56 protein-coding genes, 1 pseudogene and 1 riboswitch (2 of these 58 cut by a window edge) are annotated in these 57,671 nt (G+C 37.6%); of the genes and pseudogenes, 37 read left to right on the forward strand and 20 right to left on the reverse strand.

The window, feature by feature from the left end; translation table 11 throughout:
* A protein-coding gene (locus ACZ11_RS22540; RefSeq protein ID WP_049668811.1) for a M23 family metallopeptidase crosses the window boundary here: on the reverse strand, positions 1 to 968 show its 5' portion. 37 nt of this gene lie to the left of the window's left edge; the window shows 968 of its 1,005 coding nt (coding positions 1-968); it begins with the start codon at positions 966 to 968; its stop codon lies off the left edge, out of view.
* 454 nt (positions 969 to 1,422) lie between these two features.
* Here ACZ11_RS22540 and ACZ11_RS22545 point away from each other — a divergent pair, with 454 nt between their 5' ends.
* From ACZ11_RS22545 to ACZ11_RS22555, 3 genes are all read left to right on the forward strand, one after another.
* Positions 1,423 to 3,318, forward strand: coding sequence for a PrkA family serine protein kinase (locus ACZ11_RS22545; RefSeq protein WP_049668872.1), 1,896 nt, complete (start codon positions 1,423 to 1,425; stop codon positions 3,316 to 3,318).
* A gap of 364 nt (positions 3,319 to 3,682) precedes the next feature.
* The gene (gene yhbH / locus ACZ11_RS22550; protein WP_049668812.1) at positions 3,683 to 4,840 is read left to right on the forward strand and encodes a sporulation protein YhbH; all 1,158 of its coding nucleotides are present in this window, start codon (positions 3,683 to 3,685) and stop codon (positions 4,838 to 4,840) included.
* A gap of 33 nt (positions 4,841 to 4,873) precedes the next feature.
* The gene (locus ACZ11_RS22555) at positions 4,874 to 6,271 is read left to right on the forward strand and encodes a SpoVR family protein (RefSeq protein ID WP_201778567.1); all 1,398 of its coding nucleotides are present in this window, start codon (positions 4,874 to 4,876) and stop codon (positions 6,269 to 6,271) included.
* Between the two features lie 291 nt (positions 6,272 to 6,562).
* Here the strand turns inward: ACZ11_RS22555 and ACZ11_RS22560 are convergent, their stop codons facing one another.
* Positions 6,563 to 6,832 carry a hypothetical protein gene (locus tag ACZ11_RS22560; protein WP_236690932.1) on the reverse strand — a complete coding sequence of 90 codons (270 nt, stop codon included), beginning with the start codon at positions 6,830 to 6,832 and terminating at the stop codon, positions 6,563 to 6,565.
* Positions 6,833 to 7,019: 187 nt separating this feature from the next.
* Between ACZ11_RS22560 and ACZ11_RS22565 the strand changes: the two genes are divergently transcribed.
* The gene (locus ACZ11_RS22565; RefSeq protein WP_049668814.1) at positions 7,020 to 7,895 is read left to right on the forward strand and encodes a radical SAM/SPASM domain-containing protein; all 876 of its coding nucleotides are present in this window, start codon (positions 7,020 to 7,022) and stop codon (positions 7,893 to 7,895) included.
* Between the two features lie 212 nt (positions 7,896 to 8,107).
* Here ACZ11_RS22565 and ACZ11_RS22570 read toward each other — a convergent pair whose 3' ends face one another.
* Positions 8,108 to 8,497, reverse strand: coding sequence for a helix-turn-helix domain-containing protein (locus ACZ11_RS22570; RefSeq protein ID WP_049668815.1), 390 nt, complete (start codon positions 8,495 to 8,497; stop codon positions 8,108 to 8,110).
* A gap of 213 nt (positions 8,498 to 8,710) precedes the next feature.
* Here ACZ11_RS22570 and ACZ11_RS22575 point away from each other — a divergent pair, with 213 nt between their 5' ends.
* On the forward strand, positions 8,711 to 9,346 hold the full coding sequence (locus ACZ11_RS22575; RefSeq protein WP_049668816.1) for a restriction endonuclease subunit S: 636 nt from the start codon (positions 8,711 to 8,713) through the stop codon (positions 9,344 to 9,346).
* A 394-nt stretch (positions 9,347 to 9,740) separates the two neighbouring features.
* On the opposite strand, the gene ACZ11_RS22580 is transcribed toward ACZ11_RS22575, so the two are convergent.
* The gene (locus tag ACZ11_RS22580; RefSeq protein WP_049668817.1) at positions 9,741 to 11,414 is read right to left on the reverse strand and encodes a ribonuclease J; all 1,674 of its coding nucleotides are present in this window, start codon (positions 11,412 to 11,414) and stop codon (positions 9,741 to 9,743) included.
* Positions 11,415 to 11,586: 172 nt separating this feature from the next.
* Here ACZ11_RS22580 and ACZ11_RS22585 point away from each other — a divergent pair, with 172 nt between their 5' ends.
* Entirely contained in the window at positions 11,587 to 12,351 is a 765-nt protein-coding gene (locus ACZ11_RS22585; protein WP_049668818.1) for a DUF2935 domain-containing protein, read from the forward strand.
* 243 nt (positions 12,352 to 12,594) lie between these two features.
* Here the strand turns inward: ACZ11_RS22585 and ACZ11_RS22590 are convergent, their stop codons facing one another.
* Positions 12,595 to 13,089 carry a L,D-transpeptidase family protein gene (locus ACZ11_RS22590; protein ID WP_049668819.1) on the reverse strand — a complete coding sequence of 165 codons (495 nt, stop codon included), beginning with the start codon at positions 13,087 to 13,089 and terminating at the stop codon, positions 12,595 to 12,597.
* A gap of 314 nt (positions 13,090 to 13,403) precedes the next feature.
* Here ACZ11_RS22590 and ACZ11_RS22595 point away from each other — a divergent pair, with 314 nt between their 5' ends.
* From ACZ11_RS22595 to ACZ11_RS22610, 5 genes are all read left to right on the forward strand, one after another.
* The gene (locus tag ACZ11_RS22595) at positions 13,404 to 13,637 is read left to right on the forward strand and encodes a hypothetical protein (protein WP_049668820.1); all 234 of its coding nucleotides are present in this window, start codon (positions 13,404 to 13,406) and stop codon (positions 13,635 to 13,637) included.
* A 41-nt stretch (positions 13,638 to 13,678) separates the two neighbouring features.
* Entirely contained in the window at positions 13,679 to 13,891 is a 213-nt protein-coding gene (locus ACZ11_RS22600; RefSeq protein ID WP_403007439.1) for a hypothetical protein, read from the forward strand.
* Positions 13,892 to 13,906: 15 nt separating this feature from the next.
* On the forward strand, positions 13,907 to 14,104 hold the full coding sequence (locus ACZ11_RS22605) for a hypothetical protein (protein WP_049668822.1): 198 nt from the start codon (positions 13,907 to 13,909) through the stop codon (positions 14,102 to 14,104).
* A 133-nt stretch (positions 14,105 to 14,237) separates the two neighbouring features.
* Positions 14,238 to 14,408: a cysteine-rich CWC family protein gene (locus tag ACZ11_RS25385; RefSeq protein ID WP_082172868.1), complete on the forward strand. Its 171-nt coding sequence runs from the start codon at positions 14,238 to 14,240 to the stop codon at positions 14,406 to 14,408.
* Between the two features lie 106 nt (positions 14,409 to 14,514).
* Positions 14,515 to 15,096 carry a DUF305 domain-containing protein gene (locus ACZ11_RS22610; protein WP_049668823.1) on the forward strand — a complete coding sequence of 194 codons (582 nt, stop codon included), beginning with the start codon at positions 14,515 to 14,517 and terminating at the stop codon, positions 15,094 to 15,096.
* A gap of 94 nt (positions 15,097 to 15,190) precedes the next feature.
* Here the strand turns inward: ACZ11_RS22610 and ACZ11_RS22615 are convergent, their stop codons facing one another.
* Positions 15,191 to 15,787 (reverse strand): metallophosphoesterase family protein, encoded by a 597-nt coding sequence (locus ACZ11_RS22615; RefSeq protein WP_049668873.1) that lies wholly within the window; start codon positions 15,785 to 15,787, stop codon positions 15,191 to 15,193.
* Positions 15,788 to 16,072: 285 nt separating this feature from the next.
* Complete coding sequence (locus tag ACZ11_RS26465) at positions 16,073 to 16,222, reverse strand: hypothetical protein (protein WP_161804488.1); 150 nt, start codon at positions 16,220 to 16,222, stop codon at positions 16,073 to 16,075.
* 281 nt (positions 16,223 to 16,503) lie between these two features.
* On the opposite strand from ACZ11_RS26465, the gene ACZ11_RS22620 reads away from it, so the two are divergent.
* From ACZ11_RS22620 to ACZ11_RS22665, 9 genes are all read left to right on the forward strand, one after another.
* Positions 16,504 to 18,000 carry a class I adenylate-forming enzyme family protein gene (locus ACZ11_RS22620; RefSeq protein WP_082172869.1) on the forward strand — a complete coding sequence of 499 codons (1,497 nt, stop codon included), beginning with the start codon at positions 16,504 to 16,506 and terminating at the stop codon, positions 17,998 to 18,000.
* A 295-nt stretch (positions 18,001 to 18,295) separates the two neighbouring features.
* The gene (locus tag ACZ11_RS22625) at positions 18,296 to 19,282 is read left to right on the forward strand and encodes a C39 family peptidase (RefSeq protein ID WP_049668824.1); all 987 of its coding nucleotides are present in this window, start codon (positions 18,296 to 18,298) and stop codon (positions 19,280 to 19,282) included.
* A gap of 408 nt (positions 19,283 to 19,690) precedes the next feature.
* Positions 19,691 to 20,920, forward strand: coding sequence for a carboxylate--amine ligase (locus ACZ11_RS22635; protein ID WP_049668826.1), 1,230 nt, complete (start codon positions 19,691 to 19,693; stop codon positions 20,918 to 20,920).
* The gene (gene cuyB, locus ACZ11_RS22640; RefSeq protein ID WP_049668827.1) at positions 20,920 to 21,621 is read left to right on the forward strand and encodes a cysteate racemase; all 702 of its coding nucleotides are present in this window, start codon (positions 20,920 to 20,922) and stop codon (positions 21,619 to 21,621) included. Before ACZ11_RS22635 ends, cuyB begins: the two co-directional genes overlap by 1 nt.
* 269 nt (positions 21,622 to 21,890) lie before the next feature.
* The gene (locus ACZ11_RS22645; RefSeq protein ID WP_049668828.1) at positions 21,891 to 23,039 is read left to right on the forward strand and encodes a DEAD/DEAH box helicase; all 1,149 of its coding nucleotides are present in this window, start codon (positions 21,891 to 21,893) and stop codon (positions 23,037 to 23,039) included.
* Position 23,040: 1 nt separating this feature from the next.
* Complete coding sequence (locus ACZ11_RS22650; RefSeq protein WP_049668829.1) at positions 23,041 to 24,270, forward strand: aminopeptidase; 1,230 nt, start codon at positions 23,041 to 23,043, stop codon at positions 24,268 to 24,270.
* A 200-nt stretch (positions 24,271 to 24,470) separates the two neighbouring features.
* A complete protein-coding gene (locus ACZ11_RS22655) occupies positions 24,471 to 25,394 on the forward strand; it encodes an SGNH/GDSL hydrolase family protein (protein ID WP_049668830.1) in 924 nt (307 codons plus the stop codon).
* Positions 25,395 to 25,728: 334 nt separating this feature from the next.
* Positions 25,729 to 26,886: an exonuclease SbcCD subunit D gene (locus ACZ11_RS22660; RefSeq protein ID WP_049668831.1), complete on the forward strand. Its 1,158-nt coding sequence runs from the start codon at positions 25,729 to 25,731 to the stop codon at positions 26,884 to 26,886.
* Positions 26,883 to 29,963 carry an SbcC/MukB-like Walker B domain-containing protein gene (locus tag ACZ11_RS22665; RefSeq protein WP_049668832.1) on the forward strand — a complete coding sequence of 1,027 codons (3,081 nt, stop codon included), beginning with the start codon at positions 26,883 to 26,885 and terminating at the stop codon, positions 29,961 to 29,963. Before ACZ11_RS22660 ends, ACZ11_RS22665 begins: the two co-directional genes overlap by 4 nt.
* A 209-nt stretch (positions 29,964 to 30,172) precedes the next feature.
* Here ACZ11_RS22665 and ACZ11_RS22670 read toward each other — a convergent pair whose 3' ends face one another.
* Positions 30,173 to 30,508 carry a DUF4870 domain-containing protein gene (locus tag ACZ11_RS22670; RefSeq protein ID WP_049668833.1) on the reverse strand — a complete coding sequence of 112 codons (336 nt, stop codon included), beginning with the start codon at positions 30,506 to 30,508 and terminating at the stop codon, positions 30,173 to 30,175.
* A gap of 124 nt (positions 30,509 to 30,632) precedes the next feature.
* A riboswitch (TPP riboswitch) is annotated at positions 30,633 to 30,740 on the forward strand.
* A gap of 128 nt (positions 30,741 to 30,868) precedes the next feature.
* Between ACZ11_RS22670 and thiT the strand changes: the two genes are divergently transcribed.
* Both thiT and map read left to right on the forward strand, forming a co-directional pair.
* Positions 30,869 to 31,429: an energy-coupled thiamine transporter ThiT gene (gene thiT / locus ACZ11_RS22675; protein ID WP_049668834.1), complete on the forward strand. Its 561-nt coding sequence runs from the start codon at positions 30,869 to 30,871 to the stop codon at positions 31,427 to 31,429.
* Between the two features lie 528 nt (positions 31,430 to 31,957).
* Entirely contained in the window at positions 31,958 to 32,713 is a 756-nt protein-coding gene (gene map / locus ACZ11_RS22680; protein ID WP_049668835.1) for a type I methionyl aminopeptidase, read from the forward strand.
* 25 nt (positions 32,714 to 32,738) lie between these two features.
* Here map and ACZ11_RS22685 read toward each other — a convergent pair whose 3' ends face one another.
* Positions 32,739 to 33,452: a hypothetical protein gene (locus ACZ11_RS22685; protein WP_049668836.1), complete on the reverse strand. Its 714-nt coding sequence runs from the start codon at positions 33,450 to 33,452 to the stop codon at positions 32,739 to 32,741.
* A 202-nt stretch (positions 33,453 to 33,654) separates the two neighbouring features.
* On the opposite strand from ACZ11_RS22685, the gene ACZ11_RS22690 reads away from it, so the two are divergent.
* Together ACZ11_RS22690 and ACZ11_RS22695 are read left to right on the forward strand one after the other, a co-directional pair.
* Positions 33,655 to 34,485, forward strand: coding sequence for a polyphosphate kinase 2 family protein (locus ACZ11_RS22690; RefSeq protein WP_049668837.1), 831 nt, complete (start codon positions 33,655 to 33,657; stop codon positions 34,483 to 34,485).
* Positions 34,486 to 35,213: 728 nt separating this feature from the next.
* A complete protein-coding gene (locus tag ACZ11_RS22695; protein ID WP_049668838.1) occupies positions 35,214 to 35,801 on the forward strand; it encodes a GNAT family N-acetyltransferase in 588 nt (195 codons plus the stop codon).
* A 47-nt stretch (positions 35,802 to 35,848) separates the two neighbouring features.
* On the opposite strand, the gene ACZ11_RS22700 is transcribed toward ACZ11_RS22695, so the two are convergent.
* The 3 genes and pseudogenes from ACZ11_RS22700 to ACZ11_RS27595 form a co-directional block, all read right to left on the reverse strand.
* Entirely contained in the window at positions 35,849 to 36,412 is a 564-nt protein-coding gene (locus ACZ11_RS22700; protein WP_049668839.1) for a beta-class carbonic anhydrase, read from the reverse strand.
* Positions 36,413 to 36,615: 203 nt separating this feature from the next.
* Positions 36,616 to 36,750, reverse strand: coding sequence for a hypothetical protein (locus ACZ11_RS27315; RefSeq protein WP_268637179.1), 135 nt, complete (start codon positions 36,748 to 36,750; stop codon positions 36,616 to 36,618).
* A 312-nt stretch (positions 36,751 to 37,062) separates the two neighbouring features.
* Positions 37,063 to 37,176: pseudogene (locus tag ACZ11_RS27595) on the reverse strand (aminopeptidase); the annotation flags it as partial.
* 468 nt (positions 37,177 to 37,644) lie between these two features.
* Between ACZ11_RS27595 and motA the strand changes: the two are divergent.
* The gene (motA, locus tag ACZ11_RS22705) at positions 37,645 to 38,448 is read left to right on the forward strand and encodes a flagellar motor stator protein MotA (protein ID WP_049668840.1); all 804 of its coding nucleotides are present in this window, start codon (positions 37,645 to 37,647) and stop codon (positions 38,446 to 38,448) included.
* Positions 38,432 to 39,202 carry a flagellar motor protein MotB gene (gene motB, locus ACZ11_RS22710; RefSeq protein ID WP_049668841.1) on the forward strand — a complete coding sequence of 257 codons (771 nt, stop codon included), beginning with the start codon at positions 38,432 to 38,434 and terminating at the stop codon, positions 39,200 to 39,202. The genes motA and motB overlap by 17 nt, the downstream gene beginning before the upstream one ends.
* Before the next feature lie 64 nt (positions 39,203 to 39,266).
* Here motB and ACZ11_RS22715 read toward each other — a convergent pair whose 3' ends face one another.
* Positions 39,267 to 39,488, reverse strand: a complete 222-nt coding sequence (locus ACZ11_RS22715) for a DUF1128 domain-containing protein (RefSeq protein ID WP_049668842.1) — start codon at positions 39,486 to 39,488, stop codon at positions 39,267 to 39,269.
* A gap of 274 nt (positions 39,489 to 39,762) precedes the next feature.
* Here ACZ11_RS22715 and ACZ11_RS22720 point away from each other — a divergent pair, with 274 nt between their 5' ends.
* Together ACZ11_RS22720 and ACZ11_RS22725 are read left to right on the forward strand one after the other, a co-directional pair.
* Positions 39,763 to 40,089, forward strand: a complete 327-nt coding sequence (locus ACZ11_RS22720) for a hypothetical protein (protein WP_049668843.1) — start codon at positions 39,763 to 39,765, stop codon at positions 40,087 to 40,089.
* A gap of 23 nt (positions 40,090 to 40,112) precedes the next feature.
* Entirely contained in the window at positions 40,113 to 41,051 is a 939-nt protein-coding gene (locus tag ACZ11_RS22725) for a YihY/virulence factor BrkB family protein (RefSeq protein ID WP_049668844.1), read from the forward strand.
* Positions 41,052 to 41,106: 55 nt separating this feature from the next.
* Here the strand turns inward: ACZ11_RS22725 and ACZ11_RS22730 are convergent, their stop codons facing one another.
* Positions 41,107 to 43,011, reverse strand: a complete 1,905-nt coding sequence (locus ACZ11_RS22730; RefSeq protein WP_049668845.1) for a heavy metal translocating P-type ATPase — start codon at positions 43,009 to 43,011, stop codon at positions 41,107 to 41,109.
* Positions 43,012 to 43,473: 462 nt separating this feature from the next.
* Complete coding sequence (locus ACZ11_RS22735; protein WP_049668846.1) at positions 43,474 to 45,012, reverse strand: fumarate hydratase; 1,539 nt, start codon at positions 45,010 to 45,012, stop codon at positions 43,474 to 43,476.
* A gap of 499 nt (positions 45,013 to 45,511) precedes the next feature.
* On the opposite strand from ACZ11_RS22735, the gene ACZ11_RS22740 reads away from it, so the two are divergent.
* A complete protein-coding gene (locus tag ACZ11_RS22740; protein ID WP_049668847.1) occupies positions 45,512 to 46,303 on the forward strand; it encodes a YwqG family protein in 792 nt (263 codons plus the stop codon).
* Positions 46,304 to 46,514: 211 nt separating this feature from the next.
* Here the strand turns inward: ACZ11_RS22740 and ACZ11_RS22745 are convergent, their stop codons facing one another.
* Positions 46,515 to 46,700: an SE1561 family protein gene (locus ACZ11_RS22745; protein ID WP_049668848.1), complete on the reverse strand. Its 186-nt coding sequence runs from the start codon at positions 46,698 to 46,700 to the stop codon at positions 46,515 to 46,517.
* A gap of 370 nt (positions 46,701 to 47,070) precedes the next feature.
* On the opposite strand from ACZ11_RS22745, the gene ACZ11_RS22750 reads away from it, so the two are divergent.
* Positions 47,071 to 48,249: an MFS transporter gene (locus ACZ11_RS22750; protein WP_049668849.1), complete on the forward strand. Its 1,179-nt coding sequence runs from the start codon at positions 47,071 to 47,073 to the stop codon at positions 48,247 to 48,249.
* A gap of 368 nt (positions 48,250 to 48,617) precedes the next feature.
* Here the strand turns inward: ACZ11_RS22750 and rlmD are convergent, their stop codons facing one another.
* The 3 genes from rlmD to ACZ11_RS22770 form a co-directional block, all read right to left on the reverse strand.
* The gene (gene rlmD, locus ACZ11_RS22760; RefSeq protein WP_049668875.1) at positions 48,618 to 49,997 is read right to left on the reverse strand and encodes a 23S rRNA (uracil(1939)-C(5))-methyltransferase RlmD; all 1,380 of its coding nucleotides are present in this window, start codon (positions 49,995 to 49,997) and stop codon (positions 48,618 to 48,620) included.
* A gap of 44 nt (positions 49,998 to 50,041) precedes the next feature.
* Positions 50,042 to 50,860 (reverse strand): delta-lactam-biosynthetic de-N-acetylase, encoded by an 819-nt coding sequence (locus ACZ11_RS22765; RefSeq protein ID WP_049668851.1) that lies wholly within the window; start codon positions 50,858 to 50,860, stop codon positions 50,042 to 50,044.
* 122 nt (positions 50,861 to 50,982) lie between these two features.
* Positions 50,983 to 51,882 (reverse strand): TIGR01777 family oxidoreductase, encoded by a 900-nt coding sequence (locus ACZ11_RS22770; RefSeq protein WP_049668852.1) that lies wholly within the window; start codon positions 51,880 to 51,882, stop codon positions 50,983 to 50,985.
* A gap of 161 nt (positions 51,883 to 52,043) precedes the next feature.
* Between ACZ11_RS22770 and recX the strand changes: the two genes are divergently transcribed.
* From recX to ACZ11_RS22785, 3 genes are read left to right on the forward strand one after another with little or no spacing between them, the layout of a single operon-like run.
* Complete coding sequence (gene recX / locus ACZ11_RS22775; protein WP_049668853.1) at positions 52,044 to 52,847, forward strand: recombination regulator RecX; 804 nt, start codon at positions 52,044 to 52,046, stop codon at positions 52,845 to 52,847.
* On the forward strand, positions 52,844 to 53,173 hold the full coding sequence (locus tag ACZ11_RS22780; protein ID WP_049668854.1) for a YfhH family protein: 330 nt from the start codon (positions 52,844 to 52,846) through the stop codon (positions 53,171 to 53,173). Before recX ends, ACZ11_RS22780 begins: the two co-directional genes overlap by 4 nt.
* Positions 53,174 to 53,443, forward strand: a complete 270-nt coding sequence (locus ACZ11_RS22785; RefSeq protein ID WP_049668855.1) for a YfhJ family protein — start codon at positions 53,174 to 53,176, stop codon at positions 53,441 to 53,443. It begins immediately after the preceding gene.
* Positions 53,444 to 53,482: 39 nt separating this feature from the next.
* Here the strand turns inward: ACZ11_RS22785 and ACZ11_RS22790 are convergent, their stop codons facing one another.
* A complete protein-coding gene (locus tag ACZ11_RS22790) occupies positions 53,483 to 54,469 on the reverse strand; it encodes a metal-dependent hydrolase (RefSeq protein ID WP_049668856.1) in 987 nt (328 codons plus the stop codon).
* A 217-nt stretch (positions 54,470 to 54,686) separates the two neighbouring features.
* Here ACZ11_RS22790 and mutY point away from each other — a divergent pair, with 217 nt between their 5' ends.
* The 4 genes from mutY to ACZ11_RS22805 all read left to right on the forward strand — a co-directional run.
* Entirely contained in the window at positions 54,687 to 55,721 is a 1,035-nt protein-coding gene (gene mutY / locus ACZ11_RS22795; RefSeq protein ID WP_049668857.1) for an A/G-specific adenine glycosylase, read from the forward strand.
* Positions 55,722 to 55,805: 84 nt separating this feature from the next.
* Positions 55,806 to 55,982: a gamma-type small acid-soluble spore protein gene (locus ACZ11_RS25395; protein ID WP_082172870.1), complete on the forward strand. Its 177-nt coding sequence runs from the start codon at positions 55,806 to 55,808 to the stop codon at positions 55,980 to 55,982.
* A gap of 399 nt (positions 55,983 to 56,381) precedes the next feature.
* Positions 56,382 to 56,930 carry a nucleoside tri-diphosphate phosphatase gene (gene ntdP / locus ACZ11_RS22800; protein ID WP_049668858.1) on the forward strand — a complete coding sequence of 183 codons (549 nt, stop codon included), beginning with the start codon at positions 56,382 to 56,384 and terminating at the stop codon, positions 56,928 to 56,930.
* Between the two features lie 201 nt (positions 56,931 to 57,131).
* Positions 57,132 to 57,671: the 5' end (the start) of an ABC transporter ATP-binding protein gene (locus ACZ11_RS22805; protein ID WP_049668859.1), read on the forward strand. 1,206 nt of this gene lie beyond the right edge of the window; the window shows 540 of its 1,746 coding nt (coding positions 1-540); the start codon lies at positions 57,132 to 57,134; its stop codon lies beyond the right edge, outside the window.

A 57,671-nucleotide genomic window follows, 5' to 3' on the forward strand; every position in this document is an offset into this window, starting at 1 on the left:
TCCCATTGTAGTAATGATGGGTATGGATCAAACGCCCATTCTGTACGTCCATTGAACTTATATATACCATAGTGAAGATGAGGCGGGAATTTTCCGGACGTCCCTTCTTTACCGTAGCCAGAGCTACCAACCGTACCGAGAACAGTACCAGGTTCGACAAAGTCTCCAACTTTAATTTTCTTATTATAACTACCAAGATGGGCATAATAATGGTATGAGTTATGATTATCTCGAATTCCTATACGCCAACCACCAAATTGGTTCCAGCCCTTTATTTCCACTACTCCATAGGAGGTAGAAAGTACTGGAGTACCATAGCTAGCGAAAATATCTGTGCCTTCATGAATACGGCGTCCACCCCAGCCCCTATTGGCACCCCATGTACTCCGATAACTGTAATCGTAATTAGTAGGAACGGGGAATGTGTGGGCATCGAGCTCAGTTGTTTTGAAATGACTATACATTTTGGAAATGGTGAAGATTTGATTTACAGCCTGTTCACTTCCGTAATACTCCCATAAAGCTAATTTAAAATCCTCATCACTTGTTCCAAATTTACTTAAAAATGTAGCCATGGAGAAAATTATATCGACATCATCTTTTGGGCTGGCAACTCCGTCACCATTGCCATCTAGTCCCATCCCGCCAAAGTAACTAATTGTTTCTGGGCGAGTATCATCTCGTACAGGATTTAAAGCACCTGACCAATATTCATCAGAAAATTGAATGGCAACGATACCATCTCGTTTCGGAATATCTTTACGAACAGATTGCAAATTTCGCTCATATTGGTCAATGGCTGCTAAGAAATGCCATGGGATAAGTAACTCGTCAAATTGTACGTAATAAGCCATACGTTCCTGCACAATTTCTTCTTGGGTTGGTTCTTCTTTTGCTAAAGCAATAGTGGGGAGAGTAAAGCTCCATAAAAAAATCCATGATAAAAGGAATATAAAATGGCGATTCAATAATGGACCTCCTTTCTAACGTTAGAATAACCGAATTTTTTATCTTCATTCAGCACTTTTTGTGGGAAAACAAAGCGGTAGAATTGAGCAATTTTTTGGAAAAACATCAGGTATAACGAATAATGTTATCCTGTTGCTGCCGCTGCGCTTTCACACAAAAGACATCTGCCGCTGCCGCTTCGCTTTCGCGCAAAAAACATCTGTTGCTGCCGCTTCGCTTTCGCACAAAAGACATTTGCAGCCCAAGCGACTCATTGGACGCCACCAGCCGCAACGGAAATCAATCCTTTTACGGAGATGAGCCATAAATTATTTTTTCGTTTAAACTTCAGTTATTTAGAGGAAAAAATTATAGGCAATAAGAAGAAACTTCGACAAAGAAAAAGTATTGGGTATCATAATGCCATTTCCTTCATACTATGTTATAAATCAAGCCCTGAATGGAGGGAAGGCTATCAACATTTTAGATAAAGTGAAAAGCTATCGCGAAGAAGAAAATAGGCTGAAGTGGGAAGGTACATTTGCAGATTACTTAAACATCATCAAGGAAAGACCTGAAGTTGCTCAAACAGCCCATTCACGCGTCTACAATATGGTAAAAAGTGCTGGTGTAGAGGAACGCGATGGGCAAAAAATGTATGAGTTTTTTGGGCAAGAAATTTTTGGGCTTGAAACAGCAATTGAAAGACTGGTGGAGGAATATTTCCATCCGGCAGCGCGAAGATTGGATGTTAGAAAACGTATTTTGTTATTAATGGGACCAGTTAGTGGTGGTAAATCAACAATAGTGACCTTGTTGAAACGCGGACTCGAAAAATTTTCGAGAACAGATGAAGGTGCAGTTTTCGCAATTAAGGGATGTCCAATGCATGAGGATCCTTTACATTTAATTCCACATCATTTGCGTAATGAATTTTATGAGGAGTATGGTATACGAATTGAAGGAAGTTTATCGCCTTTAAATACGATGCGTCTTGAAAAAGAGTACGATGGACGTATTGAGAATGTGATGATTGAACGTATTAGTTTTTCTGAAGACAAACGTGTGGGCATAGGAACATTTACGCCATCAGATCCAAAATCACAGGATATTGCCGATTTAACAGGTAGTATTGATTTCTCAACAATCGGAGAATTTGGTTCAGAGTCTGACCCTCGGGCTTATCGTTTTGACGGTGAGCTTAATAAGGCAAACAGAGGTATGATGGAGTTCCAAGAAATGTTAAAGCTTGATGAAAAATTCTTGTGGAATTTATTATCTTTAACGCAAGAAGGTAATTTTAAAGCAGGGCGATTTGCATTAATTAGTGCAGATGAGTTAATTGTTGCGCATACAAACGAAACAGAGTATCGTTCATTTATTTCAAATAAAAAGAATGAGGCGTTACATTCACGTATTATTGTCATGCCAATTCCGTATAACTTAAAAGTGAGTCAGGAAGAATTGATTTACGAAAAAATGATTAAAGAAAGCGATATGGCACATGTTCATATTGCGCCACATGCATTGAAGGCCGCAGCAATCTTTTCGGTTCTAACAAGATTGGAAGTTCCGAAAAAACAAGGTGTGGATCTTATTAAAAAAATGCGACTGTACGACGGAGAAAATGTGGAGGGATTTAATTCCGTTGACTTAGAGGAGCTTAAAAAAGAGTATCCAAACGAAGGCATGAACGGTATTGATCCACGATATATTATTAATCGTATTTCTTCTGCGATTATCCGAAAAGAGGTACCATCTATTAATGCATTAGATGTTTTGCGTGCACTAAAGGATGGGCTTGACCAGCATGCTTCCATTTCTCAGGAAGATCGAGAAAAATATATGAACTATATTGCGGTTGCTCGAAGAGAGTATGATGAAATTGCCAAAAATGAAGTGCAAAAAGCTTTCGTTTATTCGTATGAAGAGTCTGCAAAAACATTGATGAATAATTACCTCGATAATGTAGAGGCATTTTGTAATAAAAATAAAATTCTCGATCCATTAACTGGTGAGGAAATGAATCCTGATGAAAAATTAATGCGCTCTATAGAGGAGCAAATAGGCATTTCGGAAAATGCGAAAAAAGCATTCCGTGAGGAGATATTAATTCGTATTTCTGCTTATGCTCGAAAAGGTAAGCGTTTTGACTATAATTCTCATGAAAGATTACGAGAAGCAATACAGAAGAAACTGTTTGCGGATCTTAAGGATGTCGTAAAAATTACAACATCCTCAAAAATGCCGGATGAATCACAGCTGAAGAAGATTAATGAGGTTGTAGCAAGACTTGTTGATGAGCATGGCTATAATACAACATCTGCTAATGAATTATTACAGTATGTAGGTAGTCTGTTGAATCGTTAGTGGCTTTGACCTATTCAGTGGAAACTATAAAACTATTGATAGGAATGAATAGGAGTGTCCCATTTTAGGGCACTCCTTTTATCTTCATTTTAACTTCTTTCAGCAAATGTTTTAAGTATCGAAAGCAAAGCGTCATCTACAATTTTTTTCTGTAGCGAAAGCAAAGCATCAGCTACAAATTTTTTATGTAACGTAAGTGAAACGGCAGGTACAATTATTTTCTTTATCGAAAGCGTAGCGGCAGGTACAGAAGACTCCCACCTCTATAGGTGGTGAGATAGATACGGTTTTAATGTTAGTTCAAGAAAGCGAATCACTAGCATAGTATAGAAAAAGCGAATTTGATAGATGGGTGAGGATAAAAATGACTGAAAACGAAAATAAACGTTTTGCCATTTCTCAGGAAAATTGGTCCCTCCATCGTAAAGGGCACCAGGACCAGCAACGGCATATGGAAAAAGTAAAAGATGCTATTAAAAATAATTTACCCGATTTAGTTAGTGAAGAAAGTATTGTCATGTCCAATGGTCGCGAGGTAATTAAAATACCTATTCGTTCACTTGATGAATATAAAATTCGATATAACTATGATAACTCCAAGCATGTTGGGCAAGGTCAAGGAGACAGTAATGTTGGTGATGTGGTTGCGCGTGATGCAAGCAGAGGCAATCAGGCTAATGGTAAAGGGAAAGAAGCTGGCGACAAGCCAGGTCAGGATTATTATGAAGCTGAAGTAAGCATTGAAGAGGTTCAAAATGTGTTATTTAACGAGCTTGAGCTACCAAACCTACAGGAGAAAGAAAAGGCGGATATTAAGACGGAAAAAATTGAGTTTAACGATATTCGTAAAAAAGGTTTAATGGGAAATGTCGATAAAAAGCGCACAATCCTCAATGCGTTAAAGCGTAATGCTATGAAAGGAAAGCCAGAAATTACGCCAATTCATAATGATGATCTGCGTTTTAAAACGTGGGATGAAGTTGAAAAACCTGAATCGAAGGCAGTGGTCCTTGCCATGATGGATACAAGTGGCTCGATGGGTTCCTTCGAAAAATATTGTGCACGGAGCTTCTTCTTTTGGATGACAAAATTTTTGCGCTCCAAGTATGAAACGGTGGAAATTGAGTTTATTGCGCATCATACCGAGGCAAAAGTAGTGACAGAAGAGGAGTTTTTTACGAAGGGAGAAAGCGGTGGAACAATTTGTTCATCTGCTTATATAAAGGCATTGGAATTAATTCGGGAAAAGTATAATCCCTCTCGCTATAATATTTATCCCGTACATTTTTCAGATGGTGAAAATATATCAATGGATAATGAAAAGTGCTTGAAGCTAGTGGGAGAGTTAATGGATGTATCGAGCATGTTTGGCTATGGTGAAGTCAATCAACATAACCGCTTTTCTACACTTATGTACACATATAAAAAAATAGATGACCCTAAGTTTAGATATCATGTTTTGAGAAAAAAAGGCGATGTTTACGATGCTTTAAAGAGCTTTTTCAAAAAAAGTGAATCTTAAATCATGTTCCAAGGAGGGGACGGAAAAGTGGAGATGAATGAGCTTGAACGAGCGATTGATGAAATCACAGAAATTGCCTCAAGCTTTGGCTTAGATTTCTTTCCAATGCGCTATGAAATTTGTCCGGCAGATATTATTTATACATTTGGCGCATATGGTATGCCTACTCGATTTTCACATTGGAGCTTCGGTAAACAGTTTCACAAAATGAAGCTCCAATATGATTTAGGGCTAAGTCAAATCTATGAGCTAGTAATTAACTCAAACCCATGTTATGCATTTTTACTTGATACAAATACGTTAACACAAAATAAATTGATTATTGCGCATGTATTGGCGCACTGCGATTTCTTTAAAAATAATGTACGCTTCTCCAATACTAGAAGAGATATGGTGGAGAGTATGACTGCAACAGCTGAAAGGATAGCTGGCTATGAAAGAGAATATGGGAAGGATGAGGTCGAACAGTTTTTAGATGCGGTTTTAGCGATTCAGGAGCATATCGATCCTTCCCTTTTACGACCAAAATTGTCTTGGAATTCGGAGGATGAATTTGAAAAGGATATTCCTCAAGCAAAATCACCGTATGATGATCTATGGCGTTTAGACGATAAGGAAAAAGAATATAAATCGGTAAGGCGAAAAATAAAGCAATTCCCGCCACAGCCAGAAAAAGATTTATTGCTATTTTTAGAGGAGCATAGTCGAGAGCTCGAGGACTGGCAGCGAGATATATTAACGATGATGCGGGAGGAAATGCTTTATTTTTGGCCACAATTAGAGACAAAAATTATGAATGAGGGATGGGCTTCCTTTTGGCATCAACGTATCATGCGTGAGCTTAAGCTAACGACAGCGGAAACAATTGAGTATGCGAAATTAAATGCAGGTGTTGTGCAGCCTTCAAAAACATCCATTAATCCTTATTACCTTGGTGTGAAAATATTTGAGGATATTGAAGAGCGCTTTAATCATCCAACGGAAGAGATGAGAAAGCTAGGTGCACAACCGAACTCTGGACGGGAGAAAATGTTTGAGGTTAGAGAGATAGAGTCGGATATATCCTTTATCCGTAACTATTTGACGAAGGATTTAGCAAAGCGAGAAGATCTTTATTTGTTCCAGAAAAAGGGCAATGAATACCGTATTACTGATAAGGAGCATGAAATGGTACGAGATCAGCTCGTATCGATGCGTGTAAACGGGGGATTCCCATATATCGTCGTAAAAAATGGAGATTACCTTCGTAACGGAGAGCTCTATTTAGTGCATGGCTATGAGGGAACGGAGCTCGATCCACAATACTTAGAAAATGTTTTGCCATATATTTATCAGCTATGGGGTCGTCCTGTTCATCTAGAAACATATGTGGATGGAAAGCCAATGCTTTATTCCTATGATGGTACGAAAAATTATAAGCGCAATGTTTGAGGTGTAATTCCTTTGTGGATAATTAAAACAAAAACTTCTATCTGTTGGTATGAAATATTCCTGCAGATAGAAGTTTTTTACAGTCCCTAATAAAGGTTCATCGCCATCATGAGGAGTTGATTTCCGTTCCGACTAGGCGCCGCTTACCTAGGGCATCCGATGAGCCCAATAAACTTTATTCGTTATTATTTTCATCTAACAATGGAGAGGATTCATTTTCATCTTCACTACTTTCGCTATGATTCAAAGATGAATGGATAGCGCTGTCGATTACTCTGCTGTCTTTTACTTTTATTCCTTGTTGTCCGCCACTTCATCATTATTGTCATCAGCAATACCGCTTCTGTCGTTTCCATCGGCGAATTGGGAGTTTATATTTCTAGTACTGTCGTTTAGGGCATTTTGACCGCCTCGGTTGGCATTAGTACCTACATCCTTATTGATTTGTCCTCCACCTTCAGCCCTTTGATTAAGATGGATTTCTTTATTGCCAATATTAATAGTAAGATTGATGGTAATATGATTTTTAGATGGATCCTTTGAATGTTCATTATCAGGCATAATTTTCACCTCCTTCATTTTAGCATTACTCTTAAGTTATTAATCTTTCTGAAGCATACTTGTTTATGTAGCCCTAAGTTGTATAAATAATGTGAGAAGATGGAGGCTGAAAAACTGTTCCTTATCGTAAAATTTGTTAAAATGAATAGGATTTGAATATAAGAAGAACTGGAACGGTGAGTCAACGTTGAGAACATTTAAAAAGGTTTATATAGAAATAACGAGTGTCTGTAATTTAGCATGTAGCTTTTGTCCTCCAACTGCTCGTGCAAAGGGACTTATTAAAGTAGAACAATTTAATAAAATATTGGATGAAATACGTCCTCATACGAAATATATTTATTTGCATGTAAAAGGAGAGCCACTTTTACACCCACGTATTGATCAGCTACTTGACGCAGCACACGAGAAAGGTTTTAAAGTTAACATTACAACGAACGGTACACTGATTAAAAAGAATCATGAAAAGATATTAGGGAAACCAGCCTTACGCCAAATCAATTTTTCTTTGCATAGTTTCGACGGTCATGAGGGATCGGAAAATCGTGAGAAATATTTAGGGGATATATTAGATTTTGTGCGAGCTTCGAGAGACTATAGTACGATTATTTCGTATCGTTTATGGAATTTACAAAAGGATAATGTTACAGATATTGCGGCACGGAGAAATCGTGAAACGCTCGAAATTCTAGAAAATGAATATAATCTTGATTATCGTATCGAAGAAAAAGTGCAGCCCGGTAAAGGTGTAAAGATTGCTAATAATATTTATTTAAATCAAGATCATGAATTCAAGTGGCCAAGCTTACTGGAGCCGGAGGATGAAGGCAAAGGTTTTTGCCATGCACTGCGAAGCCAAGCTGCTATTTTAGTGGATGGTACAGTAGTACCGTGCTGTCTTGATGGTGAGGGCGTTATTAATTTGGGGAATGTGAACGAGAAATCTTTCACAGACATTGTTCAAGGAGAACGTGCAAATAATATTGTCGACGGATTTTCACGTAGAGAAGCAGTCGAAGAGCTATGTAGAAAATGCGGCTATCGTCAAAAGTTTGGAATGTAATAGAAAGATCCATTTGGTTTTAGGCTAAATGGATTTTTTATATGGTCGAAACAATAGCATGCCACCATGCTAAAACGGGCTCATCACCAAAAGTTATGGATGACATTTGTTATAACGAATACCATGTGTAGGTGGATATTAGCCGCATTAAAGCAGTGTATCAAAAATTTTCGAAAAATAGATTGTGGCTAGTCGTCAAAACGGCTCCAACGTCATTGACCATTGGAGCTGTTTTTCTTTGATTGTGAATCAATAGTATCTAAAAAATCCTTCGTAATGCGTACTACGTATTTCACTTCGTCTAAATTGCGCTCCCTTAATACTGAACGATGTATGTCAAGCACAAGGTTCTTTTCTTCAATATCAGTAACACCAGATAATTTTTGAAAATTAAAAAGCTCTTCAGGGGCAATATCTAACGCTTTCATCAGTGTTTCTAAAGTGCTTAATGTGATATTAGATTGCCCGTGTTCAATATTTGAGATTCGTCCTTTACTAAAACCTAGTTTCCCCGTCTTTTCTGCTACTTCTTCCTGACTAAGCCCCTTGGAAACCCTAATAATTCGGAGTTGTTCGCCTACTAGCTTTAAAAAGTCTGACATATGATTCACCTCTAAGTAAAAAGCTAGTGAAAAACATTAAAAATGCCTATACCATTATAGTGGTATAATAGAGATAATGTTACAATAAAATGGTACAATGGTTAGTAGTAAGTGTTTATTGAGAGAAAAGACTATGTAAAACGGTGTTGATGATTCTTCAGTAGCTTGTTTTAGAGTACAGCTAATTCTATTTAAGGATTGGAGGATTCAAGCATGGTAAAGCGTTATCGATTAGAAGAAGTTGCTAAAATAGAAGAGGGGAAAATAGTACCGAAGAAAAAGTATTTTACAAACGTCGGAGTACCCCTAATTACAGCAGAAAATTTAAAAAAATTAATGCTAAATGGTGATATTGAACAATTACCAAAAGTTAATATTACATTTAATAAACATTTTAAGTGTGTACCAGTACCAGCTAAAACCATCATTCTTACTAAAGCTAATTTGAAGGAAACAAATAAATATATATATCAATGCGAAACTGAAATATGTATTGCAAATGATATCGTCGCTATTATTCCAAATGAAACAATTATTTTAAGTGATTATTTATTACACTTTCTTAGATGGTATCAAATTAATAAAAGATGGCATCATTTGTACCAAATATCCATAGATATTCCGATGTTAACTATCCAACACAAAATGGTGCAAATTTTAAATACGATTCAGCTTTTATTAAAAAATAAAGAGTCTTTAATGACAGCAGTAGAGGGGCTACCGCTGCATCTTGAGAATTTTTCGACGCAATTAGAAAATCACTCAAAGAGTTTACATGATGGGTTTAATCAGGCTCAGCATCTTTACGATATTATGCTACATAAAATTTTTAAGGGTGAGCTTAAATAATCCATAAAGAGGAAAAGTTCTTCATCCTAGCTGGGGTGGAGAAAAAAGTCAGTGTAAGGAAAAGACCTCACACCGATTTTTATCAATTATGCCTCGGCATAATTCCGTAACATCCGCTGGAGGCTTTGGCCAACACGATGTTGGTCACTCAGTCGTGTGTTGTTGCTGCCGCAACGCTTTCGCACAGATAAAACCGTGTTGCTGTCGCTGCGCTTTCGCACAGATAAATTGCCACAGGACGTGGCGTTCTCAGACTGAGTTCCTCTATTTCAGCGAATGTTTGGACACCTGTTGAAAGTAACTTAAAACCGCATTCATCTCACCACCTATAGAGATGGGCGACTTCTGTAACTGACGCTTTTCTTTCGCTACAGAAAAAAATTGCTGAAATAAGTTAAATATCGATAATTATAGGTAAAATCATTGGTTTTCTTTTTGTTTGTGTAAATAGATATTGTCCGACTGCTCTTTTGATTTCTCTTTTTAAGACATGGATTGGCTGCTTACTTTCTTCCTGAAGTTCATTAATCGTTTCTTTGACGAGAATATTTACTTTAGTTAAAAGCTCCTCAAAATCTTTGGCATAAACAAAGCCTCGTGAAATTGTATCTGGTTCTGAAATGAAGGCACCATCTATTTTATTTAGTGTTATAACGATAACGAGCATACCGTCTTCTGACAGCTGTTTGCGATCTCGTAAGACAATTCCTTCTACTTCACCGATACCGATACCGTCGACATACGTATCACCTGAAGGGATTTTACGTGTTTGCCTAGCCATTGTATTTTCAATATCAACAACATCCCCGTTTTTCATAATAAACGTATGTCCTCTTTTGACACCGACGGACTCAGCTAATAAACGATGCTGATGTAACATACGGAATTCACCATGAATCGGAATGAAAAATTTGGGCTTCATTAGCGTCAGCATTAGTTTTAAATCTTCCTGATATCCATGACCTGAAACGTGCATACCTGTATTACTAGACGAGCCATAAATAACCTTCGCACCTAGCTGGAACAAATTATCGACGATCCGTGAAACACCCTTCTCATTCCCTGGGATAGGGGATGAAGCTAAAATAACTGTGTCATCAGGTAATATTTTGACTTCACGATGATTGCCATTTGCTAGTCGAGAGAGTGCAGCTAATGGCTCACCCTGACTTCCCGTACATAGTACAACAACTTCTTCAGGTGGGAGATATTTCACCTCACGTGCATCTAATAACATATCATCAGGAATGTTTAAATAGCCTCGCTCAAGTGCAACATCTACAACATTCACCATACTACGGCCAAGCAATGCAAGCTTTCTATTTGTAGCAATTGCTGCATTTACAATTTGCTGTATGCGATTAACATTAGAAGCGAAAGTAGAGATAACGATTTTACGTTCGGCATGTAAAAATGCATCTTCAATATGATTACCGACAAGCTTCTCTGAAGGAGTTAACCCAGGTCGTTCGGCATTAGTACTTTCAGAAATAAGTACAAGTACGCCTTCTGATCCTATCTCAGACATTTTATGAATATCTGCGAATTGATTATTGACAGGCGTTAAATCAAATTTAAAATCTCCAGTGTGTACTACATTCCCTTCTGGTGTATTAATAACGATTCCTAAGCAATCGGGTATACTATGGTTTGTTCTAAAGAAACTAACATCAACTTGTCCGAAATTTAATGATGAATAAGAATGAATTTCTATTAATTCTGTCTCTCTTAAAAGCTTATGTTCTTTCAGCTTTAGCTCGATTAACCCAAGAGTAAAACGTGTCGCATAAATAGGAACATTTAATTTCTTTAACAAATAAGGGATACCACCAATATGATCCTCGTGACCATGTGTCACAATTAAAGCTTTGATTTTCTTTTTATTTTCCTGTAGGTACGTAATATCAGGAATTATTAAATCGATACCTAGTAAGCTTTCGTCTGGAAACTTAGCACCGCAGTCGATAATTAAAATATCATTCCCATACTGTACTACATACATATTTTTTCCAATCTCGTTAATGCCACCTAAGGCGAAAATCGATAATGTATTGTCTTTTGTGGACAAGCATATTCCCTCCTAATTTTTCAGTATGTTCTTTTAATGAAAATTCAGCATTAGTAGTATAGCTTTAAGCGTTTCATCCTATACGAAAAGACAATTTGAGGATAAGCGTTAATATAAGATTTTCATGAAGAATAGAATAGAGGAACGAATAAAATAAAGGGGATGTGACTGGTTGTCGAATTACTTACAGCATGCGATGTTTGAACATAAGTTTTGGCTAAGGATACTGAAAGACCATTCTCAATTTATTCATGATTCCTTGTATCCATTGGAAACAGAGGATATAAAAAGAGCGAGTTCATTTATTCTTCAATTTTCTCAACTGCTTGCCTATGTTAATTCGATAGATGCCAATAATGCGGTTTCCTTTTCACTTACAGTCGATGAAGCGGTAGAACAACTAAAGCAATTTAAATTTTATTTGCTTAGAAAGCAATTAACGGGAAATATTAATACCCATCTACCACCTACCTTTTTTAATCACATGGTGAATGAATTAGAGGAATATCAAAATGTACTTAGCTATCTGAAGAAGGGGGAAGTCCCGCCAATCTTTCATGAGCTACATCATCACTTACTCTGGCTGTTAGATGCATCAGGACATGCAGGTATCATTCATGACGATTTGGATGGTGTAGAAAGAAGATTGAGGCAAAAAAGTACTACCTTTGCACAACATTTTGAAGAATTTTATTTAAAAGCAGTGGAGCTTACAGGATATTTGCGTTCAAATATAAACTCATTCCCCGCATTAACTCGCTTTAACCATGATGTGGATATAGAGATGGGATTATTCAAAACTTTTTTACGGGAGTTAGAGGAGATGGAGTTAAGTGCAGAAGTATTAGGCACATTTACAGCTTTAATGGCGGATCATATGCTAAGAGAGGAGCAATACTATTTATCGAAGCTTGCACAATCTAGAGGTGAAGGTTAATTTATGTGGCCATAGCGTTCACTTTTGAAATGTAGGCATAAAAAGTGATGGCAATCTGAGGTTTTCAGATTGCCTTTTTTATTCCGATAAATCAGCATAATGTACCGATAAAATTGGAAAACATTCCGATAAATCTACATAATGTACCGATAAAACTAAAAAACATTCCGATAAAATCTTAGTTCTACGCCGCTATCGTTGGGAGTGTGAGGCTATCTTGTTATGAGATAGCCTTGTTTATTTTTAGGGATGAATAATAACCTCAGTACCGATTGGGACAATGCTTGCAAGCTCTTCGACATCCTTATTATGCATACGAATACAGCCGCGTGAAACGGCATGACCAATAGAGCTAGGATCATTAGTTCCATGAATACCATAGTGCTCTTTAGATAAACTCATCCACATTGTTCCAAAAGGACCACCGGGATTTGGAGCCTTGTTAATGATTATAAAATCGCCAGTAGGTGTATCGTGTAACATCCTTCCAACCGCAATTGGGTATTGCTTTTGAAGAATATTATCCTTATATAACCGTAGCCATCGGTTTTCAGTAGAAATATCTATTCTATAAGGAATAGTATTTGGATTAGGAAATCCAGGTATAACAATTTGTTGGCCCAAATATAGTACATTTGGATCTAATCCAGGATTAGCAGCCATTATGGACGATAACGGTGTACGATAATTTCTAGCAATTTGGGCCAATGTTTCGCCTGCCTTAACTGTATGAATCAAATTTATCACCTCCAATAAAATAAGATTTATCACCATAAGTTAGGGATGACATTTGTTAAAACGTATGTCGCTTTGGACGACCCCAGTCGGAACGGAAATCAACCTCGCGTTATGGTGATGTGTTTAAAATATTTGCTTTAATACAGGTTATGCCGTAGATATAGAAAAATCCTTTAACTTCTTTCAGCTATTGTCTTTTATAGCGACAGCTACAATTATGCCGAGGCATAATTGATTTTTCATGAGGATAGCAACTGCGGTTAGTTGGATATGATAAGCAGTGACAAACCATAACCAGTAACCGAGGAGCATTTATGAAAGAATTTAAAATTACTTATTTTTTTGATGAAATGCATTATGTACGGAGATTTATCCATATCGAATCACAAGAAAAAGCAGAGGCATTAGTTCGTAGCGAACGAGATCAATATATATCCTTTACAGATAGTAGAGGGATGTATCATGAGCTGCATACAAGACATGTTCGAGTCATTCAAATATCTGAATATCATCGCATCGATAAAAGCGCGAAAACGAAAGGTACATGATTTGTCCAACATTGCACACATTATAGGTAAAGGAGTGAGCAATGATGGACATAGAAAACATACCACATGAGAAAAAAGTATTTATGAACTTAGCAAGCAAGAATAAACCAGACATGGTTGAATCAGATACTATAAGTCTTTTCGATTTACATGAAGATATGCAAACGGTCGATGCTATACCGATCAAGGAGCTCAATAAGAAAGTAGAACGAGAAGGCGATGAATTGATCGAATTACAGCCTGATGAATTATAGAAAGTAGGTATTTGAATGACTGACCATAATGAAGCTCAGTTTACTTCTGCTGGAACAAATATTAATGAAGTAGTGAGAAAAAATGCAGAAGGTGGTTTATCTTACAATGAAGTGAAAAAGCTGCTAGCTCAAAGAGGTGGGGCTGGTACTGAAATATATAGTGATACAGATGTCGAAGAAGTAAAGCAACAGATTCATGGGAAAAATCAATAGGCTAATTGGGAGGAGTATGAAATTAATTACTCCTCTATTTTTATTTTGTAAAAGTGCGCTTGTGATGAAAAAAATCACTGATTAAAACTTCACTTTATTTTACAATGAAAAGTAAAGGTAAGGAGGTATACGAATGGAGGAAAAACGTTGTCCGTTATGTGGACAAGAAAATCATTGTGGGATAGTAAATGGGCAAAAGGATTGTTGGTGTATGACAGAAAGCTTTCCTAAAGAAATTCTTGAAGCGGCACCTAAAGATCAATGCATTTGCCAAAAGTGCTTAGATACATATAATGAAGATTAATCGTTAGGCCTTAAAAATACTTCAATTGCTGTAGAGATCATTTGGTACAATTGTCTACCACACAACAACCTATCGGACATATATTACTCTGAAAGGAGTGTGTCTAATGACTAAACCAATTGTACTCAGTAATGTAACTAAGGCATATTTAGAGGAATACCAAAGGATCCTCGATAAAATGATGCAGGGCATGACCTATGTGACAATTACATGTAGTATTTCAGATAATTTTATTAAGCAAATATTACCGCATCAAGTAGCTGCTATTAGAATGTCGGAAAATGTTTTGCAATATACCACTAATATATTTGTACAAAATCTCGCATTAGAAATAATAGCAACAAGTACGGAGACTGTTGAATGCCTCGAAGCGATACAAAATAGATGCTGTATCGTACAAAATTCGGAATGTGAATTGTACGAATACATGTGTGCTTATAAAGAAATTACCGGGGCTATGTTCCAAGCAATGAGTTTGCCGCCAGTTTCTAATAATATTAATATAAACTTTTTGCGAGAAATGATTGTCCACCATCAGGGAGGAGTTCGACTAGCACAAAACGTTTTAAGGTTCTGTATTTGCCAAGAATTAATACCAATCCTTCGAAATATGATTCAAACTATGTGCGATCGTATTTGTGAAATGGAAAAATTACTGGATGCTTTAAAGGATTGCGAGAATTGCTAGTTTGAACGGCCCATTTATAAAGTGAAAAAACGCTAGAGTCGAAGTCGATTTTAGCGTTTTTTTTGTGACTACGATTGCTCTTGATGGAAACTAATCAAACATTCTCAACAGAAGGAGCGCACATAAATGTTACTGTTCGTTTATTACTATCGTAAAGACACCACTCTCGGTGATCAACAACCGACCCAACATTGATACCGTATTGTTTTTCTTGTAATGCGATTGGTTGGCCATAGTGAATACGAATAGGTAATTTTTTATTACGATGATAAAGACCTGATTCATGACTATGTCCGAAGAAAAGAATTGATTTTTTAAATGGCGGAAATGTAGGTTGCCACGTCACACTCCATTTAAATTGATGTCCATGAATAAGTGTTGCTCCATCAATCTCCATTGTTTCAGGTAGCTCTGTAAAACGTTCGATACCAGTTACACGTGTAATACGCTCTTCCTGATTGCCACGAATAGAGGGGAATGTTAGTAAGTTTTCAAAATCGTTTTCTACTATCGCAGCTTTTTGTAGCGGTATACCCGACATTGTTTGAGCCTTTTTCTTACTTACAGTGCATTCATATAAATCACCTAGTCCCAATACCTTTGCATCTTTCGCAGATTGATGAATATGGTCTAGAACTGCCTTAGTATCTTCTATACTAGAATGTAAATCTCCTAAAAGTGCGTACAGCATATTAATCAGGCCTTTCATCAATTATGCCTCGGCATAATTACGTCCAAAATCGGCTTTGTGTCTGCACAAAACCGATCCAGTGACATCCGCCGGAGGCTTTAACTTCTTTCAGCGGGTATCCAAACAGCTGTATCTGACGCTTCGCTTTCGCTACATAAAACATTTGTAGCTGACGCTTTGCTTTCGCTCATAAAAAAATTGCTGAAAGAAGTTAATCATTATATGAATATCATACACCTAACAGAAATTGATAGAAAAGTAAAATGTATCAGTATATTTGGTTCATCACCATAACGTCCAGTTGATTTTCGTTCCGACTGAGCGCTTTGTTGCTGACGCTTCGCTTTCGCGCAGATAAAACAATGTATCTGACGCTTTGCTTTCGCACAGATAAAACAGTGTTGCTGTCGCTTCGTTTTCGCACAGATAAAACAATGTAGCTGACGCTTCGCTTTAACACAGAAAACATCCGCTTCGCTGCAGGGTCTCTAATCTCCAAGGAGTAGCCCAGTCTCCATTCCAATCAACTTCTCCGCATGACATATGCTTTAACAAAATGTCTTCTCTAACTTTCGGTAATGAGCCTTAAATTTTCTATATAGATAAATTGCTATCTTTTTCATAGATTGATAAAATGTAATTGTAATTTTCTGAATTTTCTCATTGTAATTTCGCGTGGTATGAGGGTAATGAATATTAAAAATTTGGGGGCAATGATGACGATGTTAATGACAGACATTCTACAAAACTATGCTATGCAGCAACCAGATGGGATCGCAACGGTTTACGATGGGACAAAGCTATCCTATAGCGAATTTTATAAAAGTGCAGAAATGTTCGCAGCATACTTACAAGAGCAAGGTTATGAAAAAAATGATGTAATTGCATTATATACGCTCAATTCTGATTTATTTTTAATCGCTTATTTCGGTGTTCAGCTAGCGGGCTATGTTGTCATGCCTATTAATACAAAATTAGCAGCTCCAGAGGTCGAATTCATTTTTAATCATTCAGAAGCTAAAGGACTTATTTATGATGAAAGGTTAGAGGATGTACTCGCAACTATTGCATATCCGTTTCAACATATTGTAGGGCTCCAAGAAATGAAAGGCGTTATCAAAAACTATCCAGGTCAAAGAAAAGCTGCCAAATTGGAACCTCATGATACGGCTGTTGTTATGTATACTTCTGGTACGACGGGAAAACCAAAAGGAGTAATGTTGACTTATCAAAATGTTGTATCAGCTGCAGATATATGGTCGTCATCAATGGATATGACCAATAAGGATAGAATGTTTGTTTGTACGCCTTTATTTCATTGTGCAGGTCTTCATGTATTTGCGATGCCGATGTTTTATAAAGGCGGTACGATGGTTATAGAAGAGGCTTTTTCTTCGACAAATACATTAGAACAGCTTGCCGCTACAGATGCGACAATTTTCTTTGGAGTTCCGTCAATGTATACAATTATTTTAAACACACCTAACTTTAAGGAACATACATTTAAAAATTTACGTTTATTATGTTACGGAGCGGCACCGATGCCTTATGAGCTTGTTAAGCAAGTTAAAGAGGCATTCCCTAATGTGAAAGTACAAAACCTGTATGGACAAACTGAAAATTCCCCTGCGGCCACTTCTCTTTTAGATGCGGATGCATTGACGAAGATTGGATCAGTAGGAAAACCATTAGCACAAACTGAAGTCCGTGTTGTTGATAGCTTTGGTGAAACTGTGCCAGCAGGTGAGGTAGGAGAAATTTGTGTCAAAGGACCACAAGTCATGAAAGGTTATTTACGTAATCCTGAAGAAACAGCTAGAGCAGTTAAAGATGGTTGGCTCTATTCAGGAGATTTAGGGCGTTTTGATGAGGAAGGCTATCTCTATATTGTAGATCGTAAAAAGGATATGATTATTCGAGGTGGCGAAAATATTTATCCTATCGAGATCGAAGAGGTTTTATATCAACTGCCAGAAATTTTGGAGGCAGCCGTTGTAGGTTTACCACATGAAGTATATGGCGAAGTCCCGAAAGCTTTTGTCGTATTGAAGGAAGGGAAGCCTTCCGATGATGAGGCGATTTTGGCTTATTGTCGGACTCAGCTAGCAAAATATAAAGTGCCACATGAAATTGAATTTTTAACTGAATTGCCACGAAATGCTTCCGGTAAAGTTTTGAAGCATACATTACGACCAAGAGTAAGTACGCCATAAACTAAAACGTGTAAAACAGTTTGGTGAAATTTAGAAGTAGCGAATCTAGTAATACCTTGATCAAACGTACGCTGAATTTAGAGATGTTAATGTGTCATATATAAGGGTATATATGACACATTAGGTTTCTGCATAATTGTGTCCTAGGCTTTAACTTCTTTCAGCGGATGTTTGGACAACCGCGAAAGAAGTTAAAATAGGAACGTCTATGAAATTAGCGTATAATAGAGTCTGCGACAAATTGATAATAGAATTGAAGTTATTGTCTTCAAACAAGATAGGAGCGGAATTTGTCTTGTGGACGTGGAATAAACGCCTTTTACTAATAGGTATTATGATAATTATGCTACTTTCGAGTTGCAATCAGATTTCGCAGCAGGAAATGCAAAACAAAGAATTAACTGTGTTAACAGTAGAGTTTAATAGTGGTGCACCCATACCTAACCTTTATATAACTGCCACAGATGTAGAGTCAGGTGAGGTAGTGGAGGATGCAGTTGGCTCAGAAGAGGGCGAAGCAACATTTTCAAAACTTCAAGAGGGACGGAAATATGCTATAGCTGCAACTACGCTTGAAAATAGTACGGAGAACGATGGCTATACGACAATCGAAAATTTTACATATGATTCGACAAAGCCGTATTATCGATTGGAGACATATTTTTCAAGGGACAAGCAAGAGCTGGGGGTCCCAGCTGTTATGCAAAATCCTGAACTACCACATGGTTGTGAAATAACATCATTAACGGCTGTATTAAATTATTATGGGTTAGATGTTACGAAGCTGGAAATGGCTGATAACTATTTACCGAAGCAAAAGATTAGTACTGTAGACGGACAACGATTTGGTCCAAATCCAGCACAGGCTTTTGCTGGTAATCCTCGTGACAAAGCAAGCGGTATGTATGTCTTTGCAGCTCCGATTGTCAAAGCAGCAGAGGCAGTAATAACAGATAAACAGGCAGACTTACGAGTGACTAATAAGAGTGGTGCCTCGCAGGACGAGATTCTACAACTTGTTCGGGAGGGAGTTCCTGTTGTGACATGGGTTACATTGGATTTATCAACACCAAAAGATAATTCAGAAAAGGGCTGGATCTATGAAGGTGAAACAGTACCACATAAAGCGTACATGAACTTGCATGCTGTTGTTTTAACTGGGCATCTAGGCGATAAAGTAGTTGTCATGGACCCATTAAAAGGCTTTGTCACTTATAATGTGGATCAGTTTTTTAAAAGCTATAGAGAGTTAGGTAAACAAGCTGTAGCCATTCATAAATGATTCAAAGAAGAGTTATAAGGAGTACAAGGAAAGTATGTTACACTTGTAAAAAAGGCTCGTCACTGAATATTAAGGATGACATTCTTAAAACGAATGCCATGTATATAAGTTGATTGGAGTGGAGGCTGGGTGACTCCTTGGGGATTAGCGGTAGAGGAACAAAGGCTAAAACCATCACGTCCTGTGATAACGCCTTCGTGACCAACATCGGTGCTGCTGACGCTGCGTTAGCACTACGCTTTCGCGCAAAAAACATCTGTTGGCCCGAGACCCTGGAGCGAAGCGTCAGCTACAAATGTTTTATCTGTGCGAAAGCGAAGCGACAGCAACAAAGCGCCCAGTCGGAACGGAAATCAACCCCTCGTTATGGTGATAGGTCTAAAAAAAAGCTAAAGTGAGTTGAGTAGAATGGCCATTGAGCACGCTTTTTTACCGGTTTTATTAGGAGATGAAATGAATGCTTACGGCATGGCAAGAGCATTTTACGAGTCCTATGGCGTTAAACCACTTGCATTAAATCATACGAATATGGAGAAAATACAGCAGAGTGATTTATTAATATTTCGTGAAGTTCCAAGACTCCATATTGAAGAACGTTTTGTCGTTTCGTTAAAGGCAATTGCAGAGGAATTTGCAGGTAAAAAATTGCTTTTATTAGCCTGCGATGAATTTTACGTGAAAAAAATTGTGCAACATAAAGAGGAGCTAGCAGAGTATTTTGCAATTCCTTATGTGGATGCAAACCTTGCTAACGAGCTATTAACACGTGAGAGCATGTATGAACTTTGTGCGAAATTCGGTTTTCTTTATCCGGCAATGCATGTTTGCACCGTAAATGATTACGAGGAATTTGACATCCCTTTTGAATACCCAGTTGTCATTAAACCTTTGAATATGACAAAGTATGCTACATGTATTTTTCCAGGCAAGAAAAAAGTGTATATTGCAAAAGATAACGACGAAAAGGATGCTATTTTCCATGCCATTTATAAGGAATCGGCATACCGAGACGACCTAATGGTACAGCAATATATTCCTGGCGAAGATGCTCATATGTGTGTCGTAAATGCTTATGTTGGTCAAGATAGTAAGGTAAAACTGCTTTCTGTAGGTAATCCAATTTTAGAGGAGCATTCTCCAGAGGGTATTGGTCGCTATGTAGCCATCATGACAGCATACGATAAAGACTTAATGGATCGCGTGAAATTGTTTCTTGAAGAAACACGATTCCAGGGCTTTGCCACGTTTGATATGAAGTATGATGAACGTGATGGTCAATATAAGTTATTAAGTATTGAATTACATAATGAACTTTCAAATTATTATGTGACAGCAAGTGGCTATAATTTAATGCAATATGTTGCGGATGATTTTATCCGTGGAAGCAAGCAACAGCTAACATATGTTCAGAACAAGCATCTTTGGACAATTGTGCCAAATGGTGTCCTCTTTAAATATGTACAAAATGAACAACTTGTGATTGAAGCGAAAAGTCTTATTCGCCAAGGAATGGCTACGGATTCCATCTTTAATTATAAGGATATGAATGCGAAGCGTTGGTTGAATATAACGCTAGATAATTTAAGCTTTTATCGCCAATATAAGAAATATTTTAACAACAAAGGTCTGTCAAACTAATGAAAAAACAAACTTTAGGTATAATTGGTGGCGTTGGTCCACTTGCAACGATGTTTATCGGTGAAATGATTGTAAGACGTACGAAGGCAACGAAGGATCAGGAGCATTTACATACAATCATTGATAATGATACGAATATCCCTGATCGTACTGCCTTTATTTTAGATAGTACAAAGGAAAATCCTGTACCAGTGATAGTCGCAGATGCTAAAAAGCTTGCTTCTGTTGGAGCAAATATGATTGCTATTCCATGTAATACGGCACATACCTTTTATGATGAGATTGTTGAAGGTTCGCCAGTTCCTGTTTTACATATGATCAGGGAAACAGCGAAGCGTGCCTCTGACTTAGGGGCAAAGCGTGTAGGGATTTTAGCGACAACGGGTACATTAACCTCACGCATGTATCAAGATGCGTTAGAGGAATTTGGTATCACGCCAGTTGTTCCAGACGATGTCATGAAAGAAAAAGTCATGTCTATTATTTACGATTATGTAAAGGCTGGGAAAGATGTCTCTCATGAGGATTGGCAGCCGATAGAAGAGGCAATGCTTGCACTTAATTGTGATCGTATCGTGCTAGGATGTACAGAATTATCAATCGTCAATCGCGATCTAAAATTATGTGACAAATATATTGACTCATTAATCGTGTTAGCAGAACGTGCTATATTAGCATGTGGCTATGAAATAGTAGATTAACAATTGAATGAACGAAATAAAAATCTGTTCGCTTTTCACAGGTAAATTGTAAACCTTCAAAAGAAGCTCAAGTGTCTATAAGGGCTTAAGGGTTGACCAATCCCGTGATGAGATGTGCAGATTTTTTTATCTGCATACTCAAAACTCGTTAGGGGAGATTAAGAAAGCGCCATTTTTGAAACGATTATACAAAGGTTTACGTACATATGAAGTAGGAAAATGATTAGTGTGTTAAACTAGTGTCAAGCAGATAGAAGGTGGGAAATTACATGTCAGTAATAAATTTATTAAATGAAGACTTACAAGCAAAATGGAAATTTGAAGAGCCGATGAAAATTCAAGAAGAAATGTTTCCGGTAATGCTTGAGGGCAAAGATATTGTAGCTGAATCGCCGACAGGCTCGGGGAAGACTTTAGCTTATGTACTCCCTTTACTAAATAAAGTAAACGGATCAAAAAAACAAACACAAGGACTTATCGTAGCCCCATCACAGGAGCTAGCAATGCAAATTGTAGAAGTTATCCGTGAATGGACAGCAGGTTCTGATATTACGGTTCAACAACTAATTGGTGGCGCAAACTCTGCACGCCAAATCGAAAAGTTAAAGAAAAAACCGACGATTGTTGTAGGAACACCAGGCCGATTAAATGAATTAGCACGCGCTGGTAAATTAAAGCTTAAAGAGATTGAAACAGTTATTCTAGATGAGTGTGATCAGTTACTAAGTCGTGAATATCGTGTTGTCGTAAAATCCTTTATCGAAGGCTCAGGATATGGACGACAAGTAGTTGTTGTGTCGGCAACAATTACGGAGGAAATTGAATTAGTGGCTAGTCGCATGATGTTCGAGCCAGTACGCTTCAAAATTAAACCTGAAGATATGCTAAAGGTTGGTAAAGTTGTACACTCTTTCGTGAAAGTGGAGGAGCGAGATAAAACAGATTTCCTACGCCGACTATCACATACAGAAGGATTACGTGGATTGGCTTTCGTCAACAATATAGATCAATTGCTGATGAAGGAAACGAAATTACAATATCGTACTGCACCGATTGTAACATTGCATTCTGACATGAAGAAGGAAGAACGTAAAAAGGCGTTAGATGCATTCCGTAAAGGAGAGGCACGTATTTTAATTGCTACTGATATTGCTGCACGTGGTTTAGATATTGCAGGTTTAACACATGTTATTCATGTCGATGTACCAAGAACAATTGAGCAGTATTTGCATCGTTCTGGTCGTACAGGACGTGCTGGTGCGGATGGTGAAGTATTAACGTTATTATCTTATCGTGATGAAAAAACGTATAAAAAATGGACAAGAGAAGTTCCAGTGAAACCAGTGCAAAAAGTATGGCATGAAGGTAAGCTAGTGGAGGGCAATTCAAAAACAATTGGACAGAAGCGAGGTAAATAATATGACGTTTGAAGAAAAATTACAAGCATATGCAGAACTTGCGGTAAAAGTCGGTGTCAATATTCAACCTGGGCAATACTTATTAGTTAATACATCAGTAGAAGCTTTAGATTTCGCCCGTTTAGTCGTGAAAGAGGCTTATAAGGCTGGTGCAGGACGGGTTCATGTTAATTTTTCGGATGATGAAATGGATCGTGCTTATTTTGAGCATGCCTCAGATGAAGAATTTAATCGTTTCCCAGAATGGGTAGTTAAAATGCGTGATGAGGTAATCGAACGAAAAGGAGCACTATTATGGATTGATGCTGCAGACCCTGATAAATTAGCAGGAATTTCAGCAGATCGTCTAGCTACCCATCAAAAAGTATCCGGAGCTGCTCTGAAAAATTATCGCAACGCCGTAATGAAAGACTTAATAGCTTGGTCAATAGTTGCTGTCCCTTCACCAAAGTGGGCATCAAAGGTATTCCCGAACTTAGCGGCTGAGGAACAAGTACCAGCATTATGGGAAGCTATTTTTAAAACTGTTCGTATCGGTGAAGGCAATGCTGTTGAAAACTGGCATGAACACGTAGTAAATTTAGAATCTCGTGCGGCCCTACTGAACAATAAAAAATATGCGAAGCTTCACTATACAGCGCCAGGGACTGATTTAACAATTGCCTTAGCGCCACAGCATAAATGGCTTACTGGAGGTAGTAAAACGCCAGATGATACTATCTTTATTGCTAATATGCCGACAGAAGAAGTTTATACGTTACCGATGAAACAAGGGGTAAACGGCTATGTAAGCAATACAAAACCGTTAGTTTATCAAGGGAATATTATTGATGACTTTAAACTAACGTTTGAAGAAGGAAAAATTGTTAAGGCTGAAGCACAGGTAGGACATGATTTATTACAGGAGCTTATTAATGTAGATGAAGGCTCTTGTTATTTAGGTGAGGTTGCACTTGTACCGCATGAATCACCAATTTCAGCATCGGAGATTTTATATTTTAATACATTGTTTGATGAAAATGCATCGAACCATTTAGCGATTGGTGAAGCTTATCCAACTTGCTTAGAAGGTGGAAGAGATTTAGAAAACGGACAGCTAGAAGCGTTAGGTGCAAATATTTCAGTAACACATGAAGACTTTATGATTGGTAGCGGTGAAATGGACATTGACGGTATTTTACCAGATGGAACTGTAGAACCAATTTTCCGCAAAGGTAGCTGGGTATTTTAGGCTCTTGATTTTAACTTTTTCAGCGGGTTCCCAAACACCCCATGAAATAGAGGAACTCAGTCTAAGAACGCCAGGTCCTGTGACTACGGCAGAGTGACCAACATCATGTTGTTGCCGCTGACGCTACGTTTTCGCGCAAAAAACATTTGTTGGCCTAAAGCCTCCGGCGGATGTCATGGAATCGGAAAGGAGTTGGGCAGATGAAACGATTACTAAGTATAATTGGTGCAACTATCCTCACGATGTCATTAGGTGTTTCATCTGCTTTTGCTCAGTCTGAAAACTACCTGTCAATTGGAGATTCCTTGGCTGCTGGTCAAACACCTTATCAACAGATTGATACAGGCTACAGTGATTTAATTGCCATGAAATTGGGGATGACTGGGCAATTGAGTTTCTATACAAAAGAGCTCGCTTTTCCAGGCTATACAACAGCTGATGTCTTGAAACGAGTAAAATCAGAGGAAGCAAGTGACTTATTAGCAAATGCAACACTTATTACTGTTTCGGCAGGTGCCAACGATTTACTGCGTCTAGTGCAGGTTAATCCAACTGCCGGTACATTAGCCTTTGCGCAGCTACAAACAGATTATGCATTAAACATTGCTAGAAAAAATATGGCGAAGATTTTGAATGAGTTGAAAGTACGAGCACCTAAAGCAAAGGTCTATGTAATGGGCTACTATTTTGCATATCCAAGTGTTCACGCTACGCAAAAAGAAGGAACAAACGCACAGCTTGTAAAGCTAAATAAGATTTTACAGCAACAGGCAGAGCATGCTGGAGCAGTTTTTATAGACGTATATGATTCTTTTGGATTAAACGCTACAAACCTTTTACCCAATATCTCTGATGTACATCCGAATTTTGAAGGCTATCGCCAAATGGCAAATGCATTTTTACATGAATATAGCGGAAGTAAAACACTAGCAATTTCTTCAAACGAACTGCCAAAGCCTAATCCTATTTCGTTCGAGCAGATTTTAGAACAAGTAGCGAAGGCAGAGCAGAAACAAGTAGAAAAAGAAAAAGAAAAGCCAAGTCCTACTGCGCGTGCCATTCAAGGTGGTTTTAAAGGATACACTGCTTTTATGGAGAAGGTAAGAGCTAAAGAACTTTTTTAATCATAGCTATTTGTAACAGAGCATCGACAGTGATGCTCTTTTTTATGTTTACATCGGGGCGAAAGATAGAATCCACTGAGAGTGGGATGAAATTGTCAGAGCGACGGAAAGAATCCCCGGAACGACGGAAGAAACGCCGAAGTGACGGAAGGAATCCATGGAACGACGGAAAGAAACGTCGAAGCGACGGAAGGAACCCCCAGAGCGACGAATTCCCGACACCCCAGTTCCCCACATTATGGTGAGGAGCCTAATTATAATTTTTAAACTAATAAAAGGAAAAACAATCAATCCATCAGCCGTGATAAAATGAAATAGACAGGAGGCGCAAAGAATGAAAATATTTCATACAGCAGATTGGCATTTAGGGAAGCTTGTACAAGGCGTCTATATGACGGAGGATCAACAATATATTTTACAGCAATTTATGCTAGCCATTGATGAGGAAAAACCAGATGTTATCGTTATAGCAGGTGATTTATATGACCGTTCGATGCCCCCGATTGAGGCAGTGAATTTACTAAATGATATTTTCGCGGAGATTGTACTTGATAAAAAAATCCCTGTGTTAGCGGTTGCTGGGAATCATGATAGTGCAGGCCGATTGAATTTTGGCAGTAGTTTAATGAGTGATAGTGGTCTACATATTAAAGGCCAATTTACGAAAGATCATACTCCGATAGTTTTTCATGATGAGTATGGTGAAGTACATTTTCATCTCGTTCCTTATGCAGAGCCGGCTTCAGTAAGAACTATTTTAGAGGATGATTCCATTAGATCTCATCAAGATGCGATGGGGAGAATTATCGAACATATTGAGCATAGTTTAGATACGACAAAGCGCAATGTATTTGTTGGACATGCCTTTGTGACGAAGTATGGAGAAGAGGAAGCGAATACGAGTGATTCTGAACGACCTTTATCAATAGGAGGCTCGGATTGTGTAAATGCAGTATTGTTTAAGCCTTTTAATTACACAGCACTTGGACATTTGCATAAAGCGCATTTTGTGTTGAATGAAACGATTCGATATGCTGGCTCTCTATTGAAGTATTCATTATCTGAGCACTTACATGAAAAGGGCTTTTTAATAATTGAGCTAGATGCGCAGGGAGAAGTTACTGTCGCAAAACGAAAGCTTATAGCTAGACGAGATTTACGTGTGGTAGAGGGATTAATGGATGATTTATTGCAATTACCACCAAGTGACGATTATGTATTTGTACGCTTAACAGATACTACGCCAGTAACTTCGCCGATGGAACGTATTCGTACAGTGTTTCCTCATGCGATGCATGTTGAGCGTAAAGCAATACGTCAAGAAGTACCACATGAAATTCAGGTGGTTGAGACAGAGAAGATAGAAGACATCGATTTATTCCGATCATTTTTTACAGATATAATTGGCATACAGCCTGATCAAGATACAGAGCGTCTATTCACAGAGATGCTACAAGAATTATTAGATGAGGAGCGGGAGACAGTAAAATGAAGCCTTTAAAGTTAACGATTACTGCGTTCGGTCCATATAAAAATACTGAGGTTATTGATTTTCAACAGCTTGGTGAACATCGTCTATTTGCGATTTCTGGAAAAACAGGTGCTGGGAAAACGACCATTTTTGATGCTATTTGCTATGCACTTTACGGATCGGGTAGCGGTGAAGATCGTCAGGATACTGCTATGCTTCGAAGCGGGTTTGCAGATGATGATGTCTATACTGCTGTGGAACTTGTTTTTGAAATGCATGATAAGGTCTATCAAATTTTACGTCAGCCAGGTCATATTAAAGCAAAAAATAAAAGTGTTACTGGCAAGAAAATTGAACTGGCTGAAATTAAAGGAGACACCCTTGATTATAATATTGTAGAAAAGCAGCAAACGCTTGAGGTAGACAAAAAGCTACAGGATATAATCGGCCTCACCAAGGATCAGTTTAGTCAAATTGTTATGCTACCACAAGGTGAATTTCGCAAACTGTTAACCTCAGATTCTACGAATAAAGAAGTTATTTTGCGCAAAATTTTTAAAACAGATCGCTTTGGTGTGATGACAAAAAGACTTGATGCGAAACGAAAAGAAGCGGAAAGTGATTTACTGCGTGCTAAACAATTAAAGGAGCATCTTCTTGGCCAAATTGCAGGGGCTTTACCACAGCGTTCATCAACTTTATTTACTTGCATTACTACTAATACTGAAAATATGTATCAGTTGAAGAAGGCTCTGGAAGAGGAGCAGACCTATTATACAGAATGTATACAATTGGAACAGCAACGCTATAAAGGGGCTTATGCGCATCATCAAAAAGAGCAAGAATTTTATAGTATGGCAAAAACACTAAATGAGCAATTTGATGAGCAGACTAATCGTCAGAATCGCCTACAAGCATTGCTACAAGAACAAGATATATATAGCGCCAAAGAACGTGAAATTGCATTAGCAGAGAAAGCAGAACGTCTTGTCATACTTGAGCAACAATGTATCGATTTACGCGCTGAGCAAAATCGTAAAGAACAATCCTACCAGCAAGCAATGACGGAGCAGCAAAACGCAGAAGCTCGGTTAAAGATAGCACAGGAAAAGTTTAACATTGAAGAGGCGAAAGAATCTGAACGGCAACACGTTCTACAACAGGAATTGCAGCTACAAGCATTATTACCGACATTCGAGGCGTATGAGAATAATCTGCAGCAAATGCAAATAACTGAACAATATGTTGCAACAGCAAAGCTAGCAGTAGACGATAATAGTAAAATCGTAGAAACAGGACAAATACAAGTCCAGCAATTAGCAAAAACAATTGAACAATATGAAAAACAACTTGAGCCATATGAAAGTTATTTAGAACAGCTACCGAAGCTAAAAGAACACGTATCATTACTAGCGCAAGTCGAAAAATACACGAGAGCAGTTGCAACTGCTGAGCAGGATGTAGCCATTACTAATGATCATTATCAAGAAAGTAAGCAAGCACTTCAAAAGCTGGAGCAGCAATGGATTGCGAGTCAGGCAAGTATTTTGGCACAGCAACTTAAGCATGGAGAGCCTTGCCCAGTGTGTGGTAGTACAACGCATCTCGAAACACATCGTGAGCAATTAGAGATGATCGAATTAGCACAGGTGGAAGCTTTACGAGGAAAGGCTACTGCTGATGAGCGCAAGTTTTTAGAAAAAGAGGCTTTCTTGAATTCTACAACGCATCTTCTACAAGAAGCGCTAGAACAGTTAGAGACGAATGAGATTGATCAATCGAATCAAGCACAAATTGTAGCTTCCTTGCAAAACGTAGAGCAACAAATAACAATCTTAAAAGTAGTGAGCAATCAATTGTCTGATGTACGTATGCAACAAAAGGATCATCGTACACGATTGGAGCAGCTACAAGAAAAGCAAATAAAACTAGAGCAATATTTAGCTGAGAAGACGAAGGAATTGACTAAACAACAAGCAATTGTGGAAGAGCAGCAAAAGCATATTCCAGAAAATCTTACGACGCTACAAGCATTGAAGCAGGCGATTACTGATATAGGTTCACAAAAAGTTGCATTACAAACAGCATGGAATCTCAGTCAACAAAATCTGCAATCTGCCAAGGAAGCAGCGAATAATGCTAGAATGGCCGTAGAAATTGCGAAACAGACTTTTGAGGAATTAAAGCTGAAAATGGATGAAAAGCGGGAACAATTTTCAGTAAGTATGACGGAAGCCGGCTTTGAAAGCTATGAGGAATTTGCTACAGGGAAGCGGAGCATGCAGCAAATAGAAGCTTTACGGAAGGCTTGCAATGATTATGCACTACAAACCCACTCATTACAGGTACAAATTACTGAGGGGGAGAAGCATCTTAAAGGGCAAGAGAAACAAGATTTAACGGCAATGGAAGAAAAGTTAGAGATGCTTCGTATCACATATGAGGAAGCCTTTAAAGTATTGCAACAAATGGAAGGATTTGCGAAGGCTTGTGCAGACTTTATCGAAAAAGTTGAGGGGACCGAACAGGAGATTCGTTTACTTGAAAAAGAGGCGGGACGGGTGAAGGAACTTTATGCAATGCTAAATGGGCAGAATGAGAAAAAGCTGTCCTTTGAGCGTTATATTCAAATCAATTATTTAGATAAAATTACAGAGGCAGCAAATGTCCGGCTTTATCATCTATCCAATGGTCAGTTTGAACTGCGGCGTTCAGATCGCTTAGAAAAGCATGCCAAGCAAAGTGGGCTTGGACTAGATGTGTATGATGCCTATACGGATCAATTACGAGATGTGAAAACATTATCAGGGGGAGAAAAGTTTAATGCGTCTTTAAGTCTTGCCCTTGGGATGGCAGATGTCATTCAAAGCTATCAAGGTAATATCCGCATTGAGACGATGTTTATTGATGAGGGCTTTGGTTCTCTCGATGAAGAAGCGTTAAATAAGGCGATTGATACGCTTATTGATTTACAAGATTCTGGACGTATGATTGGAGTCATTTCACACGTTGCAGAGTTAAAAGCTACAATGCCCGCTGTGTTGCATGTCGAAAAAGCAATGAACGGTCATAGTCAAACATATTTTGAAGTAAAATAAAAAAAGAGGCGTGTTTCCATTGTGTGGAAATACGCCTCTTTGTCATTTTTTAGTTACGTTAGGGTTGGTTCCTTTCTTTGCAGCAATTACTTTTTTTACAATTGGGATAGCGATAGGTGCTAATTTTACGGCGACTTTGACAACTTTAGATACTTTCACAAAATAACAGCTCCTTAGACTACCTGTTCAAGGTGAGGGTGAGATGAAACTTATCGGATCACGCGAACAGCTTGAATAATATTCCAAATAACGACTCCTAATGAAATGAGAATATAAATTGCGAATGAAGCAAACCAAATGATAAGAAAATTATTACTACCTGAATTTAGGTCAAAATTGGTGTTGAATGATAAAGTTGAGAAAATAAAGACTACAAATAATATTATTCCGAATGCGACTGGAATTAAATGTGAAATAAGTGCTCGGATAGAGTGACTCTTTACGTCGCTATCTTTTGTAACAAAGTAAACGACTAATGGCACAATAAAGGGTGCGAATAAAATACTGAGATAACTAAAGGCAGATAAAATTTTTTGGTTCTCCATAGTAGTACCTCCTTTTTTAATATTTACGCATGAAAAATGATAAAGTTTCAAAAAAAAATTTGGAAGAGGTTGTAATCATGACAATGTTTGCGTACAATGAGGTTGTTCAAATAAATTAAGATGTAACGACCACAAGGGGAGCTGATGATGTCAGCTGAGACTGGGCACGTAATGCCTTGACTCTTCGAACCTGTAAGTTAACACTTGCGTAGGGATGTGGATAGAAACCGACACTTTTACGATGTGAGGCTCTGTCCTGGCATCGTTTTTATCTTTATTGATGCCAGATAAGGACATATTTGCCAGCTGATTTCTATTCCTGCTCTTGTATCCTACATCGGAACAAAGGAGAGAATATTTATGGACAATAAAAGACTTTTAATGCTTGTGGAGATTGCGATATTCGCAGCGATTGGCCTTGTGCTAGATCAGGTTTCCTTTAAAGTATGGGCACAAGGTGGCTCTGTTAGTCTAGTGATGGTACCAATAATTTTAATAGCATTCCGCTGGGGCCTTATTCCAGGTCTGACAACGGGATTACTTATTGGTGTTATGCAAACAATGTTTGGCGCCTATATTATACATTGGCTTCAAGGATTACTTGATTATGGTGTTGCCTTTACAGTAGTAGGCTTGGCGGCCGTCGTTCGCCGACCAGTGCTCGAGGCAGCCAAAGATTTAAACAAAATGAAAATGGCGCTTTATATTATTTTAGGAACGGTATTAGCTGGCTTTTTACGTTATGCAGCTCATACCATTGCGGGCGCTGTATTTTTCTCAGAGTATGCTGGCGATCAAAATGCGTGGATTTATTCAATCATCTATAATGGAACATATATGCTACCAGCAACGATTTTAACAGCAATTGTTGGTGTTCTGCTATTTACGGCAGCACCTCAATTAATGAAACGAAAATCATAACTATTACGCCCTTCACATGAGTGGAGGGTTTTATTATTATTATTAAATTGAAACCAAAACGTCCATCTTTAGGGATGACAGTTGTTGAAAAGTAGTATATAAGTTGATTGGAATGGAGGCTGGGCGACTCCTTGGGGATCAGCGAAAAGAGGAACGAAGGCTAAAACCATCACATCCTGTGATAACGCCTTCGTGACCAACATCGTGCTGTTGCTGTCGCTACGTTGCACTACGCTTTCGCACAGACAAAACCACTTTGCTGACGCTGCGTTAGCACTACGCTTTCGCGCAAAAAACATCTGTTGGCCTGAGACCCTGCAGCGAAGCGAATGTTTTCTGTGCGAAAGCGAAGCGTCAGCGACAAAGCGCCCAGTCGGAACGGAAATCAACCTCACGCTATGGTGAATAGCTTATTTTTCAGCACTTTACAATTTAAGGTGGCATATAATATTTAAAGCGTTTGGCGTTTTATGCATAGAAAGTTATGTTATATTAAATAGTAGACATTAGATGAAAGGGACGTTAAAAATGATTGTAAAAACGCAAGAAGAGATTGAAGCTTTTAAAAAAATCGGCCGTATTTGTGCTGAAATTCGTGAGGCAATGAAAACTGCTACAAAACCAGGTGTAACAACACTTGAACTAGATGAAATTGCAGGCCGTATGTTTGCTGAAGCAGGAGCTATTTCTGGACCTAAAGGGGAATATGATTTCCCAGGATACACATGTATTAGTGTAAATGAGGAAGTTGCACATGGTATTCCGGGTACACGTGTGATTGAAGAGGGCGATATCGTAAATATAGACGTATCGGGGTCACTAAATGGCTACTTTGCTGATACGGGCATTTCATTTGTAGTTGGTGAAGGCTACGAGGATAAAGAAAAGCTATGTCGCGTAGCTAAAAGTGCTTTCGACCGTGCGATGACAAAAGTAAAAGCTGGATCAAAATTAAACCAAATCGGTAAAGCTGTTGAGCGTGAAGCATATGCGAATGATTTAACAGTGATTATGAACCTAACAGGACATGGTTTAGGTCGTTCTTTACACGATGAGCCAAATCATATTTTAAACTACTATGATGCATGGGATTCGACAATTATGAAAGAGGGCATGGTGCTTGCAGTCGAGCCATTTATCTCAGCGAAAGCGGAGCATATTGTAGAGTCTGGTGATGGCTGGACATTCGTTACGCCTGACAAATCATTAGTCGCTCAAATCGAGCATTCAATTATCGTCACTAAAGACCAACCAATTATTTTAACTTCACTAGATGAACAATAAAAAGTTAAAAATCCTGCTAACCAATTTATTTTTGGTTGGCAGGATTTTTTTTAATAAATAATATACCGACAAGTAGCACTCCACATAAAAATAAGGCTGCAGTTGATACAAGTAGCTCATCAAAACCATTATGTAATGCGACCCCAATATAGGACCAGATAAATACACTTGGGTAGATAATATCGAAATAATGGAATCTAATATGTAGCGCTAATATTGCTCCCATTGTCAGTAAAATAACTGCCCAAAGTGGATCACTAAGGCCTAGACCATTCCATTGATAAGATGTTAGCGTAAAGCTTACATTTGTCATCAGGCTAAATGTAATCCATGCTAAATAAACCGAGAAGGGCATACGACCTGTGAGTGAATTATTGCTAAGAGGGTACGTTTTGTACAACTTAAATAAATACAGTACTAAAACAAACGTACTGATAATTGACATGATAAATAGTTCGTGATGCCAAATAACAATTGCTATCGCCTGCATGATACATATACTACTAAAGAGAACAGTCTGTTTGATAGATGTCTTAATTAGATTCATGACTAACCAATAACCAAGTAACATGTAAACCACAATCCAAATCATATAACTAACATTAAACGGTGCAAATATTACTGGAAAACGATTTAAGATCTCTAAAAAAGAATGATCGTTTATTTTCATGAAATAGGATGAAAAGGTTAGGATGAGTGAGACAATAAAAGTTATTGTCATCAAAAAAAATCGAGGCATGTTTTCCTCTCCCTTCGTGTTAAATTGTATAGGGAAAAGACAAATAAGTATAGGACTGTAATATTATATTTTCATTATAACGGAAATTCCCTACAATGTATCGCGTTGTTTCGTTAAAAATATCTACAATTTACCATTTGAATAGGCATTCATATATTTCTTTAGTACAATGAGAATATTCAAAGTAAGGAGTGAAGTTTTAATGACTCAAAATTTAAACGATCTAGATTTATCAGTTAAACTGGATAAGAAGTTGTATAAAAAGAAGTTAAAAGTACTCCAATATGAAATGTTAAATGCTCAACAGTTTTTATTAAACAATAAGATTGGGCTAATTCTAGTATTTGAAGGTATGGATGCTGCAGGTAAGGGTGGCGCTATTAAGCGTCTAATTGAACGTGCTGATCCACGTGGCTATGTCGTACACCCAATTTCAGCACCTCAGCCTCATGAACTACGCTACAATTATTTACAACGTTTTTGGCGAAAGCTGCCACAGCATGGGCAAATCGCTATTTTTGATCGCTCATGGTATGGTCGTGTATTAGTTGAGCGTATTGAAGGATTTGCAAAGAATGAAGAGTGGTCTCGTGCATACGAAGAAATTAATAATTTTGAAAAGAATTTAACAGCAGGAGATTATATTGTCATTAAGTTTTGGCTTCAAGTATCTGATGAGGAGCAGCTTAACCGTTTTAATGAACGTGAAGAGGATCCATATAAGTCTTGGAAGCTAACAGATGAAGACTGGCGAAACCGTGAAAAAACACCTCAGTATATAGAAGCTGCCAATGAAATGTTTGAGAAGACCGATAAGAAAAGTGCTCCATGGGTTCTAATACCAGGAGACGATAAAAAATATGCTCGTGTACAGGTGCTGCAAGAAACACTAGCACATATTGAACGTGAGGCAAAAAAACGTGGCCTACATTTAACTAATATATTAGACACAGAGCATCTAGAAGATGCTGAATCGTCTAGCCTTGAATTGCTAGAGGAAAAGCCTAAAAAACAAAAACAAAAAATGAAATAATGTTATGGATGCTGTAACAACAAGACGAGATGTTTTAGTTGTAGCAGCATCTTTTTTTACATACAATAAAGTAAAACTTCAATCAGTGGGTTATTTTCCCACTGATTGTTAGTTGAACCAATCGGGCTATTACGGTCAGTTAATCGTCAACTATGTCGACTGAAATCTCCGTTTAAAACTGGGAGAGACATTTACTGACCGTTAAAGCGGGATAAAGTAAAACTTCAATCAGTGGGTTATTCTCCCACTGATTGTTAGTTGAACCAATCGGGCTATTACGGTCAGTTAATCGTCAACTATGTCGACTGAAATCTCCGTTTAAAACTGGGAGAGACATTTACTGACCGTTAAAGCGGGATAAAGTAAAACTTCAATCAGTGGGTTATTCTCCCACTGATTGTTAGTTGAACCAATCGGGCTATTACGGTCAGTTAATCGTCAACTATGTCGACTGAAATCTCCGTTTAAAACTGGGAGAGACATTTACTGACCGTTAAAGCGGGATAAAGTAAAACTTCAATCAGTGGGTTATTCTCCCACTGATTGTTAGTTGAACCAATCGGGCTTTTACGGTCAGTTAATCGTCAACTATGTCGACTGAAATCTCCATTTAAAACTGGGAGAGACATTTACTAACCGTTAGCCATTAGTGGTGGTTTCATCCATTGATAAAATGAACTCAGGCATTAAAAACGTATTGACAATTATCGGAAGGTTAGTGTGGGAAAATGGTGCTTAAAATTTGGAGATTATTGAGGAAAAAGGGTGAAAATGTGGTATCAATTCAAGGAGGAAAATGCTACATTCGCACATTTTATGAAAAAGATGCACAAAGTTTAACCGATCTCGTAATTCGCAATAAATACTTTTGGTCTACATATGAACCGTTACAACGACCGGAATATTATACAATTAATGCTCAATATAAAAAAATTCAAGAAAGCTTATACTTAATGGATTCGAAGAGGGAATTTACATTTGGTATTTTTGAGCCGGATACAAATAATCTAATAGGACATATTGCTCTTTATTCAGTAAAACGTTTACCGTATTCCAGTGCGTTTGTTGGCTATGCGATGGATGAAATTTATATTGGAAAAGGGATTGTCACAGAAGCAGTTAATATGGTCGTGCAATTTGCGTTCGAGCAAGTAGGCTTACATCGAGTAGAGGCTTATGTTTCAACACAGAATAATCCGTCTATCCGAGTCTTAGAAAAGGCTGGATTTCAGCGTGAGGGTCTTTTGAGAAAGCTGCTGTACATTAATGGTAATTGGGTGGATCACTATATGTATGCACGTTTAGAGGGTCAATAAAAAGAAGCGTCTATCTTTCGGTGTTTGAAGGATAGACGCTTTTTTTACTATTGTTTGCTACCGTCTATGATTAAATCAAGGCGACCTGTATTTGGATCAATCACTAATCCATGAACAGGCACGTCTTTAACCATTAACGGGTGATTACGAATTGTATCGACGCTTTTCTTTACACTCGTTGATACGTCACCAAAGCCACGTAAAAACTCTTTTAAATCAAAACCTGAATATTCTATCGTGTCGATAGTTTCAGGGGTAATCCCTCTAGCAACCATTTTCTTTAACATTGCTTCTGGATCAACTGCACTCATACCGCAGTCGTAATGTCCAACAACATACACCTCATCTGCTTGTAGTTCATAAACAGCTACAAGTAAACTACGCATAATTGCACCAAAAGGGTGACTAACTAATGCCCCAGCACTTTTAACGATCTTAACGTCGCCATTACGCAAATTCATAGCTTTAGGTAATAGCTCTACAAGTCGAGTATCCATACAAGATAACACAACGATGCGCTTATCAGGATACTTTGTTGTAATAAAAGGCTCATATTTTTTTTCTTGAACGAAATCTTCATTAAAATTAAGAATATCTTGTAACATTGTCATGAAAAATTGCTCCCTTCCTTACAGGAATTATTTTAGAGCAAAACTATAAATATGCAAATAATAATGACAATATTCACGCAATTTTTTAGAAAAAAAAAGAAGTTTAGTAATTTATTTAGCGAATCAAAATAATAAAAAATCCGCGACATCCGCCGGAAGATAAATAAAAAAACAGCTACTTAATGTAGCTGTTTTCAATGAAATTAAAATTTTTCGTGTGGTTTTGGATCTACAGTTACTGAAGACTTAGAATCTAAACCAACTTGTAGGTAGTGGATGAAGAATGCCAAAGAAATTAGTAAAACGGCTGAAAAACCTAGTACAGTCGTAATGAACATAATAAAAGCTCCTCTCTACTAAAATGATCTACAATATTATCTAAAGTAATTATACAATAGGTTACTAGGAAAATCTAAGGAGAATTTATGACATCCATAACATACCTAGTCTAGACTAATATTAGTAGGGATAAATTACTTGAAATCCCCAGTTAACAAAACGGGGAATCGAATCTTTTTACCTATTTGTAGTAGTATTTGCTATATTCATTTGCCTAGGAGTAATCATAAAGTAATGTACAGAGTTTTGACTTAGTCCATTCTTTAATAGCTCTTCAATGAACATCTCCTTCCTCCTCAAAAAACAAAACGTTATAGGCAATCCCCTCGAAAATGTTTAGAGACATTTTCATCAAATAATATATTGAAGAATAATAAATAAGATTGTGAAATAGATGATTGGTGTGGTACTAATGCTATTTTACCAAGATAATGCGTACTTCCTCTTTTAAAATAAGTGACCTTAAAATTTCTTGTTCTTCTTGCTTATTCTCAACATCAACAATTTCCCCGTTTTTAAATGTAATTTAACTTATTATAGTGAATGTTTTTACCGTTTTTATATGGTATTTTAGTAATTATCTGAACTGGTTTTATTTATTGGTCGAATTGCTTATATGAATGCGTGGATCTTTTTGGATAATTAATCCTAATTCTATGACTAGTCCAGTAAATTTTAGTAATTTTGTGTCGAAAAATAATAACAAATTCTTAAGTTTTTTCAAATGAAGACAATTTAGTGTATTATTCTTAATTCAATATAATCAAATATGGTCGAAAAGTGCATAAAAAGTATTTATTACATCGAAAAAAATGTGAAATAAATTTATACTATATTAAAATTATGGAAAAAAGGACGAAATAATACTTAATAGGAGATTTGGAGGTTCTAGAATGGATATATCGTCGATTGTAGGGTTAATTGTTGCGCTAGTAGCGCTATTAACAGGAATGGTTCTAAAGGGTGTAAGTTTAAGTGCGTTTTATAACCCAGCTGCCATTCTAATTATCATCTTCGGTACAATTTCCGCAGTAACAATTGCCTTCCCAATGAAGGAGTTAAAGCGTGTACCAAAGCTATTTAAAATTCTTTTTAAAGAAACAAAATTAGCAGATGATATTGAGATTATTAAGATGTTTTCACAATGGGCTGATTTAGCTCGCCGTGAAGGGCTATTAGCGCTTGAAAGTAAGGCTTCAGAGATTGAAGACCCGTTTTTAAAAAATGGACTTACTTTAGCAATTGATGGTCAGAATGCAGACTATATTCGTGATGTCCTAACGGAAGAAGTTGAAGCGATGGAAGAACGTCATGCTAGTGGTTCTGCAATTTTTACACAAGCTGGTACATATGCCCCAACTTTAGGGGTACTTGGTGCGGTAGTAGGATTAATCGCTGCATTAGCAGATATGAATGACATAGAAAAGCTAGGACATGCTATTTCAGCTGCTTTCATGGCTACATTATTAGGTATTTTTACTGGTTATGTTCTATGGCATCCGTTTGCGAATAAATTAAAACGTAAATCAGCTATCGAAGTTAAGCAAAAAAGAATGATGATTGAAGGCATCCTTTCTGTCTTAGAAGGGGAGGCTCCACGTGTTATTGAACAAAAATTATCTTCTTACTTAACAATGGAAGAACGTCGTCAAATTTCTGATGAAAGCGGGGCGGGCGGCCTTGGCAAAGAAAGCTAAGAAAAAAAAGCATGATGAACATATCGATGAGTCTTGGTTAGTTCCGTATGCAGATATTTTAACACTGCTATTAGCTGTATTTATCATATTATTTGCATCCAGTTCAGTAGACCAAGAAAAGCTAGAGAGAATGTCCGCGGTGTTCAGTCAAGTATTTGATGGTGGTACAAGCTTTTTAGAGCAGCCTTCACCGATACAAAGTCCGAATGCAGAAAGTGACCAAACACCGCAAACGCAGCAAAATTCGGCTTACTTGAAGGATCAGCAGGAGTTAGCTCAAATTAAAGATAGTGTTGATAATTTCATCGCTGTTCATGAGATGGAAGGTCAATTCGCAACAGCGATGACTGATGAGGGGTTACTTGTTACAATTCGTGATAGTATTCTGTTTGATCCAGGGAAAGCAGTGATTAAACCAGAATATATTCCAATTGCTAAAGAGCTCGCTGGTGTATTAGTATCCGATCCAGCCCGAAATATTGTTATAACAGGACATACAGATAATGTTCCAGTAGGACCGAATTTTTCGTCAAACCTGGAGTTATCATTAATGCGTGCTTCAAATTTCTATTTGGTTCTACTGAATAGTAATTCTAAATTAAAGTCTGAGAACTTTAGCGCTAAAGGTTATGGTGAAAATCGAGCTATTGCTCCGAATGACACGCCTGAGGGTCGTGCGAAAAACCGTCGTGTAGAAGTGTTAATACAACCACTTGTAACTGAGGATGGTTCTTCTGTAAAAAATACAAAATAGAAAAAAGCTATTAGCAAACGGCTTTGGTGCCCAATTGCTAATAGCTTTTTTTACAAAATCCTTTTTATTTACGTAAAGCTCCTAATTCAGCAACGATAGCTTGCATCTCGCTTGGGCTAAAAGTATCGCGCTTCATGATCATTTCGTATAAATAGACTAGATCTTCGTAATTAGCTTCATCAAAATTTTCCGATTTCATCGCATCAACATTAACCATGCGAAGCTTGTCTTTCATTTGATCAATCATATAAATAACGTTTTCTTTTGACGGTACTGATAAATCCATTATTTTAAACCTACCTTTCGTAATCCTCGAAAATATCATTTCATTGAATAAAAAAAATGTCAACACTGTATTTCGTCATTGCTTTAAAAATAAACTGTTATTGGGTAGAATAAGGGCAGAAGTAGTTTAATTATGGTTCATCACCATAACGTGTGGTTGATTTCCGTTCCGACTTATTTATGGCATACGTTTTAACAAAATCATTCCTAACTTTTGGAGATGAATCTTAATTATCTTAAAGGAATATACAATTACCAAGCAGGGGGTATTTAATATGGGACGAAGTAAATTATTAGCATCTATCGTAGTTGGTGCCACAGTTGGTGCTGCATTAAGTATGTTTGACCGTGTGACACGTGAGAAAACAATAGCTTCAACGAAAAATATGAAAGAAGCAATATCTTATTATTCAGCCAATCGGGAGGAATTACAAGTACTGGTTGAAGAAAAAGTATTGGCGGCTAAAGTGCTATGTGAAAATGTTTCAGAAAATGTCAATTCAATCATTGATAAAGTTGATGAATTTAAAGAATTACCTTCCACAATCGAAGGCATGATTAAAGATACGAAATCTGCCTTTTCTTTGCCTGATAAAGAATAGTTGTCGTACAGGAGGGAATTTGTATGGAAAAGAAAAAAGCATCGATACATACAGCTGTCGGTGTGGTGAAATCATTTGTCTCGCCAGACGAAGACACTGTAGATGTGATGACATCAAGAGGCTTTATGCAAGATTTAATACTACGCTTCCGGCGAGTGGACATATCAGCTCTTGCAGCGCAATTGGCTTATTTCTTTTTACTGTCTTTTTTCCCACTATTAATTTTTCTAGTTACATTACTACCGTATTTGAATTTAAAGTCGACGCAAGTGTATTCATTTCTAGTGAATATTATGCCGGACGAGGTATATAGGCTTATTGAAGATACATTAGATGAAATTTTAACAAACCGAAATAGTAGTTTATTATCCGTCGGGATACTTGGGACAATTTGGTCTGCTTCCAAAGGAATTAATGCATTGATTAGAGCCTTGAATAAGGCCTATGATACAGAAACTAGAGGCAGTATTTTAGATCGAGGGTTATCCCTTGTTTTCACCTTGGCATTTGTAGTTGTTATTGTTGTTGCTCTACTTTTACCGATTTTTGGGCAACAGGTAGGGCATTTCTTATTTTCGATTGTTGGCATTGAGGAGCAATTTGAAATAATCTGGTATAGAATGCGCTGGTCGATACCACCTCTACTTATTTTTATTGTTTTAATGGGGATATATAGATTTGTTCCAAATACAAATCCTCGTTTGAAATTAATGGGAGTTTGGCCAGGGGCATTGTTTTCAACTCTTGTCTGGCTGGCAGTAACGTATGCTTTCTCTTTCTATATTAATAATTTCGCGAATTATTCCTCTACATATGGCAGTATTGGTGGCGTGATTATTTTAATGCTTTGGCTATATTTCACAGGGATTATATTAATTTTTGGCGGTATTTTAAACGCAACGATGCAGAAAAAAGTATTGCAAAAAGAACTTATGAAGCAGAAGACACTAACGAAAAGTTAGGAATATTGAAAAGAACAGCCTCGTTATCACGTTATGTGATACGAGGCTGTTTGTTTTAGACGTTTTTGTTAAGCATTCGTAAGCCGTTTAAAATAACTAGAATGGTGCTTCCTTCATGTCCGATTACGCCTAGAGGTAAATCGACGACTTGTAAAAAGTTTGAGGCAATTAATAAAACGATAACACCGATTGAGAAGAAGATGTTTTGTTTAACGATACGTTGCATTTTACGTGATAAACGTACTGCATAGGCGATTTTTGATAAGTCATTTTTCATTAAAACGACATCTGCTGTTTCCAAAGCAACATCTGTTCCTTCTCCCATAGCAATTCCGGTAGTTGCGGTTGCTAATGCGGGTGCATCATTAATCCCGTCACCGACCATCCCTACAAATTTATGCTGAGAAAGAAGTCGTTTCATCTCAGTCACTTTTGTTTCGGGTAGACATTCAGCAACATATTCTGTCACGCCTGCTTCCTTGGCAATTACCTTCGCGGTCTTCTCGTTGTCGCCTGTTAGCATGACAACATTAATACCTAGCTCTTTTAGTAATGATACTGCCTTTTTTGCTTCGCTGCGGACGGTATCCTTTAAGGCTGCCAATGCGACGATACCATCTTTGTCACGAATGAAAATAACGCTTTTTCCTTCTGAGGCAAGGTTTTCTGCTGCACCATTTGCAAAATCGTTTGCCTCATCTAGACCAACAAAGTCTGGTTTACCAACAAGATATTCGACTTCATTGACGTAACCTTTCATACCCCAACCTGGGATATCTTCTATAGTGGCTTGAGCAAACTGTGTGATACCTTCTTTTCTTGCGAATGAAGTAATTGCTTGAGCAAGTGGATGGTTCGATTGTGCTTCAATACCTGCAAGGACTGCCAGTGTATTTTCGCGGTCTAATCCTTCTCGAACAATAAAATCAGTAACGGTTGGTTTACCCTGTGTTAAAGTACCTGTTTTATCTACTGCTAGTGCTCGTAATGCACCTAGATGCTCTAAATGTAAGCCGCCTTTGAATAGGACACCGTGTTTTGCCCCATTTGAAATTGCTGCAAGTGTTGCAGGCATTATGGATGCAACAAGTGCACATGGAGAAGCAACTACTAGGAGTACCATTGCTCGATAGAAAGTTGTTGTCCAGTCCCAACCGAGTACAAAGTGAGGTAGAAACATCATAAGTGCAACCGTAAGTAGCGCAATTTTCACATAAGTACCTTCGAATTTTTCTATAAACTGTTGAGAAGGAGATTTTTCACTCTGTGCGCTTTGTACAAGTTGGATAATTTTTTGAAATAGTGTTTCAGAATTCGGTTTTGTCATTTCCATTGTAATGGCGCCATTTAAGTTCACTGTACCTGCAAATACCTCATCGCCTTCACGTTTTGCCACTGGGAGTGGTTCACCACTTAGTGCGGATTCATCGATAGAAGACTGTCCTTTAAAGATTACACCGTCTGCTGGTACACGTTCACCAGGTTTTATGAGCAGGTGATCTCCAATTTGTAATGTGGAGACAGCGACTTTCATTGGTTCAAAGTTACCGCGAACAAGCCAAGCCTCTTCGGGTTGCAAATTCATGAGTGCCGAAATTTCACGATGACTTTTATTCATTGCGTATGTCTCAAGAGCACCACTTACTGCAAAAATGAAAATTAAAATGGCACCCTCCGTCCAATAACCGATTGCTGCGGAACCAATTGCAGCTAATACCATCAATAGTTCAACATTAAGCTCTTTATTTTCAATGGTTTCTTCAATACCTTCTTTTGCTTTAGCGAATCCACCAACGCAAAAAGCAACAATATATAAAAGAATAGGAGCTGTTGTTTGTCCGCTAGTGTCTAAACGCCAGGCAAGTAAAATAAACAAACCTGCTATAAGGGCAGCGATTAATTCAGCATGTTCCTTTATTTTCTCAATTATATATGAATTTTCTCGATTAGAATACTCCATACTTATCCCTCCTGATAATGAAAATCAATATCAAAAACCTTGTAAATCAGTGTATATAAACAATTTGGAATTGAAAAACGTTTTCGATTAGCTCATCTCTAATTTAGAATTATTATAACAAAGGTTTTTGGAAAAAGAAAGTAAGAAATTTGAAGTAATTTTTAAAGAAAGGGGATAAAAGTAGTCCAGGATCGAGATAGAGGCAATTATGGGGTTTTTGAATTAATTTTGAACATAAGAAAAGCACAGCTATTCCTAGGAATATTCTGTGCTTTTTAAATTTGTGCAGGCTCATCACGATAAAGTAAGGTAAATTTCCGTTCCGGCTGGGCGCTTTACTGGGGGCGTCCAGCCTCACTTTTAATCAACTGACATACATAAATGTCATACCCAAAATTGGTGATGAACCATAAATTGTTAAATTTTCACTACTAATCTAATTATAAAAAGATAATTTTCCTATTAGAATACACGTTCAGCGTGTAGTGCAAGTTTTTCTAGGGATGATTTGTCTACATCTGCGTGTAGTGAGTTACCGTGAGAGTCCATTGTTACAACAGCTGTGAACTTCTCAACGTTTAAGTGCCACATTGCTTCTGGAATACCGAATTCCATTAGGTCAACACCTTCAACACCTTTAATGCAGTCTGCGTAGTACTGTGCAGCACCACCGATTGCATTTAAGTACACACCACCGTGCTCTTCTAATGCAGCAAGTGTTTTTGGTCCCATACCGCCTTTACCAATTACAGCGCGGATACCGAATTTTTTCATGATGTCACCTTGATATGGCTCCTCACGAATAGAAGTAGTTGGACCAGCAGCCTTTACTGTCCAGTTGCCTTCTTCGTCTTTTGCCATTACAGGGCCACAGTGATAAATAACTTGTCCATTAAGATCAACAGGAGCATCGTGGCTCATTAAGTGATGGTGAATTGCGTCACGGCCAGTGTACATGCGACCAGTAATTGATACAACGTCACCAACTTTTAGAGCGCGAATTTGTTCTTCAGTAATTGGTGCAGTAAGTTCTACTACATCTGCAGTAGTATCTTCTGTTGTTGCTGCAACTTCATCTTCTTTAAATGTAATTTTTTCGCCTTCTTGGTAATGCCAGTTAATGATTTCACCAGTTTCAGGATTGATGTCCACAGCCATACGACGGTATGCCCAGCAGTTATAAGCTACTGATACGTAGAATGATGCAGGGATACGGTGCATAACACCAATTTTACAGCCAAGTAATGTTGCTTCACCACCGAAGCCCATTGTACCGATACCGAATGTGTTTGCAGTTTTCACTACATACTCTTCTAATTTAGCAAGATCAGGATTTGGATTTGTATCTTCCACATGACGGAATAACTGTTCTTTTGCTAAGTCGTAACCAGAAGAGCGATCTCCACCGATACCTACACCGATGAAGCCAGCTGAACAGCCTTGTCCTTGTGCTTGGTATACTGAGTGAATAATACATTTACGGATACCATCTAAATCACGACCAGCGCGGCCAAGACTTTCAAGTTCACATGGTAGGCTGTATTGAATGTTTTTGTTTTCACAGCCGCCACCTTTAAGGATTAATTTAATTGTAATATAGTCTTTTTCCCATTGTTCGAATTTCATAACAGGAAGACCGTCACCAAGGTTATTACCGCTGTTTGCGCCTGTTAATGAATCAACCGCATTTGGACGTAATTTTGCATCTGCAGTAGTATCGTTAATAGCTTTTTTAATAGCTTCTTTAATTTCTAATTGGTTTACACCAACAGGAGTATAGATTTTGAATGTTGGTAGACCAGTATCTTGACAGATAGGTGATACATTATCTTCTGCCATAATAATATTATTTGAGATTGTGTCTAAGCTCATTGCAGCACGAGTACCAGCATTCTCAGCTTCTTTAGCTTTCTTAATTGCACGTCGTACGTCTTTTGGTAGATTAGTAGATGTTTCTGTAATTAAATTGTAAAGACTTTTCTCCAAAGTTTGGATATTCATTTGGTATTGCCCCCCATAGAAAATTTGATTATTTCCACGATACATTATACTCTTTTCAACTAATGAAAAAAAGAGTTCAACTCATTGTGGTCGGAATTAAAGGTCTATTCTCAAAAAGAGGTAATATAAATGTGAAATTATGTTAATCAAGTTTTATTTATCGTTAAGCTATTATTAAGATATTGAAGCAGGGGAATAAACAATATTTTAAGAAGAGTATAGTAGGAAACGAAGGCATTTCCTGAGAAACTGATCGATTTTAGAAAAAAGCCGATCACTTTTGAAGCGAAGCTGATCACATTTAGAGCAAAGCTGCTCACATTTAGAGCGAAGCCGATCACTTTTAGAGTGAAGCTGATCACATTTAGAGCGAAGCCGATCACTTTTGGAGCAAAGTGAATCACTTTTGAAGCAAAGCCGATCGAATCACCATAGAGATTGTCAGAAGGGAACATTTGTTCTATAATGAATTTAAAATTTACTTTAGGAGGTAATAAATATGAAGTTACTTAATTTACCTGAAGCATTTGAACAATATAGGACTCTAATAGAGGAAACGATACAGCCTACTGTATTTATTGAAACGGAAGAACGAAAAACATCTTTATTTGAAAGTAAGTTTGCGGGTGATCCATATTTTCCGCTGTCAATGGAATATCCGAAAAATCCTGAAGGGCAACCATTAAAATTACTAGCACAAATAAATTTTGCAGATATACCTAAGCATTTACCGAATTTCCCTGAAGAGGGAATTTTACAGTATTATATTGATGGCTATGATGATGTATTAGGGATGGACTTTGATAATGGTCAAAATCAGGAGGGCTTCCGCGTTATTTTCCACGAGCATATTGTCAGTGATGAGTCACAGTTAGTACGAGACTTCTCATTTGTTGAAGCGAATGAAGAAGAATTATACTTTCCGGTGGAAAAAGAAATGGCATTGTCCTTTGGAGCAGGCTATGAACCATTATCAGCAAGTGATTTTAGAAGTGAAAAACTATATGCGAAGATCTTTGCTAATATAGAAGACAATGATAATTTAGTAGATTCATTTTATGAAACATTAAATAGTACAGGTCATAAAATCGGGGGATATCCATTCTTTACACAAGAAGATCCAAGAGTGTATGGCGACTATACAGATTCTACAATCTTGTTGCTTCAAATTGATAGTATAGGCGAACATATTTTATGGGGCGATGTTGGGGTCGGCAATTTTTTCATCACTGAAGATGAGCTGAAACGTAAGGATTTTAGTAAAGTTCTATATAATTGGGATTGCTATTAACCAAAATGGAACAGAAAGAAAGCAAGTGGATATAGAGCCTCCACTTGCTTTTATCTTCATTCAGCAACAAATCTTTTCTGTGCGAAAGCGAAGCGTCAGTTACAAAAGACTTCTACCTTTGAAGATGGTGAGATGAATGAAGATAAAGCCTCCGGCGGATGTCACGTTCAAACTCTGGACGCAATTACACCAAGGCGAAATTGATTAGTAATTATTGTTCACGAGCATTAAATTGCTCCATTTTGTCCTCTAAGTCATCCATCATTTGAATTAAACGATCGATATCCTCTAATTCAGTTGTTTCAGGATCAATTGCATCTAAAACTTCTAAAAACATTTCAAGACGCTCTTTTAAGTAATTCATTTGCTGTTTTTTATCAGTGATAGGATTTGACATGCATACACCTCATTTCGTCCCCTTCATCTTAGCTGATTCGGGACTAAATTTCAATGTTTAGGTAAACACCTAGGACTTAGCGATTATTTTGTGAAAATCAATAGACAGAATATTTACAATATTGAGAGGCTGTGTTAAATTAATATTAAGAAAAGGTAAAGGAGCTGATTTAAAAAGTTCAAAAAAACTCTAACTCGAAAAGGAGGGAGTTTAAACAAGTACTCGGCCAATATAAAAGCCGAAATTCGTGTTTATACAATTAAATGGAGATAAGTGTTAGTTAGGCCTTAGCGTAAAATCACATGTGGTGAGCGCTAAGGCTTTTTGATATGCTGTTATTTGGAAGATTGACTTGATGTTGGAGGGAAAGATGACATACTTCTCAGATTACAGCAAAAAAAGATTTGCCATTCTAGTGTTAATTGTATCTATTTCTGGTTTTTCACAAGGGATGCTTTTACCGCTAATTTCAATTATTTTTGAACGTGATGGAGTTTCCTCTGCGTTGAATGGATTGAACGCAACGGGTCTATACATAGGAACTTTATTAATCTCACCGTTTATCGAGCAGCCATTACGAAAATGGGGTTACAAACCTATTATTTTAATAGGAGGTGCACTTGTCTTTGCTTCACTGCTTGTATTTCCTTTATGGAAAAGTGTGACCTTTTGGTTTATCCTCCGCTTACTCATCGGGGTAGGGGATCATGCGTTACATTTTGCAACACAGACGTGGATTACAAGCACCTCAGACCATAAAAGCTTAGGAAAAGGTATGGCCATTTACGGCTTGTCCTTTAGTACAGGCTTTGCGATCGGTCCTCTGATGGTAAAACTTATACAAGTTTCAGAAGCATTACCGTTTATTGTGTCCTCGATTATGTGTTTGTTTGCATGGGTTTTTGTATTCTTTTTACAAAATGAAAAACCAGAGCGATTAACGGGAGACTTAAAGGCACGAGGCTGGCATCGTTATAAAATTGCTATTGTATTTGGATGGATTGCATTTTTAGGGCCATTTGTTTATGGGTTTTTAGAATCTTCTTTAAACGCTTTGTTCCCAGTTTATGCTTTGCGAAAAGGTTTCGACGTGAATATGATTCCTATTATTTTATCAGTCTTTACATTTGGCGGGATTTTAACGCAAGTGCCGCTTGGAGCAATAGGGGATAAAGTCGGAAGACGCAATGTCTTGATGATAGGCTCATTTGGAGGGGCTATTATTTTTGGAATTGCAAGCTTTGTAGAGCATTCACAAATGGCAGTAGCCGTAGCATTCTTCTTTACAGGTACATTAGTCGGTTCAATGTTTTCATTAGGTATTACTTATATGGCTGACTTAACACCGAAGGAACTAATGCCGACAGGAAATCTGCTTTGCGGTATTGCCCTTAGCATTGGTAGTTTAACAGGGCCATTTTTAGGAGGCATTTATTTAGAATATGTAAATTATAGCTTCCTTTTATTATTGGCGATACTTTTGCTAGCCATAGCAATTATTTTGCTAGTATTTGGACGAAATAAAAATAAGCGACCAGTGTCGGTGTAAGGGGCATTGTCTTTTGGAAATTATCCTTGAAGACGCTCGGGGAATCAGAAGAATTAATCAGCCCGGAGACTTTTTTAGAGAAAATAAAAAGAGCGGGGCTCATCTCCCGCTCATAAAACAAAAAACGCCCAGCAAATCCGTGCTGTTATGGCGTCTTTTGCGTGACAAGGATGTTCCATCCAAGTCACATAGGTTTGGCACCTAGAATGATATTATACAGACAAGCAAACAAAAAATCAAATAATATTTGCGAGGTAATATTTGGACTTTTAATTTCCTGGCAACTAGTTAAGTTTTTTAAACTGCGGTATAATGGCACCAAAATTGCAAAGGACGTCTCAAATATTAGGAGACGTCCTTTTTCATCACTATTTATTCTTCAACACAAGCTTCGCCACGCACTCCACCTGAGCTGTTTGTGCAAACATATCCACCGGCTGAATATATTCAACATCATAAAACTTCGTTAATTCGTTTAAATCCTTCGCCAAAGTTGATGGATTACACGATGTATAGACAAAGCGCTTCGGTTTTAGCTTCAATACAGTGCGAATGAATTCTGGTGCTAGACCTGTGCGTGGTGGATCAACTGTAATAACATCTGGTGTAAATCCTTCCTTGCGCCATTTTGCTAGGACACTTTCTGCTGTGCCGACCGCATATTTTGTATGCTTAAAGCCATGGTTTCGGGCGTTTTTACGAGCATCCTGAATGCTTTCTGGAATAACATCCATTCCGCGAACTTCTTTTGCTTTGTCAGCTAGCCATAAACCGATTGTCCCAACACCGCAGTAAGCGTCAACAACTGTTTCTTTGCCTGTTAATGCTGCTGCTTTTTTGATTTCATCGTAGAGATGAACGGTTTGTGTTGGATTCAGTTGGAAAAAGGCACGAGCAGATAAATCAAAGGCTAATTCACCAAGCTCCTCATGAATCGTTTCCTTACCATCGAGGACAATCGTTTCATCACCAAAGATTAACGATGTTTTCTCACGGTTAATATTTTGGGCAATCGATACGATACTTGGGTCGATTTTTTTGATACGTGCAATGAGCTCAGCTAGATGTGGAATTTCTTTACGTGTTGTTACGAGCACGACTTGCGTTTCACCAGTACGAATTCCTGTACGTACAACAATCGTACGCAATAATCCATCAAGCGTACGACCATCGTAAATAGTAATATTCAGTTTTTGCAAAATTTTACGTGTTGCCACTGTAATTTTTGATGTAATCGGATGTTGAACAAGGCAGTCATTGATGTTCAGTAACTTGTTGCTACCTTCTGCAAATAGTCCTGCATAGACACGCTTGCCTTCTTTACGTACTTGATATTGACTTTTGTTACGATAATTCCATGGATTATCCATCCCTAGAGTTTTGCGAACTTCAACTGTATTAGTTAAAGGCTTAGCATAACGTTCTAATGCCTGAATTACGATATCGCGCTTTTCGATTAGCTGCTTTTCATATGTCATATGTTGAAGCTGACAGCCGCCACATTCATTGTAAACTGGGCAGGGTGCTTCCTGACGATGTTTTGAAGCTTTGCGAATAGCTAATATTTCTGCTTCGGCAAAGTTTCGCTGTGTTTTAGTCACTTGTGCTGTAATTTCTTCACCAGGAATAGCGCCCTTTACGAATACAACATTACGCTTATAAAAGCCTACTCCTTCACCGTTAATACCAAGTCTTTTTATTATTAGAGGAAATTTTTGTCCTACTTCCATTGTTGTTTGCTGCGTCAAGCGTTCCACGTCCCTGTTCTTTTAATATCATCTCCCCATTATAACTAAGGAGTAGACGATTGCAAAGCGAGAGGGAAATCTTCATATTCTAAAACTAAATCGTCAAGGGATAAAAATGTATAGCCTTGTTTTTTCGCTTCAGCAATAAACCTTGGAAGAGCTTCTGCATTATCTTGTGCAACTGTATGCATTAAAATAACAGCACCAGGGTGAAGCTGTTCCATTAAAGCATTATAGGCATAATCTGCACCACGACGTACATCCCTTTCCCAATCCTTAAAGGCAACGGACCAAAAAATATGACGATAGCCTGCAGCATTTCCTACCTCTAATAATTTCGCATTAAATGTACCTTCAGGTGGACGAGCATATGTTGTACGTTCAATACCTGTCAATTCACGCAGTTTATCGTCAAGTTTTTTCCATTCTGTACGTATACCATCGGGTGTTAGTCTCGCCATATTAGGGTGCCCGTATGAATGATTGCCAATTATATGTCCATCTTTAACCATACGTTTTACTAAATCAGGGGCACTTTCTACATAATGACCAGTTAAAAAGAAGGTAGCTGGTGCATTTTCCTTCTTCAAAGTATCCAAAATACTTTCTGTAAACCCATTTTCATATCCGTTATCAAAGGTTAAATAAGCAACTTTTTTATCTGGCTTGCCTTTATAAATTGCACCATATTTCTCAATTACTTGATCAAGCTGTGCCCCAGCCTCCGCTTGTTCACCATTTTTCGCTCGTTTAAGGCCCCAGTTGTATTCTTCAGAGCCAGAAGCCGAATATGGATTAAAGCTAATCGCCGCGGCAATAATAAAAGTAGCAATGACCGCTCCTACTATATGCTGTTTCCACATAAAAACGCATCCTTTCTTTTTCATTAGAATGCGTATTTTTTAAAAAATTATCCTATTCGATATCAATTATGCCTCGGCATAATTGCATCCGGGATCAGCTTTGTGCTTGTTGCTGAAAGAAGTTAAACCAATAAATTTTGAAGTGTTTCTTTTAAATGAGGGAATTTAAATGTAAAATGATGTTTTTCTAAAACAGTAGGTAGTACATGCTGACCTTCTAATACAAGCATGCTTTGTTCACCTAGCGCTAAACGCATTACAAAGCTTGGTACAGGCATCCAGTGACGTCTTTCCATTATATTTGCAATTGTTTTTCCGAAATTCTTCATACGTGTCGCGTTAGGAGCAGTGACATTAAAAGGGCCTTTCATATCATCGTTCGTCATTGCGAAATATATAGCTCTAGCAACGTCCTCTATATGGACCCATGAAAGCCATTGTTCACCTGAACCTATTGTGCCCCCAATATGCAATTTATATGGTAGTAACATGGAGGGAAGAGCTCCATTTTCACGGCCTAAAATAACACCAAAACGAGCAAGAGCAACTCGAACCCCTAATTTTTCAGCACGTACTGCATGGCGTTCCCAATCATAAACTGTCGAACCTAAAAAATCAGTTGCATAGTCTGTGGAACTTTCGGTATAGATAGACGATGTAGAAGTAGGATAAACCCCCACTGCACTCGCATTGACAAGCACTTTTGGCTTCGAGCTAAGGTGCTCCATAATACGTACTATCTCAAGTGTTGCATCCATGCGACTTGTATAAATGGCTTTCTTCTGTTTTTTCGTCCAACGTCCATTATTTAAAGAAATTCCTGCTAAATTAACAATTGCATCGACTTCATTTAACAACTGTTCAGGTCTTGCTCCTTGCTGAAGCCATTGTACATATTGAATATCATTTTCTCGTCTTGTTTTGTTCCGTGTTAAAATGATGATTTCATGTCCCTTATCTTGCAAAAGCTTTGTTAGAGCTTTCCCAACAAAACCAGTACCACCTGCAATAACGATTTTCATAAGAGTCCCTCCTTTTTAAAACGATTCTATATGAGCAAGTTTATCACCTAATCATTTACAAATGTTAGTTTCCGGAAAGTAATACCCGCGTACATGAAATGTCTATGGGAAAAAGCAATACCGCGAAAAATGTTATAATGGTAAATAGTGAGGTGTTACTAATGCGTATTATTACGAAAATTGCACGTCAAAAAAACAATCCAGAACGTTATAATATATATTTGAACGAAGAATACGCTTTTCCTGTAGATGAAGCAATTCTCATTCAATTTGGTTTAACGAAGGGAAAAGTGCTTGAGGAATTTGATATTCAGGAAATTGCCTACGAGGATGAGATTCGAAAAGCTTTTAATAAAGGGTTGAATTTCTTATCTTATCAAATGCGTAGTGAGCATGAAGTAAAGAAAAAGCTTCTCACGTTAGAATTTGGCGAAGCGGTTATTTTAGAGGCTATACAAAAGCTTAAATCATATGGTTTTTTAAATGATGAAACTTATTCCAAGGCATTACTTGATACGAAAAAAGCTACGATGAAAAAGGGACCCAAGGCAATTAGACAAGACCTTATGAAAAAAGGAATTGATAAAAGCTTACAGGATGAGGTACTTGCTACTTATAGTCATGCTGAACAGGTGAAGCTTGCAACACAATTGGCTGAGAAGGTCATTCGATCGGAAAAAAAGAAGACACCAACACAAATAAAAGCTAAAATTCAAGATTTTTTAATGCGAAAAGGTTATTCTTTTAATGTTGTAGATGATGTGCTAAGTCAAATAGAAATTGAGCAAGATGAAGATGAATGGCAACAGCTACTCGATGTACAAGGCGAAAAAGTTTGGAAAAAGTATTCATCGAAGTATACTGGTTATGAATTGAAAATGAAAATAAAGCAGGCGCTCTATCAAAAGGGGTTTCCTATAGAGGTTATAGATCGTTTTATAGAAGAGAAGGAGAATGAGGAATGAACGAAAAAAATTATGCTGCAATGTCAGAGCACGAATTACGTGAGGAAATAGCCATGATAAAGGAAAAAGCACGTAAGGCAGAGCAACTAGGAATTATCAATGAATTCGCAGTATACGAGCGTAAGGCTTTAATGGCGGCTGCTTATTTAGTGGATTTGGATACAATAGTTCCTGGAGAAATGTATCGTATTGACGGCTCTGAAAATGAATTTTTCCAAGTGGATTATTTAAAAGGACGCTTTGCGTGGGGACATCGCTTAGGGGGCGAAAAATACCAAGAGGCTTTACCGGTTTCAATGCTATCTCCTGTAAAGGTGGGCAAATAAATGGATGAAAAAATTGAGAAACTAACTGCTGAGTTACTTGCAAAAAATCCGCAAATGTCAGTAGGGCGTGCACGAGTATGGATTGAGCTTTTATGGAGTGATTTTGAATCAACTTCTGCAAAAGCTGGCTACAACTATCGTGGTGCTGATTACACTGAGAATTTAGTGCGTCAATTAATTACCAGCTATGGTGATAAGCTGCATGCTTTTGCAGGACGTAATCCCAAATACGCACATTTACTTGATGCTAGTGATGATATGATACAATAACAAAACCCTGACCAATGTTTGGTCAGGGTTTGCTGATGTTTAATTACTTGCGCCAATCTGTAATTTTTTTTGAAGTTTATCTTCTGTAAAAATCCACCCTGTGTATGAAGTGACAATCTCGTTGTCATCGTCTAAATGAGCAACAGCAACGAAAGGATAGCGATTATCACTACGGTAACGCAGATCGATTAATCTTACTTCTGTTAAGCCATTTTCGAGATCTGAAATTTCCCAACGATACAATGGTGAGAATGACACGAATGCAGCGAGATTGCGATCTTTCAATGCTATTTCAATAAGAGGCGTTTTCGGTAAAGGTTTTATTTCGAATTTGTCATAAATATTAACAGTTCGCCCGTAAGCACGGCCAACGTAATAATGCGTTTTGGATTTAGCCGCAATTCGCCAGTGGAAGAATCGCATTGTAGGGGCTACAATAACATACTCTTCATCTTGGATGGTATTATGCACAGCGTTCTTCACAGCCTTTTGGACTGCAAATCGTAAAATGTAGTAGACGATAATAATGAGATACATGATACTAAATGTCCAAACTGGATTTGCACCAAATACCCAAAGTAAAATGCCAAGGCAATGTAATGTAAAGATAATAGGATCAAATGTATTAATGACACCAAGTGCAACCCATCTTCTAGAGAACGGTCGAAGTGCTTGTGTACCATAAGCGTTGAAAATATCAACAAAGACATGAAGTGCTACAGCTAAAAATGTCCAAAGCCATAAATGAAACACATTTGCGTCTTGAATAATAAATGCTAAAACCGCTGTAATTAAGATGGGCCAAATAGCTACTGCTGGTAGTGAATGTGTAATTCCGCGATGATGTCGAATATAAATGGCATTGTTGCGCAGTTTTAAAACTGTATCGACATCAGGAGCCTGTGAGCCAATAATCGTACCTGCCATTACTGCGGTAAAGGTCATTGAATGATCTGCTACAACGGGGTCGGCTAATGCAAGACCACCGAGGGCTATACCCATAACGAAATGTGTGCCTGAATCCAAAAATATCCACTCCTTGTATGCAACGAAATAGAGTACAATTTGCATACATGTATATTTCAATAATCCGTAATACTTGATATTTACTTATTTAAGACGTCGTGCTAAATTTTGAAGCTAGAAAATTTATGGCGTTTTTTGTCGTTTCTGACAGATAATCTTTTCTTAATTGTATACTCTTTTTACCATAAATAAAATTGTAAAGGCGCTGGAGGTCACTGTGAATTATCCATATGTAACAGAATTTCGACAATCTTTAGTCGAATGGTTTAATGTTGAGAAGCGTGATTTACCTTGGAGGCATACTACGGACCCTTATAAAATCTGGGTATCGGAAGTGATGCTACAGCAAACACGTGTCGACACAGTTATTCCTTATTACAATCGTTTTATAGAAAGTTTTCCAACATTAGAATTACTCGCGGAAGCTCCACAAGAATACTTATTGAAGCATTGGGAAGGCCTAGGCTATTATTCCCGTGCACGTAATTTACAAGCGGGTGTTCGTGAAGTATTAGAAAACTACGGTGGTGTAGTACCTGATAATCGCCATGAGATTTCAAAATTGAAAGGCGTTGGCCCATATACCGCTGGAGCTATTTTAAGTATTGCCTATAATAAGCCAGAACATGCGGTTGATGGTAATGTTATGCGCGTTTTAAGTCGTGTACTTAATATCCATGAAGATATAGCAGTTCCAAAGACTAAAAAGATTTTTGAAGCGGCTGTTGAAGAATTGATAGATTCAGAAAATACATCGTCCTTCAATCAAGGTTTAATGGAGCTTGGTGCACTTATTTGTACGCCAACTTCACCAAAGTGCTTATTGTGTCCAGTTCGCGAATACTGTACCGCTTTTAATGAAGGTGAGCCTGAAAAATTACCTATCAAATCAAAAAAAGTAAAGATGAAGCATATCTCATACGATGTGCTTGTATGTCAAGATGACAAAGGTCGAATTTTATTGGAGCAGCGATCAGCAGAGGGTCTACTTGCTAATCTATGGCAGTTTCCAATGCTTGAACACGACAAAGATTCAATAGATACTTTTATTAATGAGTACGCTATGAATGTTCAACCGAAACAGGAATTGTTAACGTTTAAACATGTTTTTTCACATTTAACATGGCATATAAATAGCTATTTTATGAAATGTAATTCAGCAGTAAAGGGCGAATGGCTGACTCACGAGCAAATAGAATTATTACCAATGTCCGTTCCAATGCTGAAAATATGGCAAGAAATTAAAGATTAATCAAGAAAATAATATTTATAAAAATTTATGAGCATAAAACCATTCACCTCGGTACACAATAATGAGCGTGGAGGTGAATGAATAATGAAAAAGCAAAACAACCAAAATTTACAACCGAATAAAAACATGCAACGTCAAAGTCAAGAATTTGGTTATGAAACAGACGTTAATGAAGTGCAAAAGCAAAATGCTAAAGCAGAGCAAAATAAAGCTCAAGCTTCAGGTAACTTCAATAAAACTAACCAAGATCTTGGTGAATAACACTTTGTAATTGCATAATTGCATTTACCTCTTAAGGAGCTGTCTAAAATCGAAAAGATTAAAAAAGGCAGCTCCTTTTGAATTTTATATAGCAAGATGAGAAAGCTGCTCGGGTAGGCAAGAGAACCGAATCGGGTAGCCGAGGAAATTGATTAGGTAAGACAGAGAACTAATCGGATGCGAAGAAGAACGGCTCAGATTCAGAATAAACAAGCAAAAAAATTTCAATTGGATTGTTGTTATGATAAAATCCGCTTCAAATTAACGAAATTTTGTACAAATTTAAAAGAGCGCAGTGAAATTTGTGGTTTTCTAACTACACCTTTCGCGTACACATTGCTATAATATACTAGAGACTGCTAGATTTAGGTAGCATAGACGAAAAGGTGGGCTTCAAAGATGGCAATACCGGTAGAAGGAGAAACGATACAAATACATAGTTATAAGCACAATGGCCGTATCCACCGTGTTTGGCAAGAAACAACGGTTTTAAAAGGAACGAAAAATATCGTTATCGGTGCGAATGAACGGACACTTGTGACAGAATCCGATGGTCGTACGTGGCTAACGAGAGAGCCTTCTATTTGTTATTTCCATGCGGAGCACTGGTTTAACATCATTTGCATGCTACGTGAGGACGGTGTGTATTATTATTGTAATCTAAGCTCACCATTTGTTTTCGATAATAATGCCATTAAATATATTGACTATGATTTAGACATTAAAGTTTTCCCTGATATGTCTTATTCTCTCTTAGATGAGGATGAATATGAGCTACATAGTAAGGAAATGTCTTATCCAGATGTCATAGATAAAATTTTAAAGCGCAATGTCGATAAATTAATTAGCTGGATTCAACAAAAAAGAGGACCCTTTGCACCTGATTTCATCGATGCCTGGACAAGTCGTTATAAGTTTCAGCTCGATATGCAAGCAGATGATTGTTAGTTACACCTATTAGTTTTACTAATGGGTGTTTTTTTATGTTTTGAACAATCGGATTGTAAAATAGTTAGTGATAAAGCTAAATTAACTGTACTTAAAACAAAATATTGCTATAATACGTTTGGGCATTCAATTTGTGGATGTCTGTTTCTTTTTATGTATTACATAAGAGCGAGTCTTTTAAAATAAGGATGTGATAATAAATTGGGTAGTATAAAGCGTTATATGAGATTTGTAAAACCATATACATGGGAAATTATTTTAACGATTGTAATTGGTATAGTGAAATTTGCGATTCCGTTATTTATCCCATTACTCATAAAAATTGTGTTAGATGATATTATCGCTGCGGATAATCTATCGGATGCAGAGAAGACAAAAGAACTGTTTTATTGGTTAGGTGGTACGATCATTGTATTCTTTATTATTCGACCACCGATTGAGTATTACCGTCAATATTTTGCTCAACATGTCAGTAACAAGGTGCTTTTCGATATTCGAAAACAAATATATGCACATTTACAGCGACTAAGTTTAAGGTACTATGCAAATACAAGAGCTGGCGAAGTTATTTCAAGAGTGATTAATGATGTGGAACAAACAAAAAACTTTATCATGACAGGCTTGATGAATGTTTGGCTTGACCTTGCGACAATTGTTATTGCTATCGGTATTATGCTTGCCATGGATGTTAAGCTTACGCTAGTAGCATTAGTTGCGTTCCCATTCTATGCTTTTAGTGTG

The organism is Lysinibacillus xylanilyticus (assembly GCF_001183605.1).
GTDB lineage: Bacteria > Bacillota > Bacilli > Bacillales_A > Planococcaceae > Lysinibacillus > Lysinibacillus xylanilyticus.

Coding starts and splice junctions, on each gene's coding strand:
- ACZ11_RS22780 (WP_049668854.1), top strand. CDS start 52,844: ATGAACGAAAAAAATTATGCTGCAATGTCAGAGCACGAATTACGTGAG.
- ACZ11_RS22720 (WP_049668843.1), top strand. CDS start 39,763: ATGGGACGAAGTAAATTATTAGCATCTATCGTAGTTGGTGCCACAGTT.
- ACZ11_RS22670 (WP_049668833.1), bottom strand. CDS start 30,508: ATGGAGAACCAAAAAATTTTATCTGCCTTTAGTTATCTCAGTATTTTA.
- ACZ11_RS22620 (WP_082172869.1), top strand. CDS start 16,504: ATGACGATGTTAATGACAGACATTCTACAAAACTATGCTATGCAGCAA.
- ACZ11_RS22570 (WP_049668815.1), bottom strand. CDS start 8,497: ATGTCAGACTTTTTAAAGCTAGTAGGCGAACAACTCCGAATTATTAGG.
- ACZ11_RS25395 (WP_082172870.1), top strand. CDS start 55,806: ATGAAAAAGCAAAACAACCAAAATTTACAACCGAATAAAAACATGCAA.
- ACZ11_RS22730 (WP_049668845.1), bottom strand. CDS start 43,011: ATGGAGTATTCTAATCGAGAAAATTCATATATAATTGAGAAAATAAAG.
- ACZ11_RS25385 (WP_082172868.1), top strand. CDS start 14,238: ATGGAGGAAAAACGTTGTCCGTTATGTGGACAAGAAAATCATTGTGGG.
- ACZ11_RS22555 (WP_201778567.1), top strand. CDS start 4,874: ATGAATGAGCTTGAACGAGCGATTGATGAAATCACAGAAATTGCCTCA.
- ACZ11_RS22735 (WP_049668846.1), bottom strand. CDS start 45,012: ATGAATATCCAAACTTTGGAGAAAAGTCTTTACAATTTAATTACAGAA.
- ACZ11_RS22665 (WP_049668832.1), top strand. CDS start 26,883: ATGAAGCCTTTAAAGTTAACGATTACTGCGTTCGGTCCATATAAAAAT.
- ACZ11_RS22615 (WP_049668873.1), bottom strand. CDS start 15,787: ATGCTGTACGCACTTTTAGGAGATTTACATTCTAGTATAGAAGATACT.
- ACZ11_RS22770 (WP_049668852.1), bottom strand. CDS start 51,882: ATGAAAATCGTTATTGCAGGTGGTACTGGTTTTGTTGGGAAAGCTCTA.
- ACZ11_RS22600 (WP_403007439.1), top strand. CDS start 13,679: ATGATGGACATAGAAAACATACCACATGAGAAAAAAGTATTTATGAAC.
- ACZ11_RS22725 (WP_049668844.1), top strand. CDS start 40,113: ATGGAAAAGAAAAAAGCATCGATACATACAGCTGTCGGTGTGGTGAAA.
- recX (WP_049668853.1), top strand. CDS start 52,044: ATGCGTATTATTACGAAAATTGCACGTCAAAAAAACAATCCAGAACGT.
- cuyB (WP_049668827.1), top strand. CDS start 20,920: ATGAAAAAACAAACTTTAGGTATAATTGGTGGCGTTGGTCCACTTGCA.
- ACZ11_RS22785 (WP_049668855.1), top strand. CDS start 53,174: ATGGATGAAAAAATTGAGAAACTAACTGCTGAGTTACTTGCAAAAAAT.
- ACZ11_RS22690 (WP_049668837.1), top strand. CDS start 33,655: ATGACTCAAAATTTAAACGATCTAGATTTATCAGTTAAACTGGATAAG.
- ACZ11_RS22685 (WP_049668836.1), bottom strand. CDS start 33,452: ATGCCTCGATTTTTTTTGATGACAATAACTTTTATTGTCTCACTCATC.
- ACZ11_RS22700 (WP_049668839.1), bottom strand. CDS start 36,412: ATGACAATGTTACAAGATATTCTTAATTTTAATGAAGATTTCGTTCAA.
- ACZ11_RS22695 (WP_049668838.1), top strand. CDS start 35,214: ATGGTGCTTAAAATTTGGAGATTATTGAGGAAAAAGGGTGAAAATGTG.
- ACZ11_RS22595 (WP_049668820.1), top strand. CDS start 13,404: ATGAAAGAATTTAAAATTACTTATTTTTTTGATGAAATGCATTATGTA.
- ACZ11_RS22560 (WP_236690932.1), bottom strand. CDS start 6,832: ATGCCTGATAATGAACATTCAAAGGATCCATCTAAAAATCATATTACC.
- ACZ11_RS27315 (WP_268637179.1), bottom strand. CDS start 36,750: ATGTTCATTACGACTGTACTAGGTTTTTCAGCCGTTTTACTAATTTCT.
- ACZ11_RS22645 (WP_049668828.1), top strand. CDS start 21,891: ATGTCAGTAATAAATTTATTAAATGAAGACTTACAAGCAAAATGGAAA.
- ACZ11_RS22635 (WP_049668826.1), top strand. CDS start 19,691: ATGGCCATTGAGCACGCTTTTTTACCGGTTTTATTAGGAGATGAAATG.
- thiT (WP_049668834.1), top strand. CDS start 30,869: ATGGACAATAAAAGACTTTTAATGCTTGTGGAGATTGCGATATTCGCA.
- ACZ11_RS22750 (WP_049668849.1), top strand. CDS start 47,071: ATGACATACTTCTCAGATTACAGCAAAAAAAGATTTGCCATTCTAGTG.
- ACZ11_RS22745 (WP_049668848.1), bottom strand. CDS start 46,700: ATGTCAAATCCTATCACTGATAAAAAACAGCAAATGAATTACTTAAAA.
- map (WP_049668835.1), top strand. CDS start 31,958: ATGATTGTAAAAACGCAAGAAGAGATTGAAGCTTTTAAAAAAATCGGC.
- ACZ11_RS22765 (WP_049668851.1), bottom strand. CDS start 50,860: ATGTGGAAACAGCATATAGTAGGAGCGGTCATTGCTACTTTTATTATT.
- ACZ11_RS22655 (WP_049668830.1), top strand. CDS start 24,471: ATGAAACGATTACTAAGTATAATTGGTGCAACTATCCTCACGATGTCA.
- ACZ11_RS22715 (WP_049668842.1), bottom strand. CDS start 39,488: ATGGATTTATCAGTACCGTCAAAAGAAAACGTTATTTATATGATTGAT.
- ACZ11_RS22610 (WP_049668823.1), top strand. CDS start 14,515: ATGACTAAACCAATTGTACTCAGTAATGTAACTAAGGCATATTTAGAG.
- ntdP (WP_049668858.1), top strand. CDS start 56,382: ATGGCAATACCGGTAGAAGGAGAAACGATACAAATACATAGTTATAAG.
- ACZ11_RS22660 (WP_049668831.1), top strand. CDS start 25,729: ATGAAAATATTTCATACAGCAGATTGGCATTTAGGGAAGCTTGTACAA.
- ACZ11_RS22605 (WP_049668822.1), top strand. CDS start 13,907: ATGACTGACCATAATGAAGCTCAGTTTACTTCTGCTGGAACAAATATT.
- ACZ11_RS22575 (WP_049668816.1), top strand. CDS start 8,711: ATGGTAAAGCGTTATCGATTAGAAGAAGTTGCTAAAATAGAAGAGGGG.
- motA (WP_049668840.1), top strand. CDS start 37,645: ATGGATATATCGTCGATTGTAGGGTTAATTGTTGCGCTAGTAGCGCTA.
- ACZ11_RS22740 (WP_049668847.1), top strand. CDS start 45,512: ATGAAGTTACTTAATTTACCTGAAGCATTTGAACAATATAGGACTCTA.
- ACZ11_RS22650 (WP_049668829.1), top strand. CDS start 23,041: ATGACGTTTGAAGAAAAATTACAAGCATATGCAGAACTTGCGGTAAAA.
- yhbH (WP_049668812.1), top strand. CDS start 3,683: ATGACTGAAAACGAAAATAAACGTTTTGCCATTTCTCAGGAAAATTGG.